Origin of the sequence: Breoghania sp. (assembly GCF_030066895.1) — a bacterium.
Classification (GTDB): domain Bacteria; phylum Pseudomonadota; class Alphaproteobacteria; order Rhizobiales; family Stappiaceae; genus Breoghania.
The window spans coordinates 1-55,490 of record NZ_JASJAV010000034.1 but is presented as its reverse complement, the minus strand read 5'-3'; the positions used below and the strand labels follow the sequence as shown (position 1 = coordinate 55,490).

Here is a 55,490-nt window from a genome sequence, read left to right as displayed (position 1 = left end):
GATCGTCTGCATCTCGGCATACTCCTCAGCCCGCTTTTTTGGGTCGAGTTCCTGCTGGGATTCCTCGAAGAGCTTGGTGGCCTTGTCGTTCTACGGGCCGGTGTGAAGCGCGCCGACGGTGAGCGGATACAGCGCATAGGAGGCGAATTCGTTCGGGTCCGCGATGTCGTCGGTCCACACCGACATGCGCATGTGGAACGTGCCGTTTCGATAGGCGGTGTCGCGCGAACCGTCGTCGATCTGCTGGATTTTGAGCTTGACGCCGAGCTGGCTCCACATCTGCTGCAAGGTGGTGGCGATGCCGATTTCGTCCTGATTGCCGGCGATCACCATGATGCTGGTCTCAAAGCCGTTCGGGTATCCCGCGTCCTTGAGAAACGCCTTGGCCTTGGCCAGATCGTAGGGGTAAAGCGGCTTGGTGCCCGTGTGCATCGGCGTGCCTGACGACAGGAACGAGGTCATCGGCTTGCCAACGCCGTGGGTGACGATTTGAATGATGGTCTGCTTGTTGGCCGCATAGTTCAGCGCCTGGCGCACCCTGAGGTTGGAGAGCGGGTTCTTCTCTCCGTCAAGCTCGGGCCGCACGTTCATGGTCACGTACTGAACGCGGGTGGAAGGGAACAGCTTCATGTCGATGTTGGAAGCCTGATCCAGTTCCTTCGCCCGGGCGTAGGGGATCATTGCCGCCCCATCGATCTCGCCCGACTGCAGCTTCAGGATGCGGGTCGCGTCGTCGGGAATGATCTCGAAATTGATGCCGTCGAGATAGGGAAGCGGCTTTCCCCGTCTTCGCCCTTGGCCCAGTAGTACGGATCGCGCTCCAGCTTCATGGAAGAGTCGCGATCTCAGGACGTCAGGATGAAGGGGCCGGATTCCGACCGGGTGCTGGGCGAAGTTCTTCGCCTTGTCGATGTCGCTCTTGCCCTTGGAAGCGAGATACTGCTTCTCCGGCATGATCGCGGCGTTGAAGACCGTCAGCGTCGGCAGGATGGCCGGGTCTGTGTGCTTCAGGTGCACGAGGATGGTGCTGGCATCCTTGGCCTCGACCGTGTCGACCGATCCCAGCATGAAATTCCAGATGCCGTTATCTGGGTTGGAAGCGCGCTCCAGTGACCAACGCACGTCCTCCGCCGTGATTGGCGTGCCGTCGGAGAACTTGATGCCGTCGCGCAGATGCAGCGTCACGGTCAGTCCGTCCTTGGAAACGGACCAGTCCGTCGCCAGTCCCGGCTTCAGGCCCTTGCCGTCGTCGGTTGGCAGGATCAGCGTGTCATACATGCTGGACAGGACCCAGATGTTGACGTTGCCCTGATTGAAAACGGGATCGAGAAGGCGGCTATCGGCCTAACGTGCGTAGGTCAGCACGCCGCCGCGTTCCACGGCAGCCGCGCCGCTCAGGCTGGCACCGAGCACGATCGCGCTCAGCCCTATGGCCTTGAGCATGGCATTCATTCAGTTTCCCTCTTTCTAAGTGATATATTTTACTATAACTGTTTCATTGAATTGATTTTATCATCAATGTCAAAAATTACTAAAAAATCGCGAAAATGCCTAATATTTAGTATGATTAAATATGTCGCAGGAAGACAGATTGTGATATTTGATTATAGTGATTTCGAGAAAAAGGACGGCGCATGGACTTTCGCGTAGATCGATCGTTGGCGATGCCTGTGCGCGCGCAGCTCAAAGGCGCAATCGAATTCGGGATCTCATTCGGGGAACTGACGGCGGGCGACGCGCTGCCGTCTGTGCGCAAAATGGCGACCCTGGTCGGTGTCGCTCCCATGACGGTCACGCAAGTCTACCGTAAGCTGAAGGCGGACGGTCTGGTGGAGGCGCGAAAGGGCGCGGGCACCTTTATCGCCGACAGTTCCCAGGCACGCGCCGCCCAGCATTCCGACATCGACACGCTTCACTGGGAGATCGATCAGGCGATCGACAAGGCGCTGGAACTGGGGATTAGCGCGGTGGATTTCGCCACCATCGTGAAAATGCGGCTCGACTATCGCTCCCGCATCGGCCCGCGGATGCGCTTTGTCATGGCGGGCCTGTTTCCCGACGCGACGGAGAGCTATTGCCGTCTGCTGAGCGAACAGCTCGACGCGCAGGTGCTCGTGGAGGGCACGACGCTGGAGGCCTTGCGCCACGATCCCGACGTCCGCGCCTTCGCCGCCTCCTCCGACTGCGTGGTCACCTTCACCAACCGCCATCGCGAACTGAAGGAACTGATGCCGTCAGCCCGGGTCGTGACCATCCGTTTTATTCCGTCGGAAACGACGCGCATGCAGCTCGCCTCCCTCATGCCGACAGCGCGGCTTCTGGTTCTGTCGCAGTTTCCCAATTTCATTCCGATCTTCCGCTCCGCCATGCGCCGGTTCGCGGCTCACGTGACGAACGTGACGACCGTCAACTACGACGACCCGAAGGTGGAGGATTACCTGAAGAACTGCGATGCGGTCATCTATGCGACGGGAACAGACCGGACGGCGGAACGGGCGCGGCCGGGCACGTTCATGTTCGAGTACCGGCACGTTCCCGACCCCGCCGACATCGACCGCGTCCTGAAACCGCTGCTGGAGCGGCCGTCCCTCAAGTGAGCGCGGAAGGTCACCGCGGCCCCCTTTACGAACGAGCGAACAAGAAGAAACTGGAAACGAAATGAAAATCAGCGAGATGAATTGGCAGAAGGTCGAAGAGTATCTCCGGATCGGTGATCTGGCGGTTCTGCCTCTCGGCTCCACTGAACAGCATGCCTATCTGTCACTGTCGACCGACAGCATCCTGTCGGAGCGCATGGCGTGCGAGGCCGCCGAACCCTACGGCGTCCCCGTCTTCCCCGTGGTGACCTACGGCATCACTCCGTCCTTCATGACCTATCCGGGCACGTTCATCTTGCGGATCTCGATCTATCTTTCCCTCGTGCGCGATATCCTCGACAGCCTGAAGCGGCACGGTTTCAAGCGGGTCCTGGTCGTCAACGGACACGGCGGGCAACCAGCCCGCGGCCAACATGGGGATCGAATGGATGGGCGATAATCCGGACGTCGCGGTGAAGTTCCACAACTGGTGGAATGCGCCCAAGACCTTCGCCAAGGTGCACGAGATCGACCCGCTCGCCTCCCACGTCTCCTGGATGGAGAACTTCCCCTGGAACCGTCTGGCGGATGTGACACAGCTGCAGGAGCAGAAACCTCTGGTGGACTTTGCCCGGATGCGCCTGAAAGGCCCGGATGCGGTCCGCGAGCTCATCGGCGACGGCAATTTCGGCGGTGTCTACGAGAAATCGGACGAGGACATGCTGGCCGTCTGGCAGGCCGGTCTGGATGAGACCCGCGAGCTGATCGAAGGTCCGTGGAGCTGAGGCCGTTTGGGGGCATGCCTCGCTAAATGCATTGACCCCGCGTTCCCTCCATCATCATCCCCCGGCGAAGTCCGGGGGATCCTACGCTCTCCAAACATGACGCTGCCTGCTGGATTGCCCGGACTTCGCCGGGCAATGACGGTGGGATGTGCAGTGCCTGCGCCAAACGACTCCGCAGCGCCTGCCCGGCCTCTTACCCCGCTAGTTCGGCGATAAGCTCTTCCGCCGTCATCGTCCGGCGTAGCCCTTGAAGGCGTTCAGCGCGTTGTCGTGGCGTTCCTTGGAATGGGTGGCGCAGCCGTTGGAGATGCAGACGGGGTAGAATCCGCTATCGGCCACATCGCGCACCGCGTGGTCGACGCACTGGTCCGTCAGGAAGCCGGTCATCACCACCGTGTCGATGCCGATATTGCGCAGGATGTATTCGATATTGGTGGAGTTGAAGACACCGGACGACGTCTTCGACAGCACGATATCGTCATCGCCCGGCGCCAGATCGTCCAGCACCTTCGCCTCCCACGAGCTCTTGGCGATGAAGAAATCGGAGAGCTTGTAGTCGAGGCTGCGATCGCGACCGTCCTTGGTCAGGTTCTCCATCACCGTGTACATGACCTCGCCGCCCGCCTTGCGGAAAGCGGTGATGAGCTTCTTCAAGTTCGACAACACGGTCTCGCGGATCGTCTCGTCGAAATAGGGAAACCGCGCCGCCACGTCCGCATTCCAGACGCAGTTCTGTGTGTCGATCAGCAGCAGGCATGTCTTGGTGGGATCGAAAGGCTTCAAACGGCTGAGGTGCACATCCTGTTCGCGCTGTATGGTAATCGCCGATCGTTGGGATCGGGAGAAAACCGGCCGCGAGGGGGCGGCCGGCTCGGACAATTGGCTCAGTAAACCTTAGCGTAACGCGCGCGCAGCTCTTCCGGCGACCGGCCGTCCACAAGCTCCGCTTCCGCGGTCTTGTTGGTCACGTAGAGATAGTGCAGCGCCTCCGGCAGGCAGGCCTTCAGGTTGTCGTCCGCCTTCAGCGCGGCCAGCGCCTCGCTGACTGAAGTCGGCAGGCGGACGATGCTGTTCACCTTGCGCTCGTCCTCGCTCAGGTTCTCCGGATCGGTGTTCACCGTCGGCTCCGGCATGGAGAGCTCGTCACGCATGCCCAGACGCCCGGCGTGGATGATCATCGCCAGCGTCAGATACGGATTGGCGGTGGTGTCGGCGGCGCGATACCCGAAATTGAACTGTTGGGCGGTCTTGTCCTCCGGCCCGAATGTCGGGTAGATGCGCAGGCCCGCCTCGCGGTCGCGCACGCCGATATTCGATCAGGCACCAGTCCAGCTATGGGGAACCAGCCGCAGGAAGGAGATCGGCGAAGGCGCGGTGAAGGCGACGAGAGCGGGCATGTGCCGCACGATGCCCGCCAGGAACTTTTGCGCCGGCGCGGAGACCTTGTGCGGCCCTTCCGGATCATAGCTGACCGGCTGGTCGTCCTCCTCCCACAGACTGAAATGGATGTGGACGCCGTTGCCGAACCCATCGGGCGTCAGGGGGGGCGAGAAGGTGACCGAGGATCCCAGCCACCAGGCGGTCGCACGCACCATTTCCTTGACGATGATGGCGTGGTCGCAGGCCGCAAGCGCTTCGCGCGGCGGCATAGTCACCTCGAACTGGGCTGCGGCGAATTCGGAGAGGTAGCTGTCCACCTTGAGCCCGACGCGCCGTGTCGCGGCCAGGAAGGTCTCGCCGAAGGCGCCGTGCTTGTGGATCGCCTCCAGCGCGTACATGTTGGTCGCTCCGGCATTCGCGTTCTCGTAGATGAACTCGTGCTCGAAGGTCGCCTTCAGCGTCAGCCCGGTCTCCTCGCGAAGCGTCTCGACCGCATCCTTCAGCGCGCTGCGCGGGCAGCAGTCCCAGCGGGTGCCATCCGTGTTCTCCACGTCGGAGAGATAGAAGCGCTCGGCGGGCGTTCCGTCCTCGAAATCGACCTCCACGCGCGTGCGCGGATCCGCCTTCAGCATGACGTCGCCGAAGGAGAGCCACGGCGAGGGCGCGATTTGGCCGAAACTGAAGGTCCGGCGCAGGTCTTCCAGAGCCGTTATGCGTTCCTTGGCGTTTGGGCCGAGTTCTTCCACGACCGCGGACACGATCATTTCAATGCTCGCCAGCTCGGCGACGCCGCTGTCAAAGGCGCTCGGGATGCCGACCGGGCAGGCGACGACCTTGTGCGCAAATGAGGCGATCGGCTAGTACCAGACGTCGTTGATCAGCAACAGCGTCGCGCCCTAGGCTGCGGCCGCCTTGGCGAATTCTAGAACATCGGCCTGGTAGCGCCGGAAATCGAATACCACCAGAACGTCGCCGGGCCTGACATCGAGCAGGTAGTCGGCTCAGGTCGCGCTGGTGTCGCGCACGAGCCGCACTTTCGGGTGCAGCTCGCGCATGTAGTGATGGAAATAGGTCGCCAGAATGTGACTGAAGCGACCGCCGAGAAAGAAGGCCGTGCGGTCCACGTCGCTTAAAAGCGCCGTGATCTCGCGCAGATCCTCCTGCGCCAGCGCCTGGCTGACGGTCGCGATATTGGCGCGCATCGTCTCCGAGACCTGCTCGGTCAGGTCCGTCTTTTCTGGATGACTGGCGGAAGGATAGTGGGTCAGCGGACCCTGCAGGCGGATATGGATCTCCTCGTGCAGGGCGTTCTGGAAATCGGCATAGGTCTGGAAGCCGAGCTGGGAGACGAAGCGCAGGATCGTCGGCCCGCTGGTGCCCGCGCGCTTGGCAAAGCGGGCGATCGTTTCAAGGCCGGCGACGGGATAGTCCGCCAGCAGCGTCTGCGCGACGCGGCGTTCCGCATCGGTGAAGTCCGGCAGCTTCTGGCGGACCTGCTCGCGCAAGGAGCGGACCGCAGGAGCAGTGTTCTTTGCTGTGCTGCCGTCGGGGAAGATGTCCGTCAGAAGGTCTGCCCAGGCCTGCTGTCCGGCTTCATCGCCGATCAGATCCTGGTGGATCTCGATCTCCACATAGGGCAAGCTTCTGCCGATCGCGTGGACGGGAATAGTGTAGTCGGTTGCCGTGTTAATCTCATACGACTGATTACGTCCGATGCAAAAATTGGTTTCTTTTTCCAGAAATTCGATCAGCGCATCGCCGATGCGCCAGTCGCCGTCCGACATGATGCCGATATGCCAGGGGCGCGGCGGCTGGTTTCCGAAAACCGGCGTGCAGCTGTGCATGGAAAAGAACAGCGTCGGCTGCGAGGCCGCGCGGCGCGCATCGCGCGTGTAGGCGATCTTCTTCTGGTAGGGCTCCAGAATTTCCGTGCGACGGGCCTCGATCTGTTGACGGGAGAAGCCTTCGTTTCCCGGAATGCGGATACCGTCGCTCACCGGGGCGACCGACTGTTCGTGCCCGGTTTGTGATTGCAGTTGATCACGAGGCGCGAATAGGGTTGATAGACGTAGGTCGCATCGAGCGCTTTCGCGATCCGCGTGGTGACCTCGTAAATGCCGATGTCGCAGGCGATGTTCTTGCCGAGATCCGCCTCGGACAGGCCGAGCGATCCCAGGCGTCGCGGAATGGTGCGGCTCGTGTGGTCAGATGTGAAGAAGAAGGGCGATGCGGAGGCCGGGTTTTCCGTCTCGAAAGGTCCGCAATCGTCGTCATACAGAAGTCCGTCGGTCATGTCGGGGGTAAAATCTCCCAGGGCGGACGACGCAAGGCGCCTTCCGCGTTTTATCTGGTGGCCCCGGCCGGTTGGTTAAGCCGCCCGGCCGGGGAATTTGTCGAATCGTGTCGATCAGTCCTGCGGCGTCACGATCGTGTCGAAGTCGACTCTACCCTTGTCGACATGCATGATCGCGACCGGCTTGGAGGGGACGCGGCTGCCTTCGGGATAGGTCAGAGCACCGGTGACCGCCTCATAGCCGTTGGTCTTGGCAAGAGCGGCGGAAACGGCGGCTGGATCGGCAGAGCCCGCGGTCTCGATGGCTGTGGTGACGACGCCCATCGCATCGTAGCCCAGCGCGGCGAAGGCATTCTCCGGCTCGTGGCCGTATTCCTTCGTGTAGGTGGTGCGGAACTCGTTGGCCGGGCCGGTGTCGAGGCCGACATAGGCATGCGTCGTGAAGTAGACATTGGTGGCCATCGTCTTGCCCGGAACGGAGACAACTAGGTCGGTGTCGAGGCCGTCGCCGCCCATGATCGGCAGGTCAAGTCCGGCTTCGCGGATCTGCTTGATGATGATGCCGGCCGTGTCCGGACCGGACGGAGTCTGCGTAGACGCCCTGAATGCCCTCGGTGGACTTCAGGCGGGAGACGAGAGCGGAGAAGTCCTGGTCGGAGGTCATGAAGACGTCGGACAGGACGACTTCGCCGCCGAGATCCTTGAAGCGCTTCTCGAAGTACTTGGTCAGGCCGGTGGTGTAGTCCATGCCGCGGTCGGTCCAGATCGCGACCTTGTGGATCTTCAGCGTGTTGTAGGCGTATTCGGCCATCGCCTCAGCCTGGACGGCAGGTCAGGAGAGGTCGCGCCGGAGGTGACGAACGGGATCTTCGCCGTCTGGAACAGCGGAGCCGCGGCAAGCACGAAGGTGGAATCGGAGAAGCCGATACCGGCGGAAACACCCTTCATGGCGATGGCGCGCTTGGCAGCGATCGCGGCCTCGCGGGTGTCGTTCTTCGTGTCGAGCGCGGTCACCTTCAGCATGCGCCCGCCGAGGACGCCGCCTGCCTCGTTGATTATCTTCGCCTTCAGCTTGGCGCCGTTCAGCGAGGGAACGTCGAGCGAAGCCTGGCCGCCGCTCGACAGGTTGTAGAGGGCGACGATGTTGATGGAGGCGGCCGCCTGGGCGGACCCTGCCGTTGCGGCGAGGAGTGTGCCGACGGCTGCCGATGCCAAACTCTTCATCCAAGTCTGCATGGATATTGCTTTTCTGTTCATTGAGCAGTGTTTGCGGGGGGGGGGGAGGTGCGCCGGTTGCTCAGTCGTCTTATCCAGTTCAGCGGTTGGGGCTCCGCTGTGCCGAACAGTCCGGCGGGACGGTAGATGAGGACGAGGATCACGCCGACCGCGACAACGATCTTGCTGGCCCCGAAAAGGTTGAGCGATTCCTCGACCGGCTTGAGGAACTCGGTGGCGAGCGTCAGCACGGTGGCAACGAGCGTTGCGCCGGTGATCATCGAGCCGGTTCCGCCGACCACGACCATCACCACAAGCTGGAAGGCGAGGCCGAAGGAGAAGGATTCAGGGCTGATCAGCATCACCACATGCGCCCACAGCCCGTCCAGCGATGCTGGCAAAGAAGGCGCCGAGCGCGAAGGCGAAGACGCGGGTACGCGCGACCTTGATGCCGAGACAGGCGGTCGCCAGCTCGTTTTCCCGGATCGCCAGCATGGTGCGGCCCATCGAGGAGTGCTTCAGACGTCAGCACACAAACAACGTCAGCAGCACGAAGCCGTAGACCCACCACAGCGTCGTGTGGGCGGGTAGGCCCGAAAGCCCCAGCGCGCCGCGCGTGATGCCGTCGAGGTTCACCGCAAGGCTGTGGATGATGAAGATGAGTCCGAGCGTTGCGACCGCAAGGTAATGTCCGCGCAAGCGCAGCACCGGAAAGCCGGCGATGACGGCGACCAGCGCCGACAGGAGCCCGCCGCACAGGAGGGTTGGCAGAAAGCTCCATTCCTGACCGGCCAGGAAAAGCGGCAGGTCGGGCAGCATCAGTCCCTTGCGGGCCGCCGGCATGACCAGGATCGCAGTCATGTAGCCGCTCACCGTCATGAAGGCGGGGTGGCCCAGCGAGAACAGGCCGGTGAAGCCGTTGGAGATGTTGAGGCTGACCGCCAGGATGATGTTGATGCCGACGAACATCACGATTGATAGGGCGTAAGGGTCGAGTACGGAACGTTCCCAGAAGACGAGCCCGGAGCCGATGATCGCAAGGACGGCGAACTTGGGGAGGAATGTGTCGCGCTCGCTCATGCCCGCGTCTCCGTGTTGCGGCCGAGAAGCCCGTTGGGAAGAACCAGAAGCACGACGATCAGCGCACCGAAGACGAAGGCGTTTCGATAGCCCGACAGTGCGGGCGGCAGCAGGTCGACGAACAGCACTTCCGCCATGCCGAGAATGTAGCCGCCCAGAACCGCGCCCGAGATCGACCCGACCCCGCCGATGACGGCGGCGACAAAGGCCTTCAGGCCGGGAAGGACGCCCATCAGCGGGCTGATCTGCCCGTATTCGCCGCCCCACATCAGGTCGGCGACCGTGGCAAGCGCGCTGCCGATGGCTAAGGCCAGCATGATCATGCGGTTGATGTTGATGCCCATCAGCCGGGCGACGTCGTAGTTCTCGGCCGTTGCCCGCATCGCGATGCCGACCTTGGTGAAGCGCACGAAGGAGGCGAGTGCGATCATCAGGATGATCGCCAGAACCACGATCATCAGATCGATCACCCGGATGGAGACGGGGCCGAAATTCAACAGCGTGTTCAGATAGGCGGGAATGCGGAAGGTGCGCGGCTGGGCCGACAGGATCATGATCGCCAGGTTTTCCAGAATGATGGAAACCGCCAGCGAGGCGATGAAGCCGGTCACCTGGGGCGATCCGCGCATCGGCCAGAAGGTGGTGCGCTCGATCAGCATGCCGACGGCGGCACCCGCGATCAGCACGATCAGCAGCACGAGCGGGAAGGGAAGGCCCAGCCCGGCGAGGCTCGCCAGTCCGGTGGTCAGGATGTCGCCGTGGGCGAAGTTGATCAGGCGCAGGATGCCGTAGATCATCGAAAAGCCAATGGCCACCAGCGCATACATGCTGCTGAGGATCAAGCCGTTGACGAGCTGGTCGACGAGATAGTGGAAGGTCATCATGCGGCTCCCAGGTAAGCGCGCTGGACGTCGCTATTGGAGGCCAGCTCGTGCCCCGTTGCCGGACAGGGTGATTTCGCCCGCCTCGATCACGTAGGGCCCGGTCGGAGAATTCAAGCGCCATGGCGGCGTTCTGTTCGACCAGAAGCACCGTGACGCCCTCCTTGCGGGTGGTTTCGAGAATTTCGAAGATCTGCTCGACAAGGATCGGCGCCAGCCCGAGCGAGGGTTCGTCGAACAGGATCAGCTTGGGCTTGCTCATCAGCGCGCGGCCGATGGCGAGCATCATCTGTTCGCCGCCCGAAAGCTTGTCGCCGGGCACCGACCCGCGCTCTTCCAGGATCGGGAAGCGGCGGTGAATGTCGGCGAGATCCTTCTCTATTCCCGCCGTATCCTTGCGCAGGTACGCGCCGATCTTCAGGTTCTCCGTGACGGAGAGATTGCCGAAGATCTGGCGGGGGGCCTCCGGGCAATGGTAGATGCCGACGGAGACGATCCGCTCCGCCCTCTCGGCCGTCAGGTCGGACTTTTCGTCGGGCTGGAAAAGGATTTTCCCCTTGCGCGGGCGCAGCAATCCGGAGATGGCGGACAGCGTCGTCGTCTTGCCCGCGCCGTTGGCGCCGATCAGGGAGATAATCTCGCCGTGCCCCACGGTGAGGGAGATGCCGCGCACGGCATGGGTGCCCCCCTCGGTTGATATGAACGTCTTCGAGTTCAAGCATTCTGCTTCTCGCGGCGTCGGCCCAGATAGGCGTCGATGACGGCGGAATTGTTCTGAATTTCACGAGGCGTACCCACGGCGAGTTTCTGCCCCTGATTGATGACGGTGAGCTCTTCGCAGATCCCCATAACCATCTTCATGTCGTTCTCGACCATTAGCACGGTGAGGTCGAGATCCTTATGCAGCTTGGCGATGGTCTGCCCGAGATCGGCCATCTCGTGCGGGTTCATCCCGGCGGTCGGCTCGTCGAGCAGCAGAAGCTGTGGCCCGGTGGCGAGCGCGCGGGCGAATTCCACCTTGCGTTGATCGCCGTAGAGAAGATTGGCGACGATCTGATCGGCCTTGTTGGCGAGCCCCAGCACGTCGAGCGCTTCCAGAGCCTTGCGGCGAATGTCGCGCTCCGCGGATCTGGCCTGCGGCAGGCCCAGGATCGTCGACCAGAAACCCGGCCCGCGACGCATGTGCAGGCCGACCATCACGTTGTCGATCACGGGCAGGTCGCGAAACAGGCGGATGTTTTGAAAGGTGCGCGCCATCCCGAGCTGTGCATTACGCTCGGGCGGGTTGCCCCTCACGTCGACATCGGCAAAGACTATCTTGCCCGAAGTCGGCTTGAGGACACCGGTCACTAGATTGAAGGCGGTGGTCTTGCCGGATCCGTTCGGGCCGATGAGACCTGCCAGAACCCCTTCGGGGACTTGGAAGTCGACACCCGACAGAGTCCTGACGCCGCCGAAGTCCTTAGTGAGCTGTTGGACCCGCAGCAAGGCGCGTGAATCGCTTGGCATACGCTCGTTCCTCGCACGTGGAAGTGCGTTGCGGTCTGTTCTATTCATTAGCAAGTGTATCAGGAATATATTATTTGTTACATAAACAGCTTGACCAAATGAGCGGCAAAAGACGCCTAATTTGTAGTCAAATTGCTGAATCGATCACCATTTTCATGATAACGTAAATTAATATTTTAATTTATATAATTATTTATATATTTTATTGAATATTGCAGTTCGGAATATTGGTTTGATTTTCGAAAATATATTTTATTTTTATGCAATATAAAATGTATCGTTCTTCTTATATTATATAATGAGAAAATATAAATTGACTATATAGGGGTCGTGCCGGTCATCCAGCGAGCTCCCCGTCTCCCGATGCGTTCCTCGATCTCATACAGAATCTTTTTGTCGTCATCCCCCGGCGAAGTCCGGGGGATCCAGAGATTTCCGCATATGCAGCGGCCTGCTGGATTGCCCGGACTGCGCCGGGCAATGACGGTGGAGCGATCAAGCGATAACGGCCCGGCCGCATCATACGTGCGCGAGACCGGCCGCAATTGCGGCCGGTCCGCATGTCGCCATTTCCGGCCGTCTTGCCGGGACGGTCTTTTAGTCGGCGTAGATGCCGATCTTGACCTCGCCGCCCTCGCTGATCGATGCGCGATACATGCCCGGCGTGTTGAACATCAGCACCGGTTCACCGGTTGCACTGATGGCGATCACGCCGCCGTTGCCGCCGATCGGGGGCAGGTCGACCATCACCTTACGCCGCACCGCTTCTTCCAGCGAGAGCCCGGCAAGCTGAATGAACGCGGCAATATCACGGCCCACAATCTCGCGGATGAAGGCCTCGCCGAAGCCGGTGGCCGAAACCGCAGCGCCGGTATTGCTGGCATAGGTGCCCGCGCCGATCATCGGGCTGTCGCCGACCTGGCCGGGATGCTTGTTGGTCACGCCGCCGGTGGACGTCGCCGCCGCCAGATCGCCCCGGCTGTCGCGCGCCACGCAGCCCACCGTGCCGTATTTGTGATCGTTGTGGTCGAGCGAGATCTCGTTGCGCTTCTGTACATCGCGAAGCTGCTCGCGCCGGTACTCGGTCTCGAAGTAAGACGCGGGCATGGCCTCAAAGCCCTGCTCGCGGGCGAAAAGCTCAGCACCTTCGCCGCACAGCATCACGTGCTGGGATTTCTCGATCACCCGGCGCGCAAGCGTGATCGGGTTGCGCACGGTGGATACCCGCAACCGCGCCGGATGCCCGGTCGCTGCCGCGCATGATCGCGGCATCCATCTCGATCTTGCCTGCGCTGGTGAAGACGCCGCCGCGCCCGGCATTGAAGAGCGGATTGTCTTCCATCGACATGACCGCGGCGACGATCGCATCCTCGGCCTTGCCGCCAGCTTCCAGAACCGCGCGGTCCGCCGCCAGCGCCGCCTCAAGCCCCACGTGGTAACCGGTTTCGCGTTCCGGGGTCATCATTTTCTTGAGGATCGTGCCCGCACCGCCATGCAAGGCCAGGGCCCAGCCGCTCTCAGCCATCTCGTATCATCTCCGCAAATCATGCCCGCATGGAAACGGGACACGTATCATCTGCATGCGTGGCCGAAATCCGGCTTTCGCGCGTGCGATGGTTCAGGTTCGATGAGGTCCTCGGGCGATCCGGCAAACGGATTTTTCGCCCCGCGGCCATCGTGAAGGCCGATCAGATAGCGCCCGAAAAGCGGCGGGCGCAATGGGGATGGCCGACCGAAAAGCGGTACGGTTCACAAAACCTTCGATTGTCGTAGCGGGAGAAGATGAGCGCAAGGCGGGTGTGGGGAGGTGGGTGCAGTCCGGCAGCTCTTGCCTTGCACACATTCTCTCCAGCGCCATCCCGGGCGGCAGGCCGTGAACGGCAGATATCAAGTGTAGATCCCGGGTCTGCGAAGCGTCACTGGGTGCCGCATCGCGTCCGGGATGACGCCGGTAAGATTGTACCGTGCAGGGTGCTGAAGACGCCGGGCTGCCTTCGCAGCCGTACTGCGTGCGTGGCCGGAAATCAAAAGCGGCGCGGACAAGGCTGGTTCTTTAACCCGCCTCCATCCGCGCCCACCTTGTCGTTGGCTGAATTACCAGGCGTCGTAGGGCAGGAACTTGCTACTCATCCGGACCTCGATCCGGTCGCCCTTGGGGTTGGGCAGCATGTCGACGCTCATATCGAAGTCGATGGTGCTCATGATGCCGTCGCCGTCCTTTTCCTGGTTCAGCTCCTTCAGCGTGTCCCCGTAGACGCCCATGATTTTGTAGAAGCGGTAGATGCATGGGTCGGTCGTGATCGTCTGCGGGAAGACCTTGGTCGGATACTCCGCCAGCACGATGGCTGCTTCCTGCGGCAGGCCGAGATGGGCGACGAGCGCATCCACCTTCTCGCGCGGCAGCGAGTTCATGCCGAGGCAGGCCGACGTGGTGAAAACCTCCGACATCCCGATCGCTTCCGCCATTCCGGCCCAGGTGAGCCCGGCGGTGTGCTTCTTCTCGAAGATCATTTCGGTGACGTCCAGCTTGTTCATTTGAGTGTGTCTCTCTGTTGGGTACGGTTCTTATTGTGCAAGGGTGAGGCGCGGTTTGGCGGACGTGTCGGAAGGCTCGTCCTCGTCCGCCCGCGCCGGACTTACGGTGACGGGCTGTTGCGGGCCGGAACCGGGCTCGCGCGCCTGTCCCGACATCTCCCTGGAGCGCCACGCCAGGAATTCCACCAGATGATTGCGGATCTTGTAGTAACCGGGATCGTGGATGATCTCGACCCGCTCGCGCGGCCGCGGAATGTCGACGACCACGCTTTCGGCCACCCGCGCATAGGGCCCGTTCGACATCAAGAGGATGCGGTCGGTCAGAAGGATAGCCTTGTCCACGTCGTGCATGATCATGAAGACAGTCTGGTCCGAGCCCGACCAGATCCCGATCAACTCGTCCTGGATGGTGCCGCGGGTGAGCGCATCGAGCGCGCCGAACGGCTCGTCCAGCAGCAACAGCTTGAGGTGGATGGCAAAGGCGCGCGCGATGGAGACGCGCTGCCGCATGCCGCCGAAAAGCTGCGAGGGCTTGCGATGTTCGGAACCGTTGGAAAGCCCGACCATCTCCAGATACTTGTAGGAGTGCTCCAGCACCTTGGCCTTCGACCATTCCGGGAAACGGGCGTGAACGCCGAAGGTGACGTTCTTCAGCGCCGAGAGCCAGGGCAGCAGCGAGTAGTTCTGGAACACCACGCCGCGGTCGAGGCTGGGGCCTGCGACCTCCTCGCCGGCCATGGTCACGGCGCCGCCGGTTGCGGTATCGAGGCCAGAGAGCACGTTCATGATCGTCGACTTGCCGCAGCCGGAATGGCTGATGATGCAGACGAATTCGCCCTTCTGGATGTCGAAGCTGACATCTTCGAACACCGTCAGCGGCTCCCGGCCGCCGGGCGAGGGGAACTTCTTCGTCAGGCCGTCGATCTCCAGAAACGGCTTATCGATCTCGGTCATGACCTTGTCCTATTCCTGATATTGCACGGCGTGCTGGAGGCGGGAGAAGGCGGTCCTGAGCTGGCCGAGTTCATGGGTGCGCGCGACATTCACCCAGTCCTTGCGAACGCCCGTCACGCCGAAGGCCGTGTTGATCAGCATTGGCCAGATGGAGTAGGTGAAGATCACGAAGATCGCCGAGGCCTGACTGTCTTTGATGATGAACAGGGCGAGCGGCATCCAGGCCAGCGGCGAGATCGACCTCAGGATCTGGATGAAGGGATCGAGCACCCTGTAGGCGAGCGGCGACATGCCGATCAGAAAGCCCGCCGGAATGGCGATCAGGGCGGCGAGGAAATAGTCCGCCAGCACCCGGTAGAACGAATAACCCACCTGAATGCCGATGCTCTTGTTGTTGGGGCCGTTGTCGTAGAAGGGCTGTGACAGCTCTTCCACCGCGCGCTTGATGATGGCGGAGGGCGGGGGGACGCGGGCCTCCTGGTCCGCGCCGCCCATCAGCTTCCCGTATTCCGTCATTTCGGCGGCCAACTTCACCGACGGGGTCGCCAGTTCCCATACCCCCAGCCCTGCAACCAGCAGGGCCAGGGAGAGGATCAGCGCCCGGATGCCAAGAGTAAGCGTGGGCGTCATGGATTTACCCGCGCTTGATGGCGAAGCTGTCGAAATAGACTTCCGGCTCGACCGGATCGAAGGTCTTGCCCATGATCGTGTAGGACTTGTAGGTCTCCTCCGGCGGCGTGACGCCGAGATCCTTCATGATCTTCGCGCAGTCGCCCGCCGGATAGACCTGCTCCGCCACGCCCTCGTAGTCGACGTCCCCCTCGATATAGCCCCAGCGCTTCATCTGGGTGAGGATCCACACGCCCATCGAGTGCCAGGGGAAGGGATTGAAGTCGATGCGGTCCGGCACGTCTTTGATGTTGCCGAGCCCGTCGGCATAGCGACCGGTCAGCACCTGCTCGATCACGGCGGAGATTTCCTTCCGGTTCTCAGGGGCATGCGCATATTGCGTGGCGCCGATCAGCGACTTCAGCAGCGCGTCGTAGGTGTTGGGCATCGTCTCGGCGAATTCCTGGCTGCAGGCAAAGGCGCAGCAGGGGTGGTCGTCCCAGATTTCCTTGGTCAGCTTGTGAATGAAGCCGACCTTCTCCCACACCGTGCGCTGGTTGAAAGGATCGGGCGAGAGATAGTCGTCGAGATTGCCCGCGCGTAGGTTGGCGACCATCTCCGGCGGCGGCACGACGCGGATCTGGATATCGGTGTCGGGATCGAGCCCGTGCTCGGCCACGTAATAGCGCAGTAGGAGGTTGTGCATGGAGTATTCGAAGGGCACGCCGAACTTGAAGCCCTTCCACTTGGAGGGATCGTCGTTCTTGTCGCGGTGATCGACATGCAGCACGATCGCCTGGCCGTTGATGTTCTCGACCGCTGGCATCAGGAAGGGAACGGCGGTGGAGCCCGCGCCCATGGTGATGGCGAGTGGCATCGGCGTCAGCATGTGGGCGGCGGCGTATTCCTTGTTGAGCGACTTGTCGCGCGCAACGGCCCAACTTCTCTTAAAAGCTCATCGGCTTGGCCATGATGATCGGCGTGGCGCAGGCGATTGGCACGAAGCCGACATTGAGCTTCGACTTCTCCGGCGCCCCGAGATCTTCGAGGATCGCGGCCTTGGCCTTCTCGATAGGGAAAGACGGAGGTAAGCGTTGCGGCCAGCGTCGAGCCGCCCAGCATCTTGGCAAAGGAGCGGCGCGACAGCTCATTATGGCCGAAGACGGACCGCACGATGGCGCTTTCGACCGCACAGCCCATCAGCTCCTTGTGCGATTTCAGATCCGTGGCCGCGGTGCCGTCCCGGTTCACGGCCTCGGCCTTGAAGGTGGTGATGTCCGCCCGGTAGCTTTCGCAGTTGCAGCCTACGCCATGACGTAGATCCACATCTCCGTCATACGGGTTTCCCAAGTTTTTCGATGACATGTCGCGGTCCCCTGTTAGGTGTCTTTTGGAAAGGATGGGTGTACGCCCGGTTTCCTCCAGACAGCGCAAGGACTGTGCTATTTCTCGGGGTGTCGGATATTCTTTTGGAATTCAAATATTTAGTATATTAAAAATATTTTTTACGAAATTACGAATTTTCGCACTTAACGGAATATCGTAAAATTTTATTACGACATTCCGTAATGGATCAGTTCATGGACCCTACGCCCGACGTTCCCGATCCCCGAAATTCGTTTCTTTCCAAAAATTCCGCCGGCCGCGACCGCCCCCGCGCAGGCTTCGACCCGCGCGCGCTCACGGCGGAACTCCTGCGCTCTGCCTTCAAGCATGCGCCCGAACCGGGGCTCGTCGTCGATCACTTCACCGACACCGTGCTCCACGCCAACAAGGCGACGACCGTTTTTTTCCGGAAAGTCAGCGCGGAGGTGACGGGGACCACGATCGACCGGTTCTATCCGAAGGCGCGCGGCGCGCTGCATGTCTTTACCAAAGATGCGCTGGAACGCGAGGCGGCCTGGACGCGGGACCTGAAACTGACCGGCCCCACCGGCCAGCCGTTGCGGCTGGAACACCGCGCGATTGCCGCGCGTTGGGATGACCGCACCGCGATCGTCATGGCGATCGTCGATCTCGATGAGATCGACCGGCGCTCGGTCGACGAGCAGGCCAACAGCTATCACCGCGAGGGGCTGGAGGAATGGCGGCGGGCGGAGCGCTATTTCCGCGAGATCGAGCGCGAGCACCAACTCATTCTGGCCGCGGCGGGCGAGGGGATCTACGGCGTCAATGTCGACGGGGTGACCACCTTCCTCAATCCGGCCGCCGAAAAGATGCTGGACTATTCGGCCCGCGAACTCGTCGGCAAGGACATGCATTCCGTCATTCACCACCACAAGTGCGACGGCTCTCTCCCTATCCCAACGAGGAATGCCCGATCTACGCCGCCTTTCGCCAGGGCAAGGTGAAGACGGTGGACGACGAGGTCTTCTGGGCCAAGGACAACAAGCCCATCCGGGTGGAATACACTTCCACCCCCATCGTCGATTCCGGTGTGGTGGTCGGTGCGGTGATCGTCTTTCGCGATATCACCGCCTGAAAGCGCGACAACGAACGCCTGCGCACCACGCTGGAGGAAAATGCCGGCCTGCGCGAGCGGCTGGAAATGGAGAACGCCTATCTCAAGGAGGAGATCTCCAGCCACACCAACCACTACAACATCCTCGGCAATTCCGACGCCATCGCCGTCACCGTGAAGTAGATCGAACTGGTGGGGCCGACGGATACCAACGTGCTGATCACCGGCGAGAGCGGCACGGGCAAGGAACTGGTCGCCCACGCCATTCATCAGGCCTCCGATCGGCGCACACGGCTGCTCATCCGGGTCAATTGCGCCGCCATCCCGCGCGAGCTTTTCGAAAGCGAATTCTTCGGCCATGCCAAGGGCGCCTTCACCGGTGCGCTGCGTGACCGCGTCGGCCGTTTCGAACTGGCTGATGGCGGCACCATCTTTCTCGACGAAGTCGGCGAGGAACGCGCGCGCGCCGTCAACGTCCGCCTTATCGCGGCCACCAACCGCGATCTCAAGGACGAGGTGGTCGCGGGCAAATCCCGCGAGGATCTCTACTTCCGGCTCAACGTTTTCCCCATCGAATGCCAGCCTTTACGCGAACGCCCCTCCGACATTCCGATCCTCGCCGATCATTTCCTCGATGTTTGTTGTGCCCGCCTGAACCTGCCCAAGCCTGCGCTGACCAAGGCGAACATCAAGTCGTTGATCGATTATCCCTGGCCGGGCAATGCGCGCGAATTGCAGAACGTGGTGGAGCGCGCGGCGATCCTGATGCGCCAGGGCAAGCTCACCTTCGATCTGCCGCGCGTGGAAGGACGGCCCGAACCGGAACCGCTCTCGCAAACCGTAAGCCTCCCCGCTCACGACCGCATTCTCACCATGGCGGAATTGGAGCGCAGCAATATCCGCCGCGCGCTGGAAGCCTGCGGCGGCAAGGTGTCGGGAAAATCGGGGGCCGCAACCCTGCTCGGCATCAAGCCCACGACGCTCTATTCCCGCATCAACGCCATGAACCGCTAACGCGCCAGTTCTCGCCCGGCCTGCCGCGAAGTGACGGCGGCGTTTCTGACTCTGCGCAATGCTTGTGCACTTGCCTGCCCGCCTGTGCACATGTCCGCAGCAGCCCGCCTAAGGCGAGTTTGGTCGGTAATATTACCTAACATATTGATAGAGATCATATTTTTGAAATTTCGGCGAATTGGCACAGAATCTGATTTTAAGGGAGTGCGATCACGAACAATCGCCAACGGACATTCGCCCACAGAGGGGCAACAGCGGCGCCGCTGTCCGGATAGGTTTCCCTTCCAGGCCTGATCCGGCAGCGGCGTTTCTCTTTGGCGGGATGGGTTGCCCAGGGGAGGCGGATTTCCTCCGAAGCGTGCTCTTCTGTCGAAAAGTGCGCCCCAAGCGTCCGTTCGGAAACGGGCACGTTTTGCCCCGGACTGTCATCCCCGTGCAGGTGGGGATCCAGCATTCCAGAGACGTGCACGGTTCGTGTGCTGCAACCTGATCCTGTGGTTACTGGATCTCCACCTGCGCGGGGATTACAATGGTGCGTGTGGTATGCACCTCGCGAACCGCCGCCCCGAAGCGGACGAATGCCGGATCGTCTCTTCACGAGACCAGCTCTCAGAAATCCCAGTCCTCATCCTCCGTCGCCACGGTCTTGCCGATGACATAGGAGGAGTCGGAGCCGGAGAAGAAGTCGTGGTTCTCGTCCGCATTGGGCGAAAGCGCGGACAGGATCGCCGGGCTCACCGCGCAGACCTGTTCGGGGGAACAACGGCTCGAAGCCGAGGTTCATCAGCGCTTTGTTGGCGTTGTAGTGGAGGAACTGCTTCACGTCCTCGCTCCACCCCACGCCGTCATAGAGGCTCTCGGTGTATTTCACCTCGATCTCATAGAGATCGAACAGGAGCGCGAAGGCGAAGTCCTTGATCTCCTGACGCTCCGTCTCACCGAGCCGTTCCAGCCCTTTCTGGAACTTGTAGCCGATATAGTAGCCGTGCACCGCTTCGTCGCGGATGATCAGGCGGATGAGATCGGCCGTGTTGGTGAGCTTTGCTCGGCTCGACCAGTACATCGGCAGATAGAAGCCGGAATAGAACAGAAAGCTCTCCAGAAAGACGCTGGCGACTTTCTTCTTCAACGGCGTTTCGGTCGCCCGGTATTCTTGCAGGATCAGCCGGGATTTTGCCTGAAGATGCGGGTTTTCCTCCGACCAGTGGAAGGCGTCGTCGACGTCGCCAGAGTTGCACAGCGTGGAGAAGACGGAGGAATAGGAGCGCGCATGCACCGCCTCCATGAAGGCGATGTTGGTCAGCACCGCCTCCTCGTGCGCGGTCAGCGCATCGGGCATCAGGGCCGGTGCACCGACCGTGTTCTGGATCGTGTCGAGAAGCGTCAGCCCGGTGAAGACGCGGATGGTGAGCTGCTGTTCCTCGTCGTTGAGCGTCGCCCAACTCGGCACGTCGTTTGACAGCGGCATCTTTTCCGGCAGCCAGAAATTGACCGTCAGCCGGTTCCAGACCTCCAGATCCTTGTCGACCTCGATCCGGTTCCAGTTGATCGCGCGCGGCACCGGACGCTGCGCATTGGGGATTTGAGCGTGAATTGTCATAACGGGCTCACAATGCGTAGGAGACGCAGCCCTGCACCTCGGTCCCCTCAAGGGACGAGCTGGTGCAGGCGCACGTAATAGATGGTCTTGATGCCCTTCTTTCAAGCGTAGATCTGGGCACGGTTGATATCGCGGGTGGTGGCGGTGTCGCGGAAGAACAGGGTCAGCGACAGGCCCTGATCGACGTGCTGCGTGGCGGCCGCATAGGTGTCGATGATCTTTTTCGGTCCGATCTCGTAGGCATCGCGGTAGTAGTCGAGATTGTCGTTGTTCATGGAGGGCGCGGGGTAATAGACGCGGCCGATCTTGCCCTCCTTGCGGATCTCGATTTTCGAGATGGTCGGATGAATGGAGGAGGTGGCGTTGTTGATGTAGCTGATCGATCCGGTCGGCGGCACCGCCTGCAGATTGCGGTTGTAGAGCCCGTCGCGCATCACGTCCGCCTTCAGCGCTGCTCAGTCGTCCCGGCTCGGAATGTCGATGCCGAACTCCTTGAAAAATTCCCGCACCCGCTCCGTTTACGGCACCCAGTCGCGCTCCACGTATTTGTCGAAGAATGAACCGTCCGCATAGGCGTTTTCCTCAAAACCCTTGAAGCGCGCTCCGCGTTCCTTCGCGATCAAATTCGAGGCGCGGATGGCGTGGAAGGTGATGGTGAAGAAATAGATGTTGGTGAAGTCGATGCCCTCAGCCGAGCCGTAATGGATCCGCTCGCGCGCCAGAAACCCGTGCAGGTTCATCTGCACGAGCCCGATGGCGTGGCTCTCGTCATTGCTGCGCTTGGCGGAAGGCACGGAATTGATCGCGCTCATGTTGGAGACGGTAGTCAGCGCGCGCACGGCCGTTTCGACCGTTGCACCGATATCGCCGCCGTCCATCGTCTTTGCGATGTTGAGCGAGCCGAGATTGCACGAAATATCCGTGCCGAGATGCGTATAGGACAGCTCGTCGTCGAACTCGGATGCCTCGTTCACCTGGAGGATTTCCGAACACAGGTTCGACATGTTGATGCGACCCGCGACCGGATTGGCGCAGTTGGCCGTGTCCTCGAACAGGATGTAGGGGTAACCGCTTTCGAACTGGATTTCTGCGATCGTCTGGAAGAAGGCTCGGGCGCGGATCTTGATCTTGGCGATGCGCGGATCGTCCACCATCTCGCGGTATTTCTCTGTGACCGAGATCTCCGACATCGCCTTGCCATAGACCCACTCGATGTCGTGCGGCGAGAACAGGTACATGTCGTCGTCGCGCCTGGCGAGCTCGAAGGTGATGTCGGGAATGACCACGCCGAGCGATAGCGTCTTGATGTGGATCTTCTCATCCGCGTTCTCCCGCTTGGTGTCGAGAAAGCGCAGGATGTCCGGGTTGATGGGCGTTGAGATAGACCGCGCCCGCCCCCTACCGCGCGCCGAGCTGGTTGGCATACGAAAAACTGTCCTCAAGCAGCTTCATCACCGGAATGGCGCCCGACGACTGGTTCTCGATGCCCTTGATGGGCGCGCCGGCCTCGTGCAGGTTGGTCAGCATCAACGCCACCCCGCCGCCGCGCTTTGAAAGCTGCAACGCGGAATTGATGGCCCGGCCGATCGATTCCATGTTGTCCTCGATCCTGAGCAGAAAGCACGAGATCAGTTCCCCGCGCTGCTTCTTGCCCGCATTGAGGAAGATCGGCGTGGCGGATTGAAAGCGGCCGGAGATGATCTCGTCCATCAGCCGTATGGCGAGGTCCTGGTCGCCCTGCGCCAGAGCCATCGCCACCCGATCCTCGAAGCGCTCCAGATAGCGCTTTCCGTCGGAGGTCTTCAGCGCGTAGCTGCTGTAATACTTGAACGCGCCGAGGAAGGTCAGAAAGCGGAACTTGCGCGCGTAAGCGGCCTGAAAGATCGCGGCGACGAACTCCGGCGCGTAGGCCTCCAGAGCTTCGGTCTCATAATAGCCTTCGCGCACCAGATAGTCGAGCTTCTCCTCGAGCGAATGGAAGAACACGGTGTTCTGGTTCACGTGCTGGAGGAAGTACTGACGCGTAGCGCGCCGGTCGGCGTCGAACTGGATATGCCCGTCGCCGTCATAGATGTTCAAGAGCGCATTGAGCGCATGATAATCGAGAGCTTCCGCGCCCATGTCGGGGCGCTCTAGGACTGTCGTTTCCAAAACCGTTCCATTCCTTGGGTAATGCGATCGACGTCGGCTTCGGTGCTGGACAGTTCGAAGCGATAGAGCAGGGGCACCTTGCATTTCGCCGAAACGACGTCGCCCGCATAGGCGAAGAAGCGCCCAAAATTGGTATTGCCGGATGCGATCACGCCTTTCAGCAGCGCACGGTTTTCCGGCTCGTTCAGGAAGCAGATCACCTGTTTGGGCACCGCACCGCGGCCCTTTCCGTCGGCATAGGTGGGTACAACGAGGACGGAGGGCTCACGCTGCGGTTCCATTCGCTCGGAGGCGCGTTTCGGGATGCGCCAGGCAGGTAGCCCCAGCCGGGTGATCAGCTGGTGGGTGTTGCCCGAGGCGCTTGAGAAATAGACGAGGCCTGACATGAAGGTCGCCGTGTTTGGGGGGATGTAAAAAGCGAGAGGCGCACAGGTGCAGCACGAACGGAGCGTGCCCCCCTCTCCCATGGGAACAGGGGAACAAGGACGGTTGTGCCGAGGACGAGCCCAATGTACCTCTCTCTCCCCTTGAGGGGGAGATGGCGGCGTAGCCGACAGAGGGGGGGGTAAGGCCGCTTGTTCCGAACCTGCCGCTTGCCCCTCTTTGTCACACAGTCGCGTGACATCTCTCCCTCAAGGGGGGAGAAGGGAACAAGCTGCTTACTCTCGGAAATACGCTCGCCCCGGCCCCTCAGCCGAGCGCGCCGATCTTGTCGGGGCGGAAACCGGACCAGTGGTCTTCGCCCGCCACGACGACGGGCGCCTGGTGGTAGCCCAGCGACAGCACGTTCTGCATCGCCGCATCGTCCTTGGTCAGATAAACGAGATCGTAGGTGACGCCGCGCTGATTGAGCGCGCGAGTGGTTGCGGTGCACTGGACGCAGGACGGCTTGGAATAGACGGTGACGGTCATGTGAACTTCTTTCACCCCGAAGATCTTTGGAATGCGACGGGGGAAAGAAGGGACGCGCAAGCCCTGCCGGAACACGAGCCTGCCCACCCATCGGACTCGCCGCCCGATGACGTTTCGCTCAAGGCAGGTCTCCTGGCTTGCGGGTCTCGGTTTCCCTCCACCTTCCCGGGCTCGCGCCCAGTGGCAAAAGAAATGAAAACTCGCCACTCACAGTTGCGGGGGCAGCGCCGGATTCAGTCCCGAAAATCGGGCTCCACCGGCTTCCCTCTTAGCCTTCGATTGAACGAATCGAAGGAGCCTTGAACACAAGATAGGGTATGCTGCTCAGCGATTAAGTCAATCGGTAGTCCCGCCCGCTGTCATCTCGCTGCCTCGCAGCGCAGGCCTTGTGAGGGAGTGACAGCATGACGCAGACCCCGAAATTCCGCGCTTGCCACCGCCTTTCGGCGAGGCCTCCACAGACCCGATAAAACCGCTCGCGCGGACCGCAACCCGGCGATAATCGGTTCCTTTCGGATGGGCTCGACAAAACCATGTGGACAAGGCGCTCCTCTCCATTCCGCTGCGACCGCCCATGCGGGCCGCACGGACTGTCCACAGTCCAGTGTTTGACAGGAATCGTCGGTTGGGACCTACATGTTGTGGTCGTGGTCTCCCGAGTCGAAAGCGTAGCCGAAAGCTCGGGGGCTAAGAGGGAAGCCGGTGCATCTTGCGACAAATCCGGCGCTGTCCCCGCAACTGTAGGCGGTTAGCCCGTATCCATCGTCATGCCACTGGCGCATCTGCGCCGGGAAGGTCGGATACCGGCGGCGATCCGCAAGCCAGGAGATCTGCCGCGACCCGTGTTTAACGTCCCTGGGCGAGGAGTCCCGGTGGGTCGCGTGGCCTGGCGAATGGTCTCGTGCCGTTTCGCAATCCGCCCTGTGTGCCTGCCTCATCCTTGCCCCCAACGTATTGTCGGGGTGCCGATTTCATGACTTCTGAATCTCTCCTGCCGCGCCGGATCATCAAGCGCAGCGGCGCATCCGTGCCATTTGATGAGGCGCGTATCCGCCGGGCGGTCGCACGCACTGTACAGGCTACCGGCGAATTTGATGAGGCGGCCGCCGGTCGTCTTACGCAGGAGGTGGTCAAGGTGATCTCCTATCGCCATGCCGGCCAGACCCCGACCATCGAGCAGGTGCCGAATATCGTCGGGCAGGTGCTGATTTCCGCCGACCATCAGGCTACGGCGCGTGCCTATATCGTCTATCGCGAAAAGCGCGGTCAGGCGCGTGAGAACCGCAAGACCGTGGTCAACGTCATCTCCTCCATCAACGAGTATCTCGACCGAACCGACTGGCGCGTTTCCGCCAACGCCAATCAGGGTTATTTGCTGGGCGGATCCTCAGTCTGTCGGGCAAGGTGGTTGCGAATTACTGGCTCTCGCACATCTACCCGCCCGAGGTCGGACGCGCGCATCGCGAGGACGACTTCCACATCCACGACCTCGACATGCTGGCGGGCTATTGCGCGGGCTGGTCATTGCGCACGATTCTCGTGGAGGGGCTGAACGGCGTGCCGGGCAAGGTCGAGACCGCACCTGCCAAGCACTTTTTGAGCGTCGTCGGCCAGATCGTCAATTTCCTCGGCACGTTGCGGAACGAATGGGCGGGCGCGCAGGCCTTCTCCTCCTTCGACACCTACATGGCGCCCTTCATCCGCAAGGATGACTTGAGCTACAACGACGTTCGCCAGGCGATCCAGGAGCTGATCTACAACCTCAACGTTCCCTCGCGCTGGGGCACGCAGACGCCCTTCATCAACCTGCCCTTCGACTGGATCTGCCCGGAAGACCTCAAGGATCAGGTGCCGGTCATCGGCGGCGAGGAGATGGATTTTACCTACGGCGTCCTCCAGCGCGAAATGGACATGATCAATCGCGCCTACATGGAGGTGATGATGGAAGGCGATGCCAAGGGCCGCGTCTTCACCTTCCCCATCCCCACCTACAACATCGCCGAAGATTTTCCCTGGGAGAGCGAGAACGCCGATCTCTTGTTCGAGATGACGGCGAAATACGGCCTGCCGTACTTCCAGAACTTCATCAACTCCGAGCTGAAGCCGAGCACGATCCGCTCCATGTGCTGCCGGTTGCAGCTCGATCTGACGGAACTTCTGAAGCGTGGCAACGGGCTCTTCGGCTCGATCGAGCAGACCGGCTCTCTCGGCGTCGTCACCATCAACTGCGCGCGCCTCGGCTATGTTCATCGCGGCGGCGAGGCGGCACTCTTCCGCCGTCTCGACGAGTTGCTGGAAATCGCCCGCACCTCGCTGGAGATCAAGCGCAAGGTCGTGCAGTGCTACATGGATGACGGCCTGTTCCCCTACACCAAGCGCTATCTCGGCACGTTCAGGAACCACTTCTCCACCTTAGGCGTGAACGGCATCAACGAGATGATCCGCAACTTTACCGCCGGACACGAGGACGTCACGAGCGAGTGGGGCCACGGTTTCGCGCTGCGCTTCCTCGATCACATCCGCGCCCGCATCGTGGAGTTCCAGGAAGCCAGCGGCACCATGTTCAATCTGGAGGCGACGCCCGCGGAAGGGGCGACCTATCGCTTTGCTCGCGAGGACCGCAAACGCTTTCCCGGCATCCTGCAGGCCGGCACGGACGAGAACCCCTACTACACCAATTCCAGCCAGTTGCCGGTCGACTACACCGACGATCCCTTCGAGGCGCTGGAATGCCAGGACGACCTCCAGCGCAAATATACCGGCGGCACCGTGCTGCATCTCTACATGGGCTAGCGTGTATCCTCCTGCGAGGCCTGCAAGAAGCTGGTGCGCCGCGCGCTGGAACGCTTCCGGCTGCCCTACATCACGATCACTCCGACATTCTCCATCTGATCCACGGCTACATCGAGGGCGAACACCAGTTCTGCCCGAAATGCGACGCCGAACGCCTCGCCGCCAAGCGGCAGACCGCCGCGCAGTAATCCCCGTTTCCGATATCAAACCCGATACTGAACAGGAGGCCGCAATGGCCGATTTCATGGATACGGATACCGCCCTCGACACCCTGACGCTTGCCGACGAGGAGCGTCAGTCCTGCGAGATCTGGACCCGAGTGATGGGCTATCACCGCCCGGTTTCCTCCTTCAATCGCGGCAAGCAGGGCGAACACGCCGAGCGCTGCTTCTTCTCGGAAAACTGCCTCGCTCAGGATTGAACTGATGGTGACTGACCTTAGGGCGAGTGACCTGAGGGTCGGCGGGCTCTCCCGGCTGTCCATGTACGACTGGCCGGGAGAACTCGTGGCAACGGTCTTCTGCCAGGGCTGCCCCTGGAATTGCGTCTACTGCCACAACCCGCATCTGATCCCGCCGCCCGCCAAGACGGATCTCGCGTGGAATGACGTCCTGACCTTTCTGGAAGGCCGGAGCGGCCTGCTCGACGGCGTTGTCTTTTTCGGCGGCGAGCCGACCTTGCTGAAGGCTCTGCCGGAGGCCATGCGCGCGGTCCGCGACATGGCCTTCTCGATCGGGCTCCACAACGGCGGTCCGTACCCCGCGCGTCTCGACGAAATCCTGCCGCTCACCGACTGGGTCGTCTACGACGTCAAGGCGGCCTTTGCCGATTACGAGCGGATTACGGGTGTTCCGGGCAGCGGAGAAAAGGCGCGCGCCGGTCTGGAGTGCGTGCTGGAAAGCGGTGTCGCCTGCGATATCCGCACCACCGTCTACGAGCCGCTTTTCAATGAAGCGGCATTGCAGCGCCTCAGCTCAGACCTCGCCGCGATGGGCGTGCGAAACCACCGCCTCCAGCTCTTCCGCTCAACGGGCGTTCGCCCCGCCGCGTGAAGGGCTTCAAGGCATATGCCCCTGCTTCCAAGAGCAGGTTGCCGCTGCACGTTTCGATCAGTCGGGCGATCCGGTGTTCTGTCCGCGCATCGTCGGGCATCCGGTGGGTGACGTCCACGCAGTCGCCGATCCTGTCGCCGACGACCACGTTGAACCGGACCGCTCGCAACATCATGAGATCGTTCGTGTCGTCGCCGAAGGCGGCGAAGGCGCGGTCGTCCGTTTTGAGCCGGGAAAGGTAGGCCCACTTGTCGATGCCGGAAACGGTGATGTCGATCGAGCCGTCGCGATGACGGTGCACGTCGACGCCATTGAAGGCGTCGAGCCGGGCCATGAGGTCCGGATCCGCGCCGATGCCGGGCAGAAATAGGATCTTGATCACCTCCGCCCGATCCATGTCCGCGGACCGGGTGATGTGGAAACGTCCGAACCCGGTGACTTCGTCCAGAAGCGCATGCCCGGTTTCCGGTTCGCGGCAGGAGGTGAAGATGCCGTCGGCGAGATAGGAGGTACCCGTTTCCTCCAGAAGCTCCAGGATCCGGCCCGTAAGCTCCCATTGCAACGGCCGGGCATAGCTGACTTTGTGATCCTGAAAGGCAATGGCTCCGTTGCATCCGATTAGCCAGGCATCTTCCGCAAGTTCCTCCCCCGGTACGCGATACATGTCCCGCGGATGCCGGGCCGAGGCGAAGACGATCCGGTTGTCTGCCTTCGCCCGCATGATGGCGCGGTGGATCGTGGGCGGGATCGTGTAACGATCGAAACAGATCGTCTGATCGATATCGAAGACTAGCATGGCACTCTGCCGTTTTTGTACTTTGAGGGACCTTCCGGCTCAGGCGACGATGCCTCAACCTGCTGCCACACGACCTCCGCGAAGATGGGGAGGGGACGACGGATTGGCGGTCCCGCGATCAGATCGACGAAACGCTGGTAGCGCGCGAGCGTGTTGTCGAGCGAGGCCCCTTTCCGAAAGCTGTCCTTGCTGGTGTAGGATCCCGCCTGCCCGAAGAATTCGTCATCCGTTCCCACCGATACCGCACGCATGCAATCGGGAGAGATTTCTCCGAAGATCCTCCGGCCCGTGTGATCGATCTTGAAGCAGATGTCATCGAGGCGGATGCCGCGCGCTCAGAAAGACGAACAGGGTCTTGAAGGCGGACATGGCCGTATGCTCCGCCCTGTCCGTATCCATGTAGTGCGCCGCAAGACCGGCGGGAACGCATTCGTCGCGGAGCCGTTTGCCGTCCTCGTCATGCAGCGGATTGGTGTAGTCGAAGCGGACGTAAGGCGCGTGGGGCTTGTCTGCCTCGAACGCGGTCCTGCTGAGGGTCGGGTAGTTCTCGATGCGATAGAGCGCATGTTTGGGAGTGCCCACATGTCGGCCTTTCACTACCACTTCCAACGGCGGGCAATAGTCCCGCCCGGAAAGCTGCATGCGTTCCGCGATGTAGAAGTCCTCACCGAAATGAACGGCGGTCGTGTGAACCCCCGCGTCGCGAAGGACGCCGTTCAGGATTTCGAACGAGCGCAACCGCGCGATATCCGTACCCGCCACGATCGCCGAGCGGTTTGAGGAAAACGAATAGAGCGTCGGCAACAGCCGGACGATGACATGGTCGTGGTCGAGGATCCGGATGTCCTTGGACTCGCCTCACGCCAGAATCTCCAGGTTGTCGAAGTCCCGCGCAACCTCGTTCCATCCGAGATCGTCGTTTTCTGCAATGTCGAACATGAAAAACTCCGATCGTAATATTTATAGATAGATCAGATAATTTATATTTTATGTAATATTAGAGATATACTATTAGATATCAGAGATGAATTATAATCAAACGGAATTAATTCACCGGGAGAAGCAATTTTTCGTTTGCTGCAAATGGTGTTTTTCTAAGTGGTGACATAGCCGGCAGCGCGGTTCCTGAGGAGGAGGTCCGTCGTCATGAGGTTGAGCGCGACGATCGCGGCGCAGAAAACGGTACTGGCGATCGCGAGATCGCTCACCGAGATCAGTCCGGTGACGCCGACGCTGGACAGGATCGTGCCGCCGTAGCTCATCAGGAAGAAGGTTGAAATCGATTTGCTGGCCTGTCCCGCATTCGATTGATGGGCGACCGCCTGGATGGCGCCCTGCAAACCGAACCCCTGGCCGATACCGCAGATGGCGGTGGCCAGCATCAGGATGGGTAGATTGGCCAAGACGATGGCTGCCCCCAACCCGGCGGCTCCCAATCTGATCCAGAAGGTACCGAACATCATGGCCGCGTTGTCCGACCATTTGAGATAGAGGACGCCGGTGATCGCAGACAGGAATGAAGCAGGCCGACGTCACCAGTCCTTGAATGGCAGAATTCGGTTTCCGCATGACCGTGTCTGTGAGGATGGAACCGAGCGCGGCGAGAAGTCCTCCCGAGTCGAAGGCCAGAAAGCCGACCAGCATCGCTCCGACGGTCGCGGGATGGGTGAAGAAGAATTTCCAGCGTTCGACCGGCAAGGCGCTTTCCACCTCGACCTCGATCTGCAAAACGTCGCGATCGAGGACCAGAAGCGGCATGACCACCAGCCTGACGGCGATCTGGATCCACCACACCGTCTGTTCGTGTGCCGGAAGCAGATAGAATAGAAGCCCGCTCCACAAGGGCCCTGCCAGAAGGCCGATCGCGTTGGCCGATGTGGTGATCCGGCCGGCGATCTTGGATGTGCCGGAAAAATCGATCCGTCCCAGAACCACGGGCACGACGACGGTCACGACCCCCAGCACCAGGCCGTAAATGAAATGGCCGAGATAGATTTCGGGCACGCTTTTGGGTGCCATCAGGACGAAGTTGCCGACAATCGACAACGCGTAGCAGAAGACGAGCACGAACTGGTTCAGAGCGACCTTCGGAGAGCCGATAAGCGCAAGCACGACGCCGAGGATATAGGTGCTGAAGAACAGCCCGATGGTGGTCGAACCTATATCGAAATCGCGTTGAAACAGCGGGTAGAACGGGGCGGGAATGCCGCTCGGGCATATGCAGGACGGCAAGATTGAAGCCGAGGAGCAGGATGTAGGCGGTACCGGTTCGCTTAGCCATGACGGTTTTCTCTGGCCTTGGTCTGCGGGGCTGTTTTCTCCGTCTCATCCGGGGCCGCGCGCCAGGCGACGGGGAGGTGGTCGACATTCGCAGGAACGTAGCGTTCCGGTCGACCGTCGCGTGTGGCGAGATAGGTGACGGAGGTGACGTGATAGCCGGACAGTTTGCGGTAATGCAGCGGGTTGGCGCCCTGAAGTACGGCACTGAGAAGGCGCGTGGGCGTTTTGTGCGTGATGACGGCGATCCGGCGATGGAGGCACAGGGTCTCGCAGAGCGCAGCGAAGGCACGGTGCAGGAGCTCCACCCCGGTCTCCCCGCCTGGAGGCGCGACCAGGAACGGGTTCGCGGCCCATTTCCGATACGCCTCGCTCGGTTCGATCTTGCGGATGCTCCGGCCTTCCCAGACGCCGAAATCGAGTCCGCGCAAGCCCTCCATCGGGGTGGGTTCGGCAAGCCCCGCGTCGCTCCGCTATCGCGCGCGCCGTTTCCAGAGCGCGCGAGGAGGGACTGCAGAAGACGTGTTCGATTGCCTCAAGTGCCGCGTTGTCGGCAACCAGACGGGCCATGTCCCGGCCCGTCTGGGTCAGCGGAACGTCGCTTGTGCCGGAAAATCGGCCCACGACGTTGGAGACCGATTGCGCATGGCGCACCAGCGCAAGCTCGAACGTATCCGGCAGGCCCGCTTGGGCCTCGTCGGTCAAATCGAAAATGTTCATGGCGCCTCGCGTCAACTCAGGCTTGTGATGTCCAGGCCGAGTGCCCCGGCATACCGGCGGGCGACCGCATGTTCGCTTTCGCGCGGCAGCGGATGCAGTCCCGGCTCCATCGGCTTCTTTGATGCGTGCACCAATGCCAGCACCTGACAGGCGAACGTTACGTCCATGACCTCGTTTGGATTTTCCCGCCCCACCGCCAGATTGGCGATCTGGCCGTCGGCGATCATGAAGACTGTTCTGCCGTCGGTGAAACGATGGGCGGCGAGCCCGGGAGAAAGGGCCTGCTTTTGCGTCGTCTCGGTGAGCGCGGTCATGTCTATTTCAAGCGGCGAATGCCTGCCATTGAACAGGAGTGCGCCGTCCTTCAGGTGGCGGAAATCGGATCCCTGCAAGGCCCCGTTATGACCGGTGACGGTGCACACGATGTCGGCACAGGCCAGAGCATCTGCCAGTGGCGCGATCTCGAACCCGTTCAATGCGGCGATCAGCGAGCGCGTGTGCCGGATATCGACAATGACGACCCGCGCGCTTTTTCCGCGATTCCTTCGCCCACCAGGCCGTAACCCGATCAGCAAGAACACCTTGCCGGTGAGCAGGCGTTGCGAGACGGCGAGGAACGTTTCCAGCAGGGACTGGGCGGTGCCGTGCGGGTTGTCCACCAGACGCTTTCCGAAGGATTCGTCGCTTTCCAGAACGGGAAAGGTCAGCTCCATGCGTTTGAGCCGGTCGATGCCCTCCGGTGTCTTCTACGCCGCCGCATGCGGGGCGGGTGTGGTGCAGTCGGACGCATGGAAGCGGGGATCAGGCGGGCACCCTCGTCGAGAACGAGCGTCGGTCCGTCGCCTCAATAATCGCGCACCGCGAGTCCGCCCTCCGTCAGTTCCTCCTCCGACATCCCGCGCCTGCCGGTGACGAATATGCCGTCACGCGCGATCGAGGCCTTGATGCCATCGTCCGTCGTTGCCGTGCTTGAGGCGCACGAGGGATTTCCGCCCCCAGCGTTTTCAGGGTCTGCACCTAAACGGCGGTCGCCTCGGTGATGTGCCCGCAGAGCGCGATGTACTCTCCGGCAAGCGGACGATCGTCGGCCCCGTCGGCGGCGATGTAGCCGAGCACGGGCATCGCCATGGCGGCCATCTGGCGGCGTGCATCCATCTGCGTTGCAAGTTCGTGTTCGCTGACCATCACGCAATCTCCTCCAGAACCGGTTGGTGCTCCTGCCGGGCATGGCCCATCGCGCGGAGCTTTCTCAATGCGATGCCCTCGTCCTGTTCGTCCGTCACCTCGTGCAGCCCCTTCGCTGCGCGGGCCGCATTCCGTTGCGCCTGAAACACGCTCAAGGCCTGGTTGGAAAAGGTCACGTCCATCACTTCGCTGGGATTTCCTTCCCCCGCCGCCAGGTTGACCAGACCACCGCGGGCGATCAGGTTCACTGTGCGCCCGTCGGCAAGCGTATAGGCGGTGATCAGCGGGGACCGGACAACGCGCGCGGTCGCCAGTGCCTCCAGCGCATCCACGTTGATTTCCGTGACCGAGTGACCGGTGTTGCACAGGATGACGTCGTTCCGGGCGCAGGCGAGATGCTCTTCACGCACGATGTCGGGCGCCCCGGTCGCGGTGCACAGGATGTCGGCCTTGGCGATGGCTTGTTCCAGCGGCAGGACCTGATAGCCCGCGAGCGTCGCCTTCACCGCGGTTTCCGCCGACCGGCAGCACACGATGGCACGTGCCCCCCAGCCTGCGGCCCTGGCCGCGACCCCGCGCCCCACATGGCCGAAGCCGCAGATCACGAAAACCTTACCGGTCAGCAACTTGCCCGTCGCGTTGACGATCCCGTCGACCGTCGACTGGCCTGTTCCGAACTTGTTGTCGACCTCTCACTTGGTCACCACTTCGTTGACGAGGAAGACGGGGAACGGAATGTCCTCTCGCGAGGCTCGCTCTCGCAGCTTCGCGCAGCCTTCCGTCGTCTTTTCCGTCATGTATTTCAGGCTGGGAAAGCGCTGCGGCTCGTCGAGCGCGGCCGTGATGAGACGCGCACCGTTGTCGATGATGATCGTCGGTCCGTCATCGAAATGGTTGAGCGTTTCCTTGAGCGCGGTCTCCACTTCGTTGCTCAGCATGTTGCGCCAGCCGAAGACCGTGATGCCGCGATCGCTCAGAAGGACCGCGATCTCGTCCTGCGTGGAGACCTCGTCGCCTCCCGTCCACACGATCTCGGTGCTGGCTGCATGAAACAGATCGATCAGCACGCCGGTTTCCTTCGTCAGATGCAGACATCCGGCGATCCGTTCGCCCTTGAGCGGTTGCGTTCGCGCAATTTCCTCCCGGATGCCCGCAAGCATCGGCATGTCTCCGATCGCCGCGTTCAGCGCCGCCCGTCCGGCCTCTACGAGGCTGTTCTTCTCGTGAATGTTCATGTCAGGGCCTCCTCCAGAGATGCGCCGCACGTGCAGACGGGGGCCGTGCGAGATCTGGTCGACCATCGACCGTATGACCTTCATGACGTCGAGATTGCCTTGTGCGAAGGCTCGCGGAACCCCTTGATGGGTCACGTGTTGTGCCGCCTCCGGCACGACGACGTTCTTGACGGCAACGTCGTAGTCCGTGATGTAGGAGATGTTCGCTTAGCAAAGCTCCATTTTGCGCGCGATCACAACCTCCGGATACTGGGTTATGTTGATCGTGTGCCAGCCCTGGTCGCTGAACCACTTGCTTTCCGCGGCCGTGGAGAAACGCGGTCCTTCGATGACGACGACCGTTTCCTCCTCATGCGCGTTCACCTCCGCTTTCTTCAACGCGGCGATGGCGGCAGTGCGCATGCGTTCGCAATAGGGGAAGGCGGAGCTGATATGCGCGCCTTGATCTCCGTTGAAGATTGTGTCCTTGCGCCGCCGGGTGCGATCGACGAACTGGCTGGTGATCACGAAATCGCCCCTGCGATAGCGCTTCTGCAAGCTGCCGACCGTGTTGAAGCCGAGCACCTGGCGCACGCCGAGCTGTTTCAGGGCGGCCAGATTGGCGATGTAGGGCACGTCTGAGGGCAGATAGTCGTGGTTCTTGCCGTGACGCGGCAGGAAGGCGACCGTCTTGCCGTTGATCCAGTCGAGACTGACCGGCGAGCTTGGTTTGCCGTAGGGCGTGGTGACTTCTATCTCCTGCACGTCGTCGAGCAGTTTATAGAAACCGGTTCCTCCTATGATGCCGAGGATCGGAGAGAACTGTTCCGTCATGATCGGCTCCTCCCGTTTTCATGTTTCTCGTTCATGTGTGCGGCGAGCACCTCCGCCAGATCGGAAGGAACCTCGCCGAAAATCTCGCCGTAAAGCCCGATCCCGCGTTCGGTTGTCGAACCGCGCATGGGCAGCCATTGATGGTCCGCGCCGCGCAGCCGGAATGCTCCGTGCGACAGCGTCTGCACCGGAGCGGTCTCGACCCCACCGCCGATGCCGCAATGGCGTGCGATGCATCGCAGCGCGTTGGACATGGTCGTCGCACTCACCGTTGTCTTGGGAACGACGAGATGTTCGATCCAATGCAGCGCATCGGTTCCCAGGTCGCGGTGAAGGTTCGCCACCGTTTGCGACAGTGGCATCCCGGTCCGGGCGAGCATCTGCGAGACGAGCGCGGCAATAGCGAAGGGATCGCGATCGGTGGACCACCCCGCCACCGCAAAATCCCCCACCGCACCGGCCGCAAGTCCGACCTCGCCGGAACTCATCAGCGGCGCGAGATACTTGAAGCCGATCGGTGTCTCGCAGACCGACAGATCGAGACGGCGAGCCTCTAGTCGCACGGACATGCCGCTCGATTGGGTGAGCGCGATCTTCGGGATCCTCTGTCTCCGCGTGATTGCATGTCGCAAGACATGCGCCGTCAGGCCGTGTGGCTGAAGTGTCGCCCCCGTTTCGTCGACCACGTAGAGACGGTCGCCGTCTCCATCCAGAACGAAACCGAAATCGGCGCCCGAGGTTCTGGCCTCTGCCTTGATCCTTTGCCGCGAGGCCGGTTTGGACGGGTCGGGCTGAAGTCCTCCGAAGTCGGCGCGCGGCGCGCATGCGATGGTCCGCACCCGCCAGCCGAGCACGTACCCGAGCTTTTCCATGGCCGACCCGGCAATGTCGTTGAGCCCGTCGACGACGTCGTCGTGCTCATGCCGGACCGTCGGATCGAGCTTTTGCCGGATGTGGGCGAAATGCCGGGCGCAGAAGTCGTCGGTCTCCTTGATGGGAAGGAAGGTTTCCTGGCGCGCATCCGAACTCGCCCGCGGTCCTGTCTGCTTCCAGTCGCTGTTCCACGTCGGCGACAAATTGGGAGGAGGTCGGTTGCCCGCCCTGCGTCTTGAGCTTGATCCCGTTCCAATGCGGCGGGTTGTGGTTCGCGGTGACCAGCACGGCGTAATCGACCTCGCCGGTCGTGAGATAGGAGGCCGTCACCGTCGGTAGATGGCGGATGACGATCGGAACGGAACCGCAGGTCCGGGCAATCAGATCGGCGGCCTGGAGCGCGATGTCCCGGCTTCCCTCGCGACTGTCGAAGGTGACCGCGAAGCGGGGGTGGCGCGCCTCGACGCAAACCCGGTCGATGATCGCGCCGACGACCGCAAGCGCACTTGTCGGCGTGAATTCCCGTCCGATCCGCCCGCGCCATCCATCGGCGCTGCTGGCAAGCGGCCGGAACGGCCGAACGGCTTCGTCCATGATTTCCGTGCTCATGACGCCACTCCGTTTCGTTCCAGTCGTTCGCTCAGAACGGGCAGGCTGAAATGGTCGGCACGCGCCGACGGTCTCCACCGCGATCATCCCTCCCGTATTGGCAACGGCGAGCCCGGTATCGACCGGCAGCCCGGTGAGATCGGAAAGAATGAAACAGGATGCGAACAGATCGCCCGCACCGGTGGGATCGACGCATGCCGCCGCAAACCCGGGGACGAAAATCTCGCGGTCGGCAAACCGGCAGGAGGCTCCGTCGCTCCCGCGGGTTTCCACCACAAGACGGTTCGTCCGAAAGCGGTCGCTAAAAAGCTACCCCGGCTCGACCGGATTTGCGGAAAAGGGGACATGTCCGTTCATCCGCTCCGCTTCCGCCGTATTGAGGAAGAGGCAACGGAAGTCTCGTGCGATATCTCCGGCCTGCGGGTGTCCGGAGAAGTGCCCGCTGGGGGTACAGTAGCAAGGTGCGGCGGCCGCATTCCTGCGCGCGTGGGCGGCAATCTGTTGCAGAACGGCGAGGGGCGGATCAAACAGCGCGACCGCGTCGAAATCCTCAAGCAGATCGGCCGGTACCTCGCCGAGCGTGTCGTTGGCGCCGCGCTCTAGCACCATGAAGTGCCCGTCCTCGAAGATGGGAATGATCGCCCGTCCGGTCGGCTGATCGCTCATGCGTACCAGGGACGTATCGACGCCGCGTGCGCTGAGATCATCAAGTAGGAAATGCCCGAAGGCATCGTCCCCCACCGCCCCCAGAAGGGCGGTCTCCAGCCCGAGCTGGGTCAGTGCGCTCGCGCAATTGCCCGCGTGCCCGCCGGGCAGGATCTGCTTGTCACCGGCATGCCACGCGCAGTCGTCGCGCAATTTGCCCGGCAACAGAAACAATTCATCGTAGTTGATCGCGCCCACGACGAGAACGCGGTTGGTGCGCGCGGCGCTTGCTAGCGTATCAGTCAGATGCGTGCCGGATGCCGCTTCCAGGACCTGTTTCATCGCACCGCTTACCGCGCTGATCTCCACCAGACAGCCATCTTCGGCAAGGCCGGAGACCTCGACAAGCGTGCTGGAGGGAACCGTGTCACCGAGGATTTCGTTGCACACGGACGAAACCTGAGCGAATTGCGAGAGGTCGCGCAGATAGGTCGTCAGCGACACCAGATCCTTGAGCCCGGCTCCCGCCTCCTGCAGGACGGAGACGATCCGCTCGAAAACGACTCGTGTCCGCCCGCCCGCATCACTGCGGCACAGCACGTTGCCTGCCGCATCGGTGGGCACCTGGCCGGAGACGAAGATCGACCTGTCTGCCCCTTGTAGGGGAATTGCGATGCCGGGGGAATAGCTGCCCACGGGTTTGGAATGGTTGGCCGGGGGCAGTCTCGTGCGTTCAGTCAGCATAGGCGACGCACTCCTCTTCCAGTCCGAAGGATGCGAAAATCGAGGAAAGGTGAAGGTTGCGGACTTCCAGATAGCGGGGCACCTCGAAGATCCACCGGACCGCTTCGGTGATGTCCTCCGCCCGCAGCCCCTCCGGCCGCGTGCCGGGACCGGCACTGGCGTGATTGCCCGCAAAATGGGTGTCGACCCGGCTCGGATAGATCTCGCAGACCCTGACGCCCTTGTTGCGCTGTTAGCGCCGAAACGTGCCTAGCAGGGCCTGAAATCCCGATTTCGCGCTCGAATAGGCGGCGCGGTTGGGAAACGCGGTGAGAGCGGAATCCGACAGAACGCCGATGACGATCGGTGCGCTCGCATAGTCGAGGAACGGAAGCAGCGCCTTCAGGGTGAGGAAGGCCCCGGAGAGGTTGGTCTCTAGGCTCTTGCGCCAATCCTCGAAAGCCAGATTCGTGAAGGGCTGCCAGCGCCCGGATCCCGCATTGAGCACGATCCCGGCGAGGCGGGTGCCTCTCGGCAGGGTCGTCTCGACCGCACGGGCGACCTGTTCCGGGCATCCGATATCGACGCAAGTCCAACGAACCCGCTCGCGGGCTTCCATTGTCTCGGCCAGCGCGGCCAGACGCTCGCGATCGCGGGCCCACAGAATGACCCCGAGGCCGATGTCGTGAAGCGCGCGAGCTGTTGCCGCTCCGATACCTCGGCTAGCCCCGGTCACCACGACCCACGGTGTATCGCCGGATCGATCCCTTGGCGGATGAACGGTCATGGTTCCGTCCTCCACGCGATCTCCATGCGATCGGAAATCCGATCGGCAAGGGAGGGGTCGACATCGGCCAGAAGCCGGAAGGCGAGGTCCACGGATTTGACGGACCGAGATATTTGCCCGCCGACGGAGACGATGGAATTGCTCTCCACGAAACCGGTCTCGATCCGTCCGCCGAAGACAGATTTCAACTGATCTCGCTTGCGGTGATGGATGGCCGACACCCCGTCGGTCGACTTCAGGGCGGCGGCGAGGATCAGCGTGCCGGAACAGCAGCAGTAGATACGCGCGCCGCGACTGTGAAGATGGCGGATCACGGGGGCGAAATAGCGCGTTTCCGCAATATCTGCCGCCCTCCGTCCCCCCGGGATCACCAACGCGTCGCTGTCGGCAATCGTCAGGTTCGCCGGTTCGGTCACGAACTCGGTTCCGGCCGAGCCCGTGACGGGGGAGTCGGGCGGAACCAGTTTGAGGCCGTCAAACCGGCCGCGCGCCTTTGCCAGAACCGAATAGAGCCCGAACAGATCCAGCTCATCGACACCGTCATAGGCGAGGACGGTGACTTGCGGCCGGACCATGTTCGGTGTCCTGAGGGTTGGAGCGTTCTCGTTCATTGCTCTGCAAGGATCTCTTCGGCGCCGGTCAGCTTGCGCAATGACAGGTCGAGTTCCTCCGGCGTGTAGCTGTCGTGACCGATCGCGGGAGATTTCAGACAGGTGGCGGCCGCCAGCGGGAACCCGCCCATCTTCTGGCGTTGCGCCAGAGCGGTGATCCGGATGTGATCAATGATCACGCCCGCTGCATTGCTGGAATCCTGCACCTTCAGTTTCAGATCTAGCGACACCGGCCGGCCGACCCAGCCCACGCCCTCGATGTTGATGATCGCCACCTTGTGATCGTTCAGGCGGTTGATGTGCCCGGCGGACGGAATGACCTGGACCTTGTCGGTATCGAGCCCTGCCTGCTTGAGAGCGTTGATCTTCGATTCCGCCTTGCTTGCGCCGTGGTCGCGCAGATTGCGGAAATCCTCGTTGCCGCCAAAATTGAGCTGATAGGAGGAGGCGAGCGTAATGCCGCGTGTGCCCAGGAGGTTCAACAGCGAGCGATGCAGGATCGAGGCGCCCAAGTGGCTCGCCAGATCGTCACCGACGCAGGGAACTCCGGCTTCCTCGAACTGACGGCGCAGATCGGGATTGCGGGCAATGCTTTCCGGCGTGCAGTTGACGAAGGCGACGCCCGCCTGAAGGGCCGCCTTGGCATAGGCTTCCGCCGCCCATTGCAGGCCGGTGGGCAGGGAATAGAGCAGTACTTCCGCCCCGGCGTCCCTCAGGCTCTTTGCGATGGTGGCGATCGCAAAATCGGAGTCTGCGGAGTTCTTCGTCACCCCCTGTTTCACCAGGAAGGAATAGGGCGTGGGGTCGACGTCGAGAATGGGATAGTTGTTCGACTCCGCGAACACGGCCTCGGAAAACGGTTTGCCGACCTTGGAGGGCAGCACGTCATAGGCGGCCACGAATTCGATGTTGGAGACGTGGATGTCGCCGATTTCCTGCATCCGGATGCCGAAGGCCACCTTCTCCATTTCTCCGGTCTCGCGCATCCGCGCGTAGTAGCTGGCGCCCTGATAGAGGGCGGAGATGTTGTTTCCGACACCTGCGACGGCGAGTTTGATGGCATTGGTCATTATGCAATTCCTCCTCTGAAATCGATTATTGGCTTTGGGAAATGGACAGCGTTTTGAGCATCAGCCGCTGTGCGGCGATCCCGTCGGCCACGCAGGAGTCGGCGCCGGCAGGGTCGTCGGCAGCTGCCGAAATCAGGCTCCGATAGGGATTGAAGCCCGTCAGGCAAAAGGGGTCGCTTTCGGCCGGTTGGACCGTCTTCATGCGGATGAAACTGCCGCTTTCGGCGGCCACATCCACGATGACGGCCGCACTGCCCGACGGACCGTGAAGCCGGATCGCCAGTTCTGCCGTGCCCAGAGCAACCCGCGATACCGAGACCTGAGCGGTGCACGGTACGGTGCCGGTGTTGGAGCGGTCGACGAGTTGTGCGGCGGCGCATAGTCGTCCGCGCTGCGTGCAATGGGGTTCTCGTCCGCAGCAGATCCTGCCCGGCTGCGCAGAGGATGCGCGACGCAGGAAAAGGCCGCGTGCACGCTCCATTCGCGATCGGAGACGAAACGCACGAGATCGAAGACATGCACCCCGAGATCGGAAAGGGCGTCCGCACCTGCGGTCTGGGCGTCGTACCGCCAGGGCTAGGACGTGGCGTTGTCCGCCAGAAAAGGATGTCTGAAGACGGCTTCGATATGGAGCAGCGGCCCCAACTCGCCGCTTCGCGCCAGATCGCGAAGCGTGCGGAAGGCGGGCAGCAGACGCCATTGGAAGAAGGTGAAAACCGGCTTTTCGCGCCGTTCCGCGATCCTGCCGATCTCCTCCGCCGCCTCTTCGGTATCGGCCACCGGCTTGTCGAGTACGATTCCACATCTTCGCGCGAAATTCGGCGCACAATGTCCAGATGCGTATGCGGAGGCGATACGATGGAAACGAGATCGCACGTATCTTTGAAGACGAAGTCATTCAGGTCGTCGCTGATTTGCGAAAACCCATGCGTATTCTGTAATATGATCGCGAGGTCACGTTTTTTTATAACGAAGTACTTAGATTTTAAATATATATATTCCTGATAAGCAATTAATGTTCTTCTAAACGAAGCCTGAGCTAATAATAATACAATTTATTTTTTTAATTTTCTGTAAAAAATAAATAATATTTCTATGGAGTGTGGAGGCACTCCAAAAAAGCTCAATCGAATTTCTTTCGCTACAATTGAGATGTGGTGAGAGTATGAACAAGATTTCACAGAATTAATTAAAAAGTTTATTGGCAGTGGAGGCCTTAGCTAGGAATAGGAATTTATCTTTATATAACAATTAATTAATCGTATCGCCGGGAGCGATAAGTAAACATATGTTAAATATCGAAAAGAAATTTGGGAGACATCTGTTCATTCAGTCCAAAAGCGGGTTTCTGCCGCATTCGGATATATCTGATTTCTTTCAGGACCTGCATCACGGTCTCAAGCTGATATCCAGGTCCATCGAGAGCCTGAACAACGATACGGACGGCTATATCCGGATTTCGGTGCCGCCTGTCTTCGCGCGCAACTGGCTCTTGCCGCGCCTTCACAAGTTCTATTTCGAACAGCCGGATATTCGGTTCTCGTTCGATGCGAGCCGGGAGGTCGTGGATGTTGCCGAGCGCGGTTACCATTGCGCCATTCGCTACGGACATGGCGACTGGCAGGATGTGGAGGCCGTCAAGCTCATGGATCAACTGCTGTTTCCCGTCTGCCGCCCGGCCTTGAGGGAGAAGATTTCCTCCATCGAGGGTCTGGCGGACGCCAACATCATCACCTGCGACGGGTTGGCCGACCATTGGGTCAACTGGCTCGACGCAAACGGCGCCCAGCATGTTCGCCTGCGAAAGAAGTTCATGCTGTCGGACGAGGATCTGTGTCTGGGGGCTGCAATCGGCGGCCTCGGCGTGACCGTGACCTGGCAGACCCAGGCGATCGAGGCGATGAAGAGCGCTCAGCTCGTCAGCCCCTTGCCGATGACGCTCGTCAGCGGGAGGTCCTATTGGCTGGTGACGCCGCGAGAAAAGAAATTGCCACCGGCCTTGCGGCAATTTCATACTTGGTTGAGCGAGGAGGCCAAAACGACCATGGAGGATCTCATGCAACTGCTCCGTACTTCGCAGGCGGAAACCGTCTAGGCGATGGGGCGGGAGGTCGAGACGCTTCTCGTCACCGGCTCCAGCGGCCGCATCGGTGCAGCGATCTGCGCGGCTGCAGCCGCCCGCTTCAAGGTGATTGGCGTGGACCGTATCCCCGGCGACCGCACGGATGAAATCCTTGATCTGACGGAGGATTTCGAGTTTCTGGGCGGCCCCGTCGATGCGGTCGCTCATGCGGCGGGATTGCACGCTCCGCATGTCGGGCTCGTCCCGGATGATCTGTTCAGGCGGGTCAATGTGGCGGCCACCGAACGGCTGGCGCTGGCGGCGAAAGCTGCCGCCGGTGCCTCCTGTTTCGTCTTCACCAGCACCACGGCTCTTTATGGCGTGCGGCCCGCCGGGATGGTGCAAACCCAATGGATCGACGAGGAGACGCCGCCGCGCACGCGCACGATCTATCACCACACCAAGCTGGAAGCGGAAGCGCGGCTCAGGTTGCTCACCGGGCCCATTTTTCGGGTCACCATGCTGCGGCTTGAGCGCTGCTTTCCCGAACCCGCCGATCTGATGGCTCTCTACCATCTTCACCGCGGCGTGGATGCGCACGATTCCGCCTCCGCTCATCTGGCTGCGCTAGAACGCGAGGGCGAGGATTGCGAGACTTTCATCGTCAGCGGCACCACGCCGTTTGAGCGGCGGGATTGTGCCGAACTTGCCCGCAACGCGCCCCGGGTGCTCGCGCGCCGATGTCCGGAACTCGTCAGCGCCTTCGAGCGGAACGGCTGGTCCTTGCCCGGCTCGATCGACCGCGTCTACGACAATGCGCGCGCTCGCGCCCGCCTAGGCTGGCAACCGGAATATGGCTGCATGTCCGTTCTGGAGGAGCTTTGCGAGGGGGCTCCAACGGTTCTGGCTCCCTGTGTGTGACTGTGGGGCGTGAGGGCGGGGCGTAAGGGGCAGGGAGGGCGTCTCAACCGTGCTCAGAGGAGCGATGCCACGACGCGCTCTCCTCGCATTTTGTGAGAAAACCGGCGAATTTCCCGGCGATTTTGTGCCCCTTCACGCAGCATTTCCGCGATTTTTCGTTATATATTAAATATTTTAAGTGTAAGGTCAAAAAGTTGGCAGAATCCTCCGACGATCCGGTTGACATAGCAAAAATGCTTACCTAACGTACCTGGTGATATATCGATATATCGTAAACTGACAAAAGAGCAGCCGCCAAGAACGACTCCACCGAGCCACGAGGGCCTGCCAATGCGACGACTTCTATCGATCTCTTTCACCCTCGCCCTTACGGCATCCGCCACGCTGGCGGATCCCGGCGGTAAGCTGGATCTGATCGTCCAGCCCGAGCCTCCCAGCGTGATGATCGGCATCACCACCAACGGCCCCGCGATCCTCGTGGGCAGCAACATCTACGAGAGCATGTTGCGCTTATGATGGGGAACTGAGCTCGGAGCCGTCTCTGGCGAAATCCTGGGAGATCTCCGAGGACGGCCTGACCTACACGTTCCATCTCCACGAGGGCGTGAAGTGGCATGACGGCAAGCCGATGACGTCGGCCGACGTGATGTTCTCCGTCAACGACTTCCTGATGAAGCAGCAACCGCGCCATCGCAACCTGATGAGCCACGTTGCCAAGGTCGAGGCGCCCGACGACACCACCGTCATCTTCACGCTGAAGGAACCGTTCGAAGCCTTCATCCGCGGCTTCTCCTTCTACTCCATGCCCATCATCCCGAAGCACATCTACGAGGGCACGGACTACACGACCAACGAGGCCAACGAAAAGCCGATTGGCACCGGGCCCTACAAGTTCGTGGAATGGAAGCGCGGCAGCTACATCAAGCTGGTGAAGAACGAGGACTACTACCTTCAAGGCAAGCCGCATATCGACGAGCTCTATTATCACGTCATACCCGACGGGGCCTCGCACGCCGTGGCCTACGAGACTGGACAGGTTGCCGTTCTGCCGGGCGGTTCGGTTGAGAATTTCGACATTCCGCGCCTGTCGGAGCTGCCCAACACCTGCACCACGCAGAAGGGCTGGGAATATTTCTCGCCGCTTTCCTGCATGTGGCTGAACAACCGCAAGCCGCTGCTCGACAACGTGAAATTCCGTCAGGCGATCATGTACGCGCTCGACCGTGAATGCGCCAAGGACGTGCTGTGGAACGGTTACGGCAAAGTCGCGACCGGGCCGATCTCCTCCACCATTGCCTTCTATTTCGATACCGGCTCGAGCTACCCGCACGATCCGGCCAAGGCCGAGGCACTGCTTAAGGAAATCGGCTACGACGGCAAGCCGCTGCGCCTGCTTCCACTGCCTTACGGCGAAACCTGGCAGCGCTGGCCGGAGGCCGTGAAGCAGAACCTCTCCGAGGTCGGCATTCCGGTCGAAATCGAGTCCACCGACGTGGCGGGCTGGAACCAGAAGACCTCCCAGTGGGACTATGATCTTGCCTTCACCTACCTCTATCAGAACGGCGATCCGGCCATCGGTGTGGGGCGGAACTACAAGACGTCCCAGATCTCCAAGGGCAATCCCTTCAACAACGTCGAAGGCTATTCCAACCCGGAAATCGACAAGCTCTTCGACGATGCGGCCGTGGCCTTCCCGGCGGCCAAGCGCCAGAAGCTTTACGACAAGGTGCAGGCCAAGCTTCGCCAGGACGTGCCGGTCGCATGGCTGCTCGAGCTGGGGGGTTCCCGACGATCTACAACTGCAACGTGGAGAACCTGGTCACGACCGCCTCCGGTCTGCCCAACTCCCTGTGCGATGCCTGGATCAAGAAGTGCCGCAAACGCGAAGAGCGGGCATGAGCTCGCTCTTCTCTCTGCCTGATATTCGCGATCCGGAGACCTAGATAACCCGTTTCATCGCAGGCGGGCTTGTGCGCGCCGTCCTCATCCTGCTCGTCATCAGGATCCTGAACTTCTTTCTCATCCACGCCGCTCCGGGAGATCCGGCCGCGGTGATGGCCGGTGAATTCGGCGATGCCGACCCCGAATTCCTCGAGCAGTTGCGCCAGCGCTTCGGGCTCGATCAGCCGATCTATGTCCAGCTCGGCATCTACCTCTCGCACATGGCTCAACTCGATCTCGGCTTTTCCTATCGCCAGCAGTTGCCCGTTCTCCAGCTCATCGTGGAGCGCCTGCCGGCCACGCTGATCCTGTCCATGTCCGCCTTTGCCGTCTCCCTCGGGCTCGGCATTCTCGCAGGAGCCATGGCGGCCGGCCGTCAGGAACGATTGTCGGACACCCTGATCTCGCTCTTCGCCCTGGTCTTCTATGCGACGCCGCTGTTCTGGCTGGCTTTGATGGCGGTGCTTCTGTTTTCCATCGAACTCGGCTGGCTGCCGGGCTTTGGCTACGAGACGGTCAGCGCGGGCTATGTGGGATTGGCGCGTGCGCTCGATATCGCCCGCCATCTGGTCCTGCCCGTCATGACGCTGGGCCTCTTCTTCATGGCGATCTATGTGCGCATGACGCGGGCCTCCATGCTAGAGGTCTCGCAGATGGGTTTTGTCAAGACGGCGAAGGCCAAGGGCCTGCGCCCGCGCGTGATCCAGCGCCGCCACGTGCTGCGTAATGCGCTTCTGCCCGTCGTCACGCTGGCGGGCTTGCAGGCGGGCCAGCTCGTCGGCGGCGCGGTGCTGATCGAGACGGTCTTTGCCTGGCCGGGCCATCGGTCGGCTGATGTTCGAGGCGCTGTCGCAGCGCGACTACAACCTGCTGCTGGGCGTCTTCGTCGCCTCCGCCGCCATGGTCCTCCTCTTAAACCTGATCACCGACGTGCTCTACCGCTTCGTGGATCCGAGAATCCGGGTGGCCTCATGACCGACTTCTGGAAACGTTTTTCCAAGCACCGCGGCGCGGTCGCCGGATTGCTGATCCTGTTCCTGATCGTGGTGCTGGCCGTTGCAGTCCCCTTCCTCTTTCCCAAGTCGCCCTGGGCCATGGTCCAGCGACCGTTCCTGCCCCCGTTCCAGAACGCGACCTACTTTCTCGGCACTGATCCGATGGGCCGCGATCTCGCTTCCGGTCTCGCGCACGGGGCCTATGTCTCGCTGCTGGTCGGCCTCGTCTCAACCGTGATCTCGCTCCTGATCGGCATTCCGATCGGGGCGTTGGCGGGCTATTTGGGCGGGCTGACGGACGACATCCTGATGCGCTTCACCGAGCTTTTCCAAAGCGTTCCGAGCTTCGCGCTCGCCGTGGTGCTCGTCGCCATCTTCCAGCTCTCGATCACCTCCATCGATCATCGCGATCGCCATCGTCTCCTGGCCGCCGGTCGCGCGTCTGCTGCGCGGCGAGGTGATGTCGCTGAAGTCGCGCGATTTCGTCGATGCGGCGGTACTGTCGGGCCAGAAACCGCTCATAATCTGGCGTCAGATCCTGCCCAACACCCTGTTGCCGATCATCGTGCTCGCCTCCATGATGGTGGCCGCCGCCATTCTGGTGGAAAGCGCGCTGTCCTTCATGGGGCTGGGCGATGCCAACGTCATGTCGTGGGGATACATCATCGGCGCCGGGCGCACGGTGATCCGTCAGGCCTGGTGGGTCAGCTTTTTTCCCGACCTCGCCATGCTTCTCACCGTGCTGACGTTGAACCTCGTCGGTGAGGGACTGAACGACGCGCTGAACCCGCGGCTCAGCCGGAAGGGGAGGTAGCCATGAACGACGCTACCGGAGAACACGCCGTCATCCATCCCGGCAGCCTTCAACGTCCCGAGGGCGATCTCATTGTGTGCATCGATCGGCTGAGCATCGCCCTGCCGGAAGGTGCCGACCGCGCCTTCGCGGTCGACCGGGTCAGCTTTGACATCCACCCCGGCGAGATCGTCTGCATTGTCGGTGAAAGCGGCTCGGGCAAGTCCATGTTGGCCAACGCGCTGATGGGGCTGCTGCCCGATACGGTGCGTGTCGCGCAGGGGCGCATTCTGTTGGGGGGAGAACCTGCTCGATCTGCCCGCGGGCGCGCTCTACGACATTTGCGGCCGCCGCGTCGCGATGATCTTCCAGGAGCCGATGACCGCGCTCAATCCGCTGATGAAGGTCTCCGCCCAGATCGAGAAGGTCTTCGAGGCGCACGGGCTCCTGAGCACGCGCGAACGAAAAAAACGGGCGCTGGAACTGCTGGAGGAGGTCGGCCTGCCCGATCCCGCGCGCGCCGCCGTCTCCTATCCCTTCCAGCTTTCCGGCGGTCAGCGCCAGCGCGTGATGATCGCCATGCCCTTGGCGCTGGAGCCGGAAGTGCTGATCGCGGATGAGCCGACCACCGCGCTCGATGTCACCACCCAGGCGCAGATCCTGGAAACGATCGACCGCCTGCAGCGCACGCGCAACATGGCGGTGATGTTCATCACCTACGATTTCGGCGTGGTGGCGGAAATCGCCGATCAGGTCGCCGTCATGCAGCACGGGCGTATCGTCGAGCGGGGCACGGCCGACGAGGTGCTGCTGTTGCCGCAGCACTCCTATACGCACAAGTTGATCGCCGCCATTCCGAGCGGCACCGCACCCGAGCCGACGGCGGCGAAAGGCGAGACGCATTCGCTCCTGAAGGTGGAGAACCTCTCCAAGATCTATTTTCTGGGAAGCGGTCTCTTCGGCAAGCAGAAGGAGATCCACGCGGTCAAGGAGGTCTCGTTTCAACTGGAACGCGGCGAGACGCTCGGTATCGTAGGCGAAAGCGGATCGGGCAAGTCGTCGGTTGGGCGCTGTCTCGTCCGCTTGCAGGATCCCAACGGCGGCAAGATCCTGCTCGACGGCGAGGATATCGCAAGCCTGAAGGGCGAGGCGCTTCGCACCATGCGCCGCCGCATCCAGATGATCTTTCAGGATCCCTATTCCTCGCTCAATCCGCGCGAGAAGGTGGGGCAAATCGTGGTCTCCGGTCCCATTGCCTTCGGCACCGATCCTGCAACCGCTCTTGAAGAGGCCAGAGCGAAGAGGCCAGAGCGCTTCTGGAAATGGTCGAGCTCGATGCGAGTGTGGCGGAACGTTTCCCGCACGAATTTTCCGGCGGTCAGCGCCAGCGCATCGCCATTGCGCGTGCCCTTGCCCTGAAGCCGGAAATCATCGTGGCCGACGAGGCGGACTCCGCGCTCGACGTTTCGATCCAGGCTCAGGGGCTGGACCTGTTGGCGGAACTGAAAAAGACGTTCAATCTGTCTCTCGTCTTCATCACCCACGACCTTCGGGTCGTGGTCACGATCTGCGATCGTGTTCTGGTCATGCAGACCGGCGAGGCGGTGGAGGCGGCAGTGCGCTGGCAATTTTCGAGAACCCGCAACATGCGTATATGCGAAATCTCATCGAAGCCATTCCCGGGCGCGTCAAGGAAGCCCGGATGACGGCTGCCGCAAATGCTTGAATCAATTGCGCACGCGGCCGAGGGCCCGGCGCGGATATGGAGAGTGAACGATGACCGTCATGCCCAATTCGGTGGAAGCCCGCGATATCGCGTATCAGATGCACCCGGCCGTGAACCTGCGCAAATACGAGCGCGACGGCGGTCTGGTAATCGAGACCGGCGACGGCATCTATGTCACCGACAATAACGGCAAGCGCTATATCGAGGGTCTGGCGGGCCTGTGGTCGGTCGCGCTCGGTTTCGGCGAAAAAAGCGGCTGGCCGAGGTGGCCAAGGCGCAGATGGAGAAACTGCCCTACTACCACATGTTCAACTACAAGACGCACGGCCCTTCAGTCGATCTGGCCGAGCTGCTGATCAAGATCGCGCCCGTGCCGATGTCGAAGGTGCATTTCACCTCGTCGGGCTCGGAAGCCAACGATCTCACCTGCAAGATGGTGTGGTATCGCTCCAACTCGCTCGGCAAGCCGGAAAAGAAGAAGATCATCGGCCGCTTGAAGGGCTATCACGGCGTCACCATCGCCGCCGGATCGATCACCGGCCTGCCCGCCAATCACAAGAGCTTCGATCTGCCGCTCGATCGCATGATCCACACCTCCTGCCACTCCTACGTCCACTTTGCCGAAGAAGAGGAGAGCGAGGCCGATTTCACCCCGCGCATGCTGAAGGATCTTGAGGATCTGATCGAGCGCGAGGGCGCCGACACCATCGCCGCCTTCTGGGGCGAACCGGTGATGGGCGCGGGCGGCGTGCTTGTGCCGCCTGCCGGTTACTGGGAAGGCGTGCAGAAAATCCTGAAGAAGAACGACATCCTGCTGGTCGCCGACGAGGTGATCTGCGGCTTCGGGCGCACCGGCACCATGTTCGCCTGCGAGCGTTTCGGCATCGAGCCGGATGTCATGGTGCTCTCCAAGCAGATCTCGTCGTCCTACATGCCGCTCTCCGCGATCCTGATGAACGACAATTTCTACTAGCCGATCGCTGACGAGTTGGATCGTCTCGGCGTCTTCGGTCACGGCTTCACCGCGTCCGGCCATCCGGTCGCCACGGCGGTGGGGCTGGAGAACGTCAAGATCATCCTCGAAAAGGATCTGGTTGCCAACGTCAAGGCTCTGGAAGAGAAGTTTCTTAGCCGTCTAAGCAGTTTGGCGGAGCATCCGCTGGCAGCATCCTCGCGCGGCGTGGGTCTGATCGGGGCGCTGGAAATGAAGCCCTTCGAGGACGGTGCGGCCGGCGATGCAGCTCTCGCCCTCCACATGACCTGTCAGGAAGAGGGGTTTATCGTGCGCAATATCGGTGAAGCGATCTGCTTCTGTCCGCCGCTGATCATCACCGCCGAGCAGGTCGACGAGCTGTTCGATTGCGTCGCCCGCGCGCTCGACCGCGTCGTTGCCGAACGCGGCTGAAAGGATCGGCGACCATGACCACCGAGACGATCGAGAAGAGCGATCTTGCGGAGATGACGGCTGCCGAACTCTCCGCGCTCTACGCCTCCGGTGCAGCCTCCCCCGTGGAGGTCGCGCAGAACGCGCTGGACCGCATCGAGCGGATCAACCCGGATGTGAACGCCTTCACCTATGTCGTGCCGGAATCTGCCCTAGCCGATGCCAAGGCCTCGGAAGAGCGCTGGCGCAAGGGCGAGGCGCTGAGCCCCATCGACGGGGCGCCGACCACGCTGAAGGAGCTGATCTCGGTCAAGGGCATTCCCTTGCGCCGGGGCTCCATCCTCGGCGAGACGGAGCCTGCAACGAAGGATCTGGAGATCGTGGAACGCCTGCGGGGCGCGGGCGTCACCATTCTGGGGACCACGGCCTCGCCGAAATTCGGTTGGAAGGGTCTGACGCACGGCCCGGCCTACGGCAACACGCTCAATCCCCGGCACACGGGCCGCGCCTCGGGCGGCTCGTCCGGCGACGCGGCGGTCTGTGCCGCTCTCAATCTGGGCGTCCTGCACGAAGGCTCCGATGGGGCAGGATCGATCCGTATCCCGGCTTCGTTTTGCGGTGTCTTCGGCATCAAGCCGACTTTCGGCTGGGTGCCCGCCGATGCGTCGTCTGCACTGTTTGAACTGGCCCATCGCGACCCGCTGACGCCCACGGTGGAAGACGCGGCCCTGTTTCTGAACGCCACGACCGGCTGGTCGCCGCGCGCGCTTTACGGCCACTGCCCCTCGCCCGTTCTGGACTGGCGTAAGATCGTGCGTGAGGCGGGCAACCTGAAGGGCCTCAAGCTCGCCTACAGCCCGACGCTCGGCTATACCGATGTCGACCCTGAAGTCGCGGCAGCGGTCGAGAAGGCCGTCGGCCGTCTGGCGGAAATGGGCGCAGTCATCGAGGAGGTCGATCCGGACTTCGCCTCGCCGCAGGAGGTGTTGAAGGTCCTGTGGTATTCCGCCCAGGCCAAGGCGCTTAGCGCGTTCACGCCGAGCGAGGAGCAGAAGGCGCTGATGGATCCGGGCTTCGTGAGGATCTGCGAAAAGGGCACCACCTTCTCCGCGCTCGACTACATCGCCGCGCGTCAGGCGCGGGCCGATCTCACGGTGCTGATGGAACTGTTCTTTCAGAAATACGACGTGCTGATCCTGCCGACCATGCCGTTGACGGCATTTGAGGCGCGCGTCGATTCTCCGGCGGGGCAGGAGGGGGAGGATTGGTCCGACTGCTCGCCCTTCACCTATCCCTTCAACTTGACGGGTCAACCGGCGGCGACCGTGCCTTGCGGTTTGGATGCGGACGGCCTGCCGATCGGGCTTCAGGTGGTCGCGGCGAACTTTCGCGACGATGTCGTGTTGTCCTTGACAGCGGCCTACCCGACGCCGTTTGTCAGAAAGCCGCGCAAGGCCTGATGCGCGCAAGGGGCGGCCGCAGCATCGGGCGTAGAAAAAAGGATGGGATCGCAAACGATGACGGGGAATATGGAGACTGCTTCAGGCCTCGGGGCCGAATTGCGGACAGCCTCCGCGATCCTGTCCGACGACACAGTCGAAGCGCTGGTGCGCGCGCATTACGGTCTTGAGGGACGGGCGGAATGGCTTTGGGGTGAAAAGGACTCCAACCACCGCCTGACCCCTTGCCGACAGCAAGGCGCTGTTGGTCAAGGTGCTCAATCCGGGGGAACCGGCCCGCACCACGGCCCTGCACTTCCAGGTGCTGCTGCATGTCGCCCGCCTCGATCCCGGCATTCCCGTCCAGCGGATCGTGCCCGCCCTGATCGGTGCGCCCGATATCCGCCTTTCCGATCTGCGCTTCACGACCCCGTCCGGCCCCCGGCGGGCGTTGCGCGTCGTGACCTTTCTGAAAGGTCAGGCGCTCAGCTCCGCGCCCCATTCGCCTGCACAAAGGCGCAATATCGGCGCCATGCTGGCGCGGATGCAGCGGGCGCTGGAAAGCTTCGATCACCCCGGCGCGTCTCACACCATCACCTGGGACATGGCGCGCGCGCGAGCTGAAATGTCCTCGATACCTATCCGGATGCGGAAGAGGCAAGGGTACTGCGGGACATTCTGGACCGCTTTGAGACGGACGTATTGCCGAAACGCGCCGCGCTGCCCGTGCAGGTGGTCCATAACGACTTCAATTCCGAAAACATTCTGGTTGATCCGCACAACCCGAACCGCGTGAGCGGCATCATTGATTTCGGCGACATGGTTCGCGCTCCGCGCATTTTCGATGTCGCGGTCTGCGCCTCCTACATGATGGAGGGCGAGGAGGTGCCGGTGGAGGCGATCTTCCACATGCTCGAAGGCTATGCCGGTCCGGCGAACCTTCGCGCGCAGGAGATCGACGTCCTCTATCCGTGTATCATAACCCGGCTGGCGGTGCGTCTCGTCATCCCCACCTGGCGCGCCCGTCTCTTCCCCGATCAGGCCGACAGACTGCTGCACAAGAACGATCTTGTGCGCGGGCTCCTGGCGCGCCTCAACGACGTTTTTCAAACGGCCTTCACCGATCGGTGAAGGCCACCCTTCAATGAGTATGAGAATGGCTTCCTCCCAATCGACCATGATCAACGGCTTCGATGCGGCGCATGCCGATGCGTTGCCGGAGCATGAGCGCACGCTGGTGGCGCGCCGCCAGTCGTTGCTCGGTCCCTCCTACCGGCTGTTCTACGAGGAACCGCTGCACCCGGTGCGCGGTGAGAGCGTCTGGCTCTATGATCATGAGGGTCGGGCCTATCTCGACGCCTAATAATAACGTGCCTTGCGTCGGCCATTGCCATCCGCGCGTCGTCGAAGCGGTCACCCGGCAGGCTGGCATTCTCAACACCCATACCCGCTATCTGGACGAAGCCTTGCTGGATTATTCCCAGCGTCTCGTGGACACGTTTCCGCCCGAGCTGTCGCGGGTCATGTACACCTGCACCGGCAGCGAGGCGGTCGATCTGGCCCTGCGGATTGCGGGCTTCGTGACCGGCGGCACCGGCATCGTCATCACGAAAAACGCGTATCACGGCGTGACGAAGGCTGCGGCCGAAATCTCGCCCTCCCTCGGCGAGAACATGCCGCTCGGCCCCCATGTCGTGACCGTTCCCGCCCCCGACAGCTACCGGCGTGAGGAAGTCGATATCGGCGCCGCCTTTGCCGGCGATGTTTGCGCGGTCATCGCTTTTTTGAAACGACGCGGCATCAAAACCGCCGCCTTCATCGCCGACGGCATCTTCGCTAAACCGGCCGGGTTCCTGAAGGAAACGCGGGCGGTCGTGCACGAGGCGGGCGCGCTTTTCATCGCCGACGAGGTGCAGCCCGGGTTCGGGCGTCTGGGCGACGGCATGTGGGGTTTCGCGCATCACGGACTGGTGCCGGACATCGCCGTCATGGCCAAGCCGATGGGCAACGGCATGCCGATTGCGGTCGCCGTCATGAAGCCGGAGCTTCAGGAGGAGTTCGACCGCAAGATCCGCTACTTCAACACTTTCGGCGCCAATCACGTCTCCATCGCCGCCGCCTCCGCCGTGCTTTCGGTGATCGAGGACGAAGCGCTGATCGCCAATGCGAAATCGACCGGCGAGGCGATGCTTTCCGGGATGCGCGCTCTCCAGGCAAACGACGAGCGCATCGGCGATGTGCGCGGAAGCGGGCTGTTCCTCGGGCTGGAATTCGTGAAAGACCGGGAAGCGAAGGAACCGGACGCCGCTCTCGCCTCCCATGTCGTCAACGAAATGCGTCGTCGCGGCGTGCTCATCAGCGCGTCGGGTCCGTTCGGTAATGTCCTGAAGATCCGCCCGCCGCTGCCCTTCTCGCACGATAATGCGGGGTTCTTTCTGGATGTGCTGAGCTCGGTCCTGCGGGACGCGCCGCGCGGGGGCGCCTTATGATGCCACCGGTGCAAAGACCACAGATGGGTCTCCTGTCGGAGATGAACCGCAACAAGCTGAAGGCGGAGCTTGCCTACGATTACCTGCGCGATGCGGTGATCACCATGCGGCTGGAACCCGATTCCACGGTGGCGGAAAAGGATTTGTGCGCCGAACTCGGCATCTCGCGCACGCCGTTGCGTGAGGCGGTCCTCAGACTCGCGCAAGAAGGATTACTGACCGTGGTACCGGGCGGCGGCACCTATGTGAACAGGATTTCGATGCGCGGCGTCCTGCAGGGGCATCTCGTCAGATCCAGCATCGAGCTGCGCCTGATCCGGCTCGCCGCGGAGGGCTACAGCCCCGTCTACGACAAGGACTTCAAGCTTCTGCTCTACATGCAGCAGGATGCGGATGAGCGCGGGGATTTCGACCAGGCCCTGCGGGTCGATATCGATTTCAACCGGCTATTGTGCCGGATGGCCGGGTTCCCCGACATCTGGCAGACCGTCCACGGCGCCACCGGGCAACTGGACCGCGTGCGTTACCGCGCGATGGCCAAATGCGGCATGACCCAGGAAATCGAGATGGAGCACCGCCGCCTGTTCGAGGCGCTGAAGGCGCGCGATGCAGAGCGCGCCCATGCCCTCCTGCGCAAGCATCTGGACGATCTTCCCCTCCTGATCGCCTTCGTGAAGGACAGCACGCCCAATGTCGTGGTTCCGGGCGAGGATATCGATCCGCAGAGGATCCTGAACGCTCTGTGCTGAGGGGCCTTTCGTCCCTCGTTGTTCAGGCGATTAATTGCAGCAGCCGCTCGATATGGGCCGGGGCGGCGGGCGTGATGCCCGTCGGGTTCAGCGTTTCGATCGAGTAGTAACCGCGGATGATGTGATCCATGTTCACGGTCTCCGCCACGCCGGGGATTCGCAGAATGCGCGCTATGTAGGCGGACAGGCGCGGGTAAGTCGGCGATCTGTCGGCGGTTGGTCTTGAAGATGCCGTGATAGGTCGCATCGAAGCGGATCAGCGTCACGAAGGTCCGGATATCGGTTTCGGTCAGGCGATCGCCGAAAAGGAAATCCCCGGTCAGACGGACCTCAAGCTCCTCGAGCATGTCGAAGACCCCGGCGACCGCCTCGTCATAGGCGCCCTGCGAGGAGGCGAAGCCCGCCTTGTAAACGCCGTTGTTGAGCTTGTCGTAGAATGCGCGGGTTCAGCGCGTCGATCTTCGCTCTCAGGTCTTCCGGGTAAAGGCGCAAGTCGGAGGGCACTATGTGCTCGAAGGCGCTGTCGAATATGCGGACGATATCGGCGCTCTTGTTGTTGACCATCACGCCGCGTTCCATGTCCCAGAGTGCGGGAACCGTGGCTCGGCCGGTGAAGATCGGCTCGGCGCGGGTGTAGAGTTCGTGCAGGTAGTGCGCGCCGAAAAGCGAGTCTTCATCGGCGCCGGGATAGCCCCCGAACTGCCACCCTTGCGATGTCAGCGCGGGGTTCACCACCGTCACCGGGATCAGGTCCTCAAGCCCCTTCAGCTTGCGCGCGATCAGCGTGCGCGACGCCCAGGGGCAGATCAGCGCCACATAGAGTCGGGGGGGGGGGGGGGGGGGGGGG

47 protein-coding genes, 19 pseudogenes and 2 riboswitches (1 of these 68 running past the window's edge) are annotated in these 55,490 nt (G+C 61.7%); of the genes and pseudogenes, 25 read left to right on the top strand and 41 right to left on the bottom strand.

The window, feature by feature from the left end; translation table 11 throughout:
- Window positions 1–12: the 5' portion of a hypothetical protein gene (locus QNJ43_RS25530; protein ID WP_300474621.1), read on the bottom strand. Its footprint begins 132 nt before the window's first position; the window shows 12 of its 144 coding nt (coding positions 1–12); it begins with the start codon at window positions 10–12; its stop codon lies off the left edge, out of view.
- Window positions 13–90: 78 nt separating this feature from the next.
- Window positions 91–1,278 (bottom strand): ABC transporter substrate-binding protein, encoded by a 1,188-nt coding sequence (locus QNJ43_RS25525; protein WP_300474619.1) that lies wholly within the window; start codon window positions 1,276–1,278, stop codon window positions 91–93.
- Window positions 1,279–1,634: 356 nt separating this feature from the next.
- On the opposite strand from QNJ43_RS25525, the gene QNJ43_RS25520 reads away from it, so the two are divergent.
- From QNJ43_RS25520 to QNJ43_RS27780, 3 genes are all read left to right on the top strand, one after another.
- A complete protein-coding gene (locus QNJ43_RS25520) occupies window positions 1,635–2,597 on the top strand; it encodes a GntR family transcriptional regulator (RefSeq protein WP_300474616.1) in 963 nt (320 codons plus the stop codon).
- Window positions 2,598–2,658: 61 nt separating this feature from the next.
- Window positions 2,659–3,036, top strand: coding sequence for a creatininase family protein (locus QNJ43_RS27785; protein WP_346433135.1), 378 nt, complete (start codon window positions 2,659–2,661; stop codon window positions 3,034–3,036).
- Window positions 3,026–3,361 carry a hypothetical protein gene (locus QNJ43_RS27780; protein WP_346433134.1) on the top strand — a complete coding sequence of 112 codons (336 nt, stop codon included), beginning with the start codon at window positions 3,026–3,028 and terminating at the stop codon, window positions 3,359–3,361. The genes QNJ43_RS27785 and QNJ43_RS27780 overlap by 11 nt, the downstream gene beginning before the upstream one ends.
- Window positions 3,362–3,589: 228 nt before the next feature.
- Here the strand turns inward: QNJ43_RS27780 and QNJ43_RS25510 are convergent, their stop codons facing one another.
- From QNJ43_RS25510 to QNJ43_RS25430, 17 genes and pseudogenes are all read right to left on the bottom strand, one after another.
- Window positions 3,590–4,159 (bottom strand): isochorismatase family cysteine hydrolase, encoded by a 570-nt coding sequence (locus QNJ43_RS25510; protein ID WP_300474613.1) that lies wholly within the window; start codon window positions 4,157–4,159, stop codon window positions 3,590–3,592.
- An 86-nt stretch (window positions 4,160–4,245) separates the two neighbouring features.
- Window positions 4,246–5,373: pseudogene (locus tag QNJ43_RS25505) on the bottom strand (glutamine synthetase family protein).
- 369 nt (window positions 5,374–5,742) lie between these two features.
- Window positions 5,743–6,738 carry an N-formylglutamate amidohydrolase gene (locus QNJ43_RS25500; protein WP_300474611.1) on the bottom strand — a complete coding sequence of 332 codons (996 nt, stop codon included), beginning with the start codon at window positions 6,736–6,738 and terminating at the stop codon, window positions 5,743–5,745.
- Window positions 6,735–7,034 carry an N-formylglutamate amidohydrolase gene (locus QNJ43_RS25495; protein WP_300474609.1) on the bottom strand — a complete coding sequence of 100 codons (300 nt, stop codon included), beginning with the start codon at window positions 7,032–7,034 and terminating at the stop codon, window positions 6,735–6,737. The genes QNJ43_RS25500 and QNJ43_RS25495 overlap by 4 nt, the downstream gene beginning before the upstream one ends.
- A gap of 114 nt (window positions 7,035–7,148) precedes the next feature.
- Window positions 7,149–7,550, bottom strand: coding sequence for an ABC transporter substrate-binding protein (locus QNJ43_RS25490; RefSeq protein WP_300474607.1), 402 nt, complete (start codon window positions 7,548–7,550; stop codon window positions 7,149–7,151).
- Window positions 7,551–7,560: 10 nt separating this feature from the next.
- Window positions 7,561–7,845 (bottom strand): hypothetical protein, encoded by a 285-nt coding sequence (locus tag QNJ43_RS25485; protein ID WP_300474604.1) that lies wholly within the window; start codon window positions 7,843–7,845, stop codon window positions 7,561–7,563.
- Window positions 7,818–8,258: an ABC transporter substrate-binding protein gene (locus QNJ43_RS25480; RefSeq protein ID WP_300474602.1), complete on the bottom strand. Its 441-nt coding sequence runs from the start codon at window positions 8,256–8,258 to the stop codon at window positions 7,818–7,820. Before QNJ43_RS25480 ends, QNJ43_RS25485 begins: the two co-directional genes overlap by 28 nt.
- Before the next feature lie 29 nt (window positions 8,259–8,287).
- Window positions 8,288–8,611 (bottom strand): hypothetical protein, encoded by a 324-nt coding sequence (locus QNJ43_RS25475; protein WP_300474600.1) that lies wholly within the window; start codon window positions 8,609–8,611, stop codon window positions 8,288–8,290.
- Window positions 8,595–9,221, bottom strand: a pseudogene (locus QNJ43_RS25470) (branched-chain amino acid ABC transporter permease); the annotation flags it as partial. The pseudogene QNJ43_RS25470 and the gene QNJ43_RS25475, both read right to left, overlap by 17 nt.
- A 104-nt stretch (window positions 9,222–9,325) precedes the next feature.
- Window positions 9,326–10,213, bottom strand: a complete 888-nt coding sequence (locus QNJ43_RS25465) for a branched-chain amino acid ABC transporter permease (protein ID WP_300474598.1) — start codon at window positions 10,211–10,213, stop codon at window positions 9,326–9,328.
- Window positions 10,210–10,928 (bottom strand): annotated as a pseudogene (locus tag QNJ43_RS25460) (ABC transporter ATP-binding protein). Before QNJ43_RS25460 ends, QNJ43_RS25465 begins: the two are co-directional and overlap by 4 nt.
- Window positions 10,925–11,719: an ABC transporter ATP-binding protein gene (locus QNJ43_RS25455; protein ID WP_300474597.1), complete on the bottom strand. Its 795-nt coding sequence runs from the start codon at window positions 11,717–11,719 to the stop codon at window positions 10,925–10,927. The pseudogene QNJ43_RS25460 and the gene QNJ43_RS25455 overlap by 4 nt, the downstream one beginning before the upstream one ends.
- 597 nt (window positions 11,720–12,316) lie before the next feature.
- A pseudogene (locus tag QNJ43_RS25450) lies at window positions 12,317–13,181 on the bottom strand (isoaspartyl peptidase/L-asparaginase).
- Between the two features lie 632 nt (window positions 13,182–13,813).
- Complete coding sequence (cynS, locus tag QNJ43_RS25445) at window positions 13,814–14,254, bottom strand: cyanase (RefSeq protein WP_300474595.1); 441 nt, start codon at window positions 14,252–14,254, stop codon at window positions 13,814–13,816.
- Between the two features lie 30 nt (window positions 14,255–14,284).
- The gene (locus tag QNJ43_RS25440; RefSeq protein WP_300474593.1) at window positions 14,285–15,208 is read right to left on the bottom strand and encodes an ABC transporter ATP-binding protein; all 924 of its coding nucleotides are present in this window, start codon (window positions 15,206–15,208) and stop codon (window positions 14,285–14,287) included.
- Between the two features lie 9 nt (window positions 15,209–15,217).
- Window positions 15,218–15,838, bottom strand: coding sequence for an ABC transporter permease subunit (locus tag QNJ43_RS25435; RefSeq protein WP_300474591.1), 621 nt, complete (start codon window positions 15,836–15,838; stop codon window positions 15,218–15,220).
- Window positions 15,839–15,842: 4 nt separating this feature from the next.
- Window positions 15,843–17,017: pseudogene (locus QNJ43_RS25430) on the bottom strand (CmpA/NrtA family ABC transporter substrate-binding protein).
- A gap of 380 nt (window positions 17,018–17,397) precedes the next feature.
- Here QNJ43_RS25430 and QNJ43_RS27775 point away from each other — a divergent pair.
- From QNJ43_RS27775 to QNJ43_RS27765, 3 genes are all read left to right on the top strand, one after another.
- A complete protein-coding gene (locus tag QNJ43_RS27775) occupies window positions 17,398–18,168 on the top strand; it encodes a PAS domain-containing protein (RefSeq protein ID WP_346433133.1) in 771 nt (256 codons plus the stop codon).
- Window positions 18,099–18,299 carry a PAS domain-containing protein gene (locus tag QNJ43_RS27770; RefSeq protein WP_346433132.1) on the top strand — a complete coding sequence of 67 codons (201 nt, stop codon included), beginning with the start codon at window positions 18,099–18,101 and terminating at the stop codon, window positions 18,297–18,299. Before QNJ43_RS27775 ends, QNJ43_RS27770 begins: the two co-directional genes overlap by 70 nt.
- Window positions 18,300–18,470: 171 nt before the next feature.
- Window positions 18,471–19,292 (top strand): sigma-54 dependent transcriptional regulator, encoded by an 822-nt coding sequence (locus tag QNJ43_RS27765; protein ID WP_346433131.1) that lies wholly within the window; start codon window positions 18,471–18,473, stop codon window positions 19,290–19,292.
- Between the two features lie 609 nt (window positions 19,293–19,901).
- On the opposite strand, the pseudogene nrdF reads toward QNJ43_RS27765, so the two are convergent.
- The 4 genes and pseudogenes from nrdF to nrdH all read right to left on the bottom strand — a co-directional run bounded on the left by nrdF (window position 19,902) and on the right by nrdH (window position 23,955).
- A pseudogene (gene nrdF / locus QNJ43_RS25420) lies at window positions 19,902–20,892 on the bottom strand (class 1b ribonucleoside-diphosphate reductase subunit beta).
- A gap of 7 nt (window positions 20,893–20,899) precedes the next feature.
- Window positions 20,900–23,013, bottom strand: a pseudogene (nrdE, locus tag QNJ43_RS25415) (class 1b ribonucleoside-diphosphate reductase subunit alpha).
- A gap of 11 nt (window positions 23,014–23,024) precedes the next feature.
- Window positions 23,025–23,429, bottom strand: a complete 405-nt coding sequence (gene nrdI / locus QNJ43_RS25410; protein ID WP_300474589.1) for a class Ib ribonucleoside-diphosphate reductase assembly flavoprotein NrdI — start codon at window positions 23,427–23,429, stop codon at window positions 23,025–23,027.
- A gap of 304 nt (window positions 23,430–23,733) precedes the next feature.
- A complete protein-coding gene (gene nrdH / locus QNJ43_RS25405; RefSeq protein ID WP_300474634.1) occupies window positions 23,734–23,955 on the bottom strand; it encodes a glutaredoxin-like protein NrdH in 222 nt (73 codons plus the stop codon).
- A 104-nt stretch (window positions 23,956–24,059) separates the two neighbouring features.
- Window positions 24,060–24,272, bottom strand: a riboswitch (cobalamin riboswitch).
- Between the two features lie 314 nt (window positions 24,273–24,586).
- A riboswitch (cobalamin riboswitch) is annotated at window positions 24,587–24,808 on the top strand.
- Between the two features lie 120 nt (window positions 24,809–24,928).
- Between nrdH and QNJ43_RS25400 the strand changes: the two are divergent.
- The 4 genes and pseudogenes from QNJ43_RS25400 to QNJ43_RS25385 all read left to right on the top strand — a co-directional run.
- Window positions 24,929–25,162: pseudogene (locus QNJ43_RS25400) on the top strand (ATP cone domain-containing protein); the annotation flags it as partial.
- 197 nt (window positions 25,163–25,359) lie between these two features.
- Window positions 25,360–26,748 carry a ribonucleoside triphosphate reductase gene (locus tag QNJ43_RS25395; RefSeq protein ID WP_300474587.1) on the top strand — a complete coding sequence of 463 codons (1,389 nt, stop codon included), beginning with the start codon at window positions 25,360–25,362 and terminating at the stop codon, window positions 26,746–26,748.
- A gap of 244 nt (window positions 26,749–26,992) precedes the next feature.
- Window positions 26,993–27,169 carry an anaerobic ribonucleoside-triphosphate reductase gene (gene nrdD / locus QNJ43_RS25390; protein WP_346433138.1) on the top strand — a complete coding sequence of 59 codons (177 nt, stop codon included), beginning with the start codon at window positions 26,993–26,995 and terminating at the stop codon, window positions 27,167–27,169.
- Between the two features lie 4 nt (window positions 27,170–27,173).
- Complete coding sequence (locus QNJ43_RS25385) at window positions 27,174–27,800, top strand: anaerobic ribonucleoside-triphosphate reductase activating protein (RefSeq protein ID WP_300474585.1); 627 nt, start codon at window positions 27,174–27,176, stop codon at window positions 27,798–27,800.
- On the opposite strand, the gene QNJ43_RS25380 is transcribed toward QNJ43_RS25385, so the two are convergent.
- The 4 genes from QNJ43_RS25380 to QNJ43_RS25365 form a co-directional block, all read right to left on the bottom strand.
- The gene (locus QNJ43_RS25380) at window positions 27,718–28,596 is read right to left on the bottom strand and encodes an HAD-IIB family hydrolase (protein WP_300474583.1); all 879 of its coding nucleotides are present in this window, start codon (window positions 28,594–28,596) and stop codon (window positions 27,718–27,720) included. The two genes, QNJ43_RS25385 and QNJ43_RS25380, sit on opposite strands and share 83 nt — an antisense overlap.
- Window positions 28,590–28,847, bottom strand: coding sequence for a hypothetical protein (locus tag QNJ43_RS25375; protein WP_300474582.1), 258 nt, complete (start codon window positions 28,845–28,847; stop codon window positions 28,590–28,592). Before QNJ43_RS25375 ends, QNJ43_RS25380 begins: the two co-directional genes overlap by 7 nt.
- 61 nt (window positions 28,848–28,908) lie before the next feature.
- Window positions 28,909–29,400 (bottom strand): hypothetical protein, encoded by a 492-nt coding sequence (locus QNJ43_RS25370; protein ID WP_300474581.1) that lies wholly within the window; start codon window positions 29,398–29,400, stop codon window positions 28,909–28,911.
- A 290-nt stretch (window positions 29,401–29,690) separates the two neighbouring features.
- Window positions 29,691–30,059: a hypothetical protein gene (locus QNJ43_RS25365; RefSeq protein ID WP_300474580.1), complete on the bottom strand. Its 369-nt coding sequence runs from the start codon at window positions 30,057–30,059 to the stop codon at window positions 29,691–29,693.
- Between the two features lie 199 nt (window positions 30,060–30,258).
- Here QNJ43_RS25365 and QNJ43_RS25360 point away from each other — a divergent pair, with 199 nt between their 5' ends.
- Complete coding sequence (locus tag QNJ43_RS25360) at window positions 30,259–30,423, top strand: hypothetical protein (protein ID WP_300474579.1); 165 nt, start codon at window positions 30,259–30,261, stop codon at window positions 30,421–30,423.
- A 153-nt stretch (window positions 30,424–30,576) separates the two neighbouring features.
- Window positions 30,577–30,834 carry a hypothetical protein gene (locus QNJ43_RS25355; protein WP_300474578.1) on the top strand — a complete coding sequence of 86 codons (258 nt, stop codon included), beginning with the start codon at window positions 30,577–30,579 and terminating at the stop codon, window positions 30,832–30,834.
- Window positions 30,835–30,869: 35 nt separating this feature from the next.
- On the opposite strand, the pseudogene QNJ43_RS25350 reads toward QNJ43_RS25355, so the two are convergent.
- The 13 genes and pseudogenes from QNJ43_RS25350 to QNJ43_RS25290 form a co-directional block, all read right to left on the bottom strand.
- Window positions 30,870–31,316, bottom strand: a pseudogene (locus QNJ43_RS25350) (histidine phosphatase family protein); the annotation flags it as partial.
- Window positions 31,317–31,604: 288 nt separating this feature from the next.
- Window positions 31,605–32,306: a hypothetical protein gene (locus QNJ43_RS25345; protein ID WP_300474577.1), complete on the bottom strand. Its 702-nt coding sequence runs from the start codon at window positions 32,304–32,306 to the stop codon at window positions 31,605–31,607.
- Between the two features lie 304 nt (window positions 32,307–32,610).
- Window positions 32,611–32,778 carry a hypothetical protein gene (locus QNJ43_RS25340; protein ID WP_300474575.1) on the bottom strand — a complete coding sequence of 56 codons (168 nt, stop codon included), beginning with the start codon at window positions 32,776–32,778 and terminating at the stop codon, window positions 32,611–32,613.
- Window positions 32,778–33,449 (bottom strand): annotated as a pseudogene (locus QNJ43_RS25335) (NAD(P)-dependent oxidoreductase); the annotation flags it as partial. The pseudogene QNJ43_RS25335 and the gene QNJ43_RS25340, both read right to left, overlap by 1 nt.
- A gap of 21 nt (window positions 33,450–33,470) precedes the next feature.
- Window positions 33,471–34,169 (bottom strand): adenosylhomocysteinase, encoded by a 699-nt coding sequence (locus QNJ43_RS25330; protein ID WP_300474572.1) that lies wholly within the window; start codon window positions 34,167–34,169, stop codon window positions 33,471–33,473.
- 51 nt (window positions 34,170–34,220) lie between these two features.
- Window positions 34,221–34,826 (bottom strand): MTAP family purine nucleoside phosphorylase, encoded by a 606-nt coding sequence (locus QNJ43_RS25325; RefSeq protein ID WP_300474569.1) that lies wholly within the window; start codon window positions 34,824–34,826, stop codon window positions 34,221–34,223.
- The gene (locus tag QNJ43_RS25320; protein ID WP_300474566.1) at window positions 34,823–35,902 is read right to left on the bottom strand and encodes a hypothetical protein; all 1,080 of its coding nucleotides are present in this window, start codon (window positions 35,900–35,902) and stop codon (window positions 34,823–34,825) included. Before QNJ43_RS25320 ends, QNJ43_RS25325 begins: the two co-directional genes overlap by 4 nt.
- Before the next feature lie 25 nt (window positions 35,903–35,927).
- A pseudogene (locus QNJ43_RS25315) lies at window positions 35,928–37,649 on the bottom strand (PfkB family carbohydrate kinase); the annotation flags it as partial.
- Window positions 37,650–37,929: 280 nt separating this feature from the next.
- Window positions 37,930–38,463, bottom strand: a complete 534-nt coding sequence (locus tag QNJ43_RS25310; RefSeq protein ID WP_300474563.1) for an SDR family oxidoreductase — start codon at window positions 38,461–38,463, stop codon at window positions 37,930–37,932.
- On the bottom strand, window positions 38,460–39,038 hold the full coding sequence (locus tag QNJ43_RS25305; RefSeq protein WP_300474560.1) for a DJ-1/PfpI family protein: 579 nt from the start codon (window positions 39,036–39,038) through the stop codon (window positions 38,460–38,462). Before QNJ43_RS25305 ends, QNJ43_RS25310 begins: the two co-directional genes overlap by 4 nt.
- Before the next feature lie 32 nt (window positions 39,039–39,070).
- On the bottom strand, window positions 39,071–40,144 hold the full coding sequence (locus QNJ43_RS25300; protein ID WP_300474558.1) for an inositol-3-phosphate synthase: 1,074 nt from the start codon (window positions 40,142–40,144) through the stop codon (window positions 39,071–39,073).
- Window positions 40,145–40,169: 25 nt separating this feature from the next.
- A complete protein-coding gene (locus QNJ43_RS25295; RefSeq protein WP_300474556.1) occupies window positions 40,170–40,625 on the bottom strand; it encodes a hypothetical protein in 456 nt (151 codons plus the stop codon).
- Window positions 40,626–40,720: 95 nt separating this feature from the next.
- Window positions 40,721–40,924, bottom strand: a complete 204-nt coding sequence (locus tag QNJ43_RS25290) for a hypothetical protein (protein ID WP_300474554.1) — start codon at window positions 40,922–40,924, stop codon at window positions 40,721–40,723.
- Window positions 40,925–41,432: 508 nt separating this feature from the next.
- On the opposite strand from QNJ43_RS25290, the gene QNJ43_RS25285 reads away from it, so the two are divergent.
- The 13 genes and pseudogenes from QNJ43_RS25285 (at window position 41,433) to QNJ43_RS25230 (ending at window position 54,643) form a co-directional block, all read left to right on the top strand.
- The gene (locus QNJ43_RS25285; RefSeq protein WP_300474551.1) at window positions 41,433–42,239 is read left to right on the top strand and encodes a LysR substrate-binding domain-containing protein; all 807 of its coding nucleotides are present in this window, start codon (window positions 41,433–41,435) and stop codon (window positions 42,237–42,239) included.
- A 3-nt stretch (window positions 42,240–42,242) separates the two neighbouring features.
- Window positions 42,243–43,127: an NAD(P)-dependent oxidoreductase gene (locus tag QNJ43_RS25280; protein ID WP_300474548.1), complete on the top strand. Its 885-nt coding sequence runs from the start codon at window positions 42,243–42,245 to the stop codon at window positions 43,125–43,127.
- Window positions 43,128–43,457: 330 nt separating this feature from the next.
- A pseudogene (locus QNJ43_RS25275) lies at window positions 43,458–45,026 on the top strand (ABC transporter substrate-binding protein).
- Between the two features lie 44 nt (window positions 45,027–45,070).
- Window positions 45,071–46,043 (top strand): annotated as a pseudogene (locus tag QNJ43_RS25270) (ABC transporter permease).
- Window positions 46,040–46,877 (top strand): annotated as a pseudogene (locus QNJ43_RS25265) (ABC transporter permease). The pseudogenes QNJ43_RS25270 and QNJ43_RS25265 overlap by 4 nt, the downstream one beginning before the upstream one ends.
- Before the next feature lie 2 nt (window positions 46,878–46,879).
- Window positions 46,880–47,125: pseudogene (locus QNJ43_RS27760) on the top strand (ATP-binding cassette domain-containing protein); the annotation flags it as partial.
- A 91-nt stretch (window positions 47,126–47,216) separates the two neighbouring features.
- Window positions 47,217–48,562, top strand: a pseudogene (locus QNJ43_RS25260) (ABC transporter ATP-binding protein).
- A gap of 70 nt (window positions 48,563–48,632) precedes the next feature.
- Window positions 48,633–49,987 (top strand): annotated as a pseudogene (locus QNJ43_RS25255) (aspartate aminotransferase family protein).
- Between the two features lie 14 nt (window positions 49,988–50,001).
- Window positions 50,002–51,426, top strand: coding sequence for an amidase (locus QNJ43_RS25250; protein ID WP_300474546.1), 1,425 nt, complete (start codon window positions 50,002–50,004; stop codon window positions 51,424–51,426).
- Window positions 51,427–51,670: 244 nt separating this feature from the next.
- A complete protein-coding gene (locus QNJ43_RS25245; RefSeq protein ID WP_300474542.1) occupies window positions 51,671–52,201 on the top strand; it encodes a phosphotransferase in 531 nt (176 codons plus the stop codon).
- On the top strand, window positions 52,132–52,536 hold the full coding sequence (locus QNJ43_RS25240; RefSeq protein WP_346433130.1) for a phosphotransferase: 405 nt from the start codon (window positions 52,132–52,134) through the stop codon (window positions 52,534–52,536). Before QNJ43_RS25245 ends, QNJ43_RS25240 begins: the two co-directional genes overlap by 70 nt.
- A 46-nt stretch (window positions 52,537–52,582) precedes the next feature.
- Window positions 52,583–53,894: pseudogene (locus QNJ43_RS25235) on the top strand (aspartate aminotransferase family protein).
- Between the two features lie 23 nt (window positions 53,895–53,917).
- On the top strand, window positions 53,918–54,643 hold the full coding sequence (locus QNJ43_RS25230) for a GntR family transcriptional regulator (RefSeq protein WP_300474537.1): 726 nt from the start codon (window positions 53,918–53,920) through the stop codon (window positions 54,641–54,643).
- A 22-nt stretch (window positions 54,644–54,665) separates the two neighbouring features.
- On the opposite strand, the pseudogene QNJ43_RS25225 reads toward QNJ43_RS25230, so the two are convergent.
- Window positions 54,666–55,490 (bottom strand): annotated as a pseudogene (locus QNJ43_RS25225) (glutathione S-transferase C-terminal domain-containing protein); the annotation flags it as partial.

What these genes read in the sequence shown, in the direction of transcription:
- nrdD (WP_346433138.1), top strand. Translation starts at nt 26,993, where the DNA reads ATGGATACGGATACCGCCCTCGACACCCTGACGCTTGCCGACGAGGAG.
- QNJ43_RS25355 (WP_300474578.1), top strand. Translation starts at nt 30,577, where the DNA reads ATGGCCGAGATAGATTTCGGGCACGCTTTTGGGTGCCATCAGGACGAA.
- QNJ43_RS27780 (WP_346433134.1), top strand. Translation starts at nt 3,026, where the DNA reads ATGGGCGATAATCCGGACGTCGCGGTGAAGTTCCACAACTGGTGGAAT.
- QNJ43_RS25340 (WP_300474575.1), bottom strand. Translation starts at nt 32,778, where the DNA reads ATGGTCAGCGAACACGAACTTGCAACGCAGATGGATGCACGCCGCCAG.
- QNJ43_RS25375 (WP_300474582.1), bottom strand. Translation starts at nt 28,847, where the DNA reads ATGCGTGCGGTATCGGTGGGAACGGATGACGAATTCTTCGGGCAGGCG.
- QNJ43_RS25495 (WP_300474609.1), bottom strand. Translation starts at nt 7,034, where the DNA reads ATGACCGACGGACTTCTGTATGACGACGATTGCGGACCTTTCGAGACG.
- QNJ43_RS25285 (WP_300474551.1), top strand. Translation starts at nt 41,433, where the DNA reads ATGTTAAATATCGAAAAGAAATTTGGGAGACATCTGTTCATTCAGTCC.
- QNJ43_RS25520 (WP_300474616.1), top strand. Translation starts at nt 1,635, where the DNA reads ATGGACTTTCGCGTAGATCGATCGTTGGCGATGCCTGTGCGCGCGCAG.
- QNJ43_RS25465 (WP_300474598.1), bottom strand. Translation starts at nt 10,213, where the DNA reads ATGATGACCTTCCACTATCTCGTCGACCAGCTCGTCAACGGCTTGATC.
- QNJ43_RS25480 (WP_300474602.1), bottom strand. Translation starts at nt 8,258, where the DNA reads ATGAAGAGTTTGGCATCGGCAGCCGTCGGCACACTCCTCGCCGCAACG.
- QNJ43_RS25345 (WP_300474577.1), bottom strand. Translation starts at nt 32,306, where the DNA reads ATGGAGCTGACCTTTCCCGTTCTGGAAAGCGACGAATCCTTCGGAAAG.
- QNJ43_RS25295 (WP_300474556.1), bottom strand. Translation starts at nt 40,625, where the DNA reads ATGGAGCGTGCACGCGGCCTTTTCCTGCGTCGCGCATCCTCTGCGCAG.
- QNJ43_RS25310 (WP_300474563.1), bottom strand. Translation starts at nt 38,463, where the DNA reads ATGACCGTTCATCCGCCAAGGGATCGATCCGGCGATACACCGTGGGTC.
- QNJ43_RS25455 (WP_300474597.1), bottom strand. Translation starts at nt 11,719, where the DNA reads ATGCCAAGCGATTCACGCGCCTTGCTGCGGGTCCAACAGCTCACTAAG.
- QNJ43_RS25280 (WP_300474548.1), top strand. Translation starts at nt 42,243, where the DNA reads ATGGGGCGGGAGGTCGAGACGCTTCTCGTCACCGGCTCCAGCGGCCGC.
- QNJ43_RS25325 (WP_300474569.1), bottom strand. Translation starts at nt 34,826, where the DNA reads ATGACGGAACAGTTCTCTCCGATCCTCGGCATCATAGGAGGAACCGGT.
- QNJ43_RS25525 (WP_300474619.1), bottom strand. Translation starts at nt 1,278, where the DNA reads ATGTATGACACGCTGATCCTGCCAACCGACGACGGCAAGGGCCTGAAG.
- QNJ43_RS25300 (WP_300474558.1), bottom strand. Translation starts at nt 40,144, where the DNA reads ATGACCAATGCCATCAAACTCGCCGTCGCAGGTGTCGGAAACAACATC.
- QNJ43_RS25490 (WP_300474607.1), bottom strand. Translation starts at nt 7,550, where the DNA reads ATGGGCGGCGACGGCCTCGACACCGACCTAGTTGTCTCCGTTCCGGGC.
- QNJ43_RS25250 (WP_300474546.1), top strand. Translation starts at nt 50,002, where the DNA reads ATGACCACCGAGACGATCGAGAAGAGCGATCTTGCGGAGATGACGGCT.
- QNJ43_RS25365 (WP_300474580.1), bottom strand. Translation starts at nt 30,059, where the DNA reads ATGATGTTCGGTACCTTCTGGATCAGATTGGGAGCCGCCGGGTTGGGG.
- QNJ43_RS25380 (WP_300474583.1), bottom strand. Translation starts at nt 28,596, where the DNA reads ATGCTAGTCTTCGATATCGATCAGACGATCTGTTTCGATCGTTACACG.
- cynS (WP_300474595.1), bottom strand. Translation starts at nt 14,254, where the DNA reads ATGAACAAGCTGGACGTCACCGAAATGATCTTCGAGAAGAAGCACACC.
- nrdI (WP_300474589.1), bottom strand. Translation starts at nt 23,429, where the DNA reads ATGTCAGGCCTCGTCTATTTCTCAAGCGCCTCGGGCAACACCCACCAG.
- QNJ43_RS25305 (WP_300474560.1), bottom strand. Translation starts at nt 39,038, where the DNA reads ATGGTCCGGCCGCAAGTCACCGTCCTCGCCTATGACGGTGTCGATGAG.
- QNJ43_RS25360 (WP_300474579.1), top strand. Translation starts at nt 30,259, where the DNA reads ATGGGTGAAGAAGAATTTCCAGCGTTCGACCGGCAAGGCGCTTTCCAC.
- QNJ43_RS25230 (WP_300474537.1), top strand. Translation starts at nt 53,918, where the DNA reads ATGGGTCTCCTGTCGGAGATGAACCGCAACAAGCTGAAGGCGGAGCTT.
- nrdH (WP_300474634.1), bottom strand. Translation starts at nt 23,955, where the DNA reads ATGACCGTCACCGTCTATTCCAAGCCGTCCTGCGTCCAGTGCACCGCA.
- QNJ43_RS25440 (WP_300474593.1), bottom strand. Translation starts at nt 15,208, where the DNA reads ATGACCGAGATCGATAAGCCGTTTCTGGAGATCGACGGCCTGACGAAG.
- QNJ43_RS25485 (WP_300474604.1), bottom strand. Translation starts at nt 7,845, where the DNA reads ATGGCCGAATACGCCTACAACACGCTGAAGATCCACAAGGTCGCGATC.
- QNJ43_RS27785 (WP_346433135.1), top strand. Translation starts at nt 2,659, where the DNA reads ATGAAAATCAGCGAGATGAATTGGCAGAAGGTCGAAGAGTATCTCCGG.
- QNJ43_RS25475 (WP_300474600.1), bottom strand. Translation starts at nt 8,611, where the DNA reads ATGCTGATCAGCCCTGAATCCTTCTCCTTCGGCCTCGCCTTCCAGCTT.
- QNJ43_RS25385 (WP_300474585.1), top strand. Translation starts at nt 27,174, where the DNA reads ATGGTGACTGACCTTAGGGCGAGTGACCTGAGGGTCGGCGGGCTCTCC.
- QNJ43_RS25435 (WP_300474591.1), bottom strand. Translation starts at nt 15,838, where the DNA reads ATGACGCCCACGCTTACTCTTGGCATCCGGGCGCTGATCCTCTCCCTG.
- QNJ43_RS27775 (WP_346433133.1), top strand. Translation starts at nt 17,398, where the DNA reads ATGGACCCTACGCCCGACGTTCCCGATCCCCGAAATTCGTTTCTTTCC.